The organism is Corynebacterium sp. (assembly GCF_052107835.1).
Lineage (GTDB): Bacteria > Actinomycetota > Actinomycetes > Mycobacteriales > Mycobacteriaceae > Corynebacterium.
In genome coordinates, this window is the sequence record NZ_JBQEDF010000022.1 from 1 (window position 1) to 44,068 (window position 44,068).

Below are 44,068 nucleotides of genomic sequence, written 5' to 3' on the forward strand. Positions count from 1 at the left end.
GGCTACGACTTCATCCAGGGGCCGATGGGTGCCTGGAACTTCGCCTGCTTCGGCGTGGTCGCCGGCGTGCTGTTCCTGTCGTTCCGGGAGAAGAACAAGGGCATGCGCCAGGTCTCCCTCGGTGGTCTGATGGCGGGGCTGCTCGGTGGTGTCTCGGAGCCGTCGCTGTACGGTATTCTGCTGCGGTTCCGGAAGTCCTACTTCCGCCTGCTCCCCGGTTGTCTCGTCGGCGGCATCGTGATCGGCTTCTTCGACGTGAAGGCCAGCGCCTTCGTGTTCACTTCGCTGCTGACGTTCCCGGCCATGGACCCGTGGGGCGGCTACCTGATCGGTATCGGCGCCGCCTTCGTCACCTCGATGCTGCTGGTGATCTTCTTCGACTACCGGGGCAAGGACGAGAAGGCGGAGATCCTGGCCCAGCTCGAGGCCGAGCGCCGGGAGGCCAACGAGGACGAGGACGCCCGGGTTGCCACAGCGGCGGAGGCTTCAGGGACGACGCCCGCGAAGCCTGCACTCGAGCCGGGTGCTGTCACCGTGGTGACGGCACCCGCGGTGGGCAGGGTTCTCCCGCTGTCGGACGTCCCGGACCCCGCGTTCGCCGCGGCGACCCTGGGCGACGGCGTGGGTATTGACCCGTCCGGCGACACGATCGTCGCTCCGGCGGACGCGACGGTCCTGACGGTCCAGAAGACCGGTCACGCCGTGGGTCTGCGGCTGGACAGCGGAGTCGAACTGCTCATCCACATCGGTATCGACACGGTGAAGATGGGTGGGGAAGGCTTCGAGGTGCTCGTGGAGCGCAAGCAGAAGGTCGAGGCAGGGGACCCGTTGATCACCTTCGACAGAGAGAAGATCGAGGAGGCCGGCTACTCGCCGATCACCCCGGTTGTCGTGGTGAACACCAAGAAGTTCGGTTCGGTGGAGGGCATGCCCGCCGTCCTCGCCGCCTTCGGTGACGACATCATCACCGTCACCGCGAAGCCCGCCGAGGGGTCCGAGGACGCGCAGGACGCCCCGGGCGCGAAGGTCTAGCGCCGGAGGTGCCGTTCACGGGCCGAGCCCACCCCGCAACTCACCTGCGGGGTGGGAGGGTTTACCCGTGCTCTCCCAATCACGCGCCCTTCACCACCGCGTCCGGCGACAGGTCCAGCCGACGCAGCAGTTGCGCGTTGAGTGCCACGACCAGGGTGGACAGCGACATCAGGATCGCTCCCACGCTCATCGGCAGGATGAAACCGATCGGGGCCAGGATGCCCGCGGCCAGGGGGACGGACACCAGGTTGTACCCGGCCGCCCACCACAGGTTCTGCGTCATCTTGCGGTAGGTCGCCCGCGACAGCTCGATCACGGAGACGACCGCCCTCGGATCCGAGCTCGCCAGGATCACCCCTGCCGAGCCGATCGCCACGTCCGTACCGGCACCGATCGCGATACCGACATCGGCGGTCGCCAGGGCGGGTGCGTCGTTGACTCCGTCGCCGACCATGGCCACCTTGTGCCCCTCGTGCTGCAGCTCGGCGACCTTCGCCGCCTTGTCCTCGGGGCGCACCCCGGCGAAGACCCGGTCAATGCCGAGTTCCTTGGCCACGGTATCGGCCACCGCCTGGGCATCGCCGGTGATCATCACGACCTGCGCGCCACGCTCATGCAGGGCCTTCACAGCCTCGTAGGATTCGTCGCGGATATCGTCCGCCAGCCTCAGGGCACCGATGACCTCACCGTCCGCCAGGACGTGGAGGATGATCGCCCCCTCGTCCTTCCAGGCGTCCGTCCCGTCCAGCGCATCCGCGTGGGATTGCTCCAGGAGATACGGGCCGCCGACCTCGATAACGGCACCATCGACAGTGGCCCTCACTCCGACGGCGGGGGAGGACGAGAAGTCCGCGGCGCTGTTGACCTCGAGCCCTCTGCTGTCCGCCGCGCCCATGATGGCCTTGGCCAACGGGTGCTCACTGTCGGACTCCGCAGCCGCGGCGAGGGACAGGACGTCCTCCTCGCTGCGGTTCACGGTCAGGATCCCGGTGACCGTCGGCTCGCCGCGGGTCAGCGTGCCGGTCTTGTCGAACAGGACGGTGTCCACCGTGCGCATCGACTCCAGTGCCATCCGGTCCTTGACCAGGACGCCGGCCCGGGCGGCACGCTCGGTGGCGATGGACACCACCAGCGGGATCGCCAGGCCCAGGGCGTGGGGGCAGGCGATGACCAGGACGGTGATGGTGCGGACCACGGCGTCCTCAGGCACTCCGACGACCGACCAGATCACGGCGGTGATCACCGCGGCGGCCAGCGCGAACCAGAACAGCCAACCGGCTGCCGTGTCAGCGAGACGCTGCGCGCGGGACGAGGAGTTCTGCGCGTCCGACACCAACGACTGGATACCTGCCAATGTGGTGTCCTCGCCGACGGCGTTGATCCTGACCCGCAGCCCCGAGTCCGTGGCGACGGTACCGGCGACAACCTGGTCGCCCACGTCCCGTCGGACGGTCTGGGACTCGCCGGTGACCATGGACTCGTCCATCGATGCTGAACCGTCCACGATCTCGCCGTCGGCCGGGACCGAGGATCCCGGACGCACGATGACGACGTCGTCGAGGGCCAGGTCGGACGGGGCGACCGTAACTGTCCCGTCCCCGGTGACCTTCTCGGCTTCGTCGGGGAGCAGGGCGGCCAGCGAATCCAGGGCGGAACTGGTCTGTGCCAGCGAGCGCATCTCGATCCAGTGGCCGAGCAACATGATCACGACCAGCAGGGCCAGCTCCCACCAGAAATCCAGTTCGTGGCTGATCAGTTCCAGGCTGGCGCCCCAGGACGCGATGAACGCGACGGTGATCGCCAGGGCGATAAGCAGCATCATGCCCGGCTTGCGGTCCCTGATTTCGTCGACCGCTCCGGTGAGGAACGGACGCCCGCCCCAAAGGTACATGACCGTGCCCAGCACCGGTGAGATCCAGCCGATGACCGCGGCGTCCGGCAGGGTGTAGCCGATGAGGTGGGCGAACATGTCGTTGAAGATCACGACCGGGACGGCCAGGACCAGCATGATCCAGAACAGTTTCCGGAACTGCTCCACATGTCCAGCGTGGCCCTCGTGCCCGGCATGACCGCCGTGGCCCTCGTGCCCGGCGTGCATGTCGTGGCCTTCGTGTCCGGCATGACCGCCGTGGCCCTGCGCCATATGGTCATGCCCTTCGTGCATGTCGTGCATGTCGTGCATGTCGTTCATCTCGTGGTGGTCATGCCCGGACTCGTGCTTCATATCCATGGTGCTAGCTGATCTCGCTCTCGGTGACCCACTTGTGGTTCGTCATGTCCATGCCGTCCGCCTCGACGTCGACCATGTACACGGTCTCGTCGGTCGAACTGTCGATGGTGGCCTCGGCGCCGTCCATCCCGGCCATGTGTTCCGCGTTGATGGTGGCGGTCGCTCCGTCCTCCAGTCGCTCATCGGGGACGGCTCCATCCTGGTCGAGCTCCTCCTGGACGACCCACTTGTGGTCCTCCACCGGCTCACCACCGTCGGTGGGGGTGTAGCTCACCGAGTAGGTGTAGGTGTCGAACGCCCCGACGATGGTGGCTGTGGCTCCGTCCATTCCCGGCATGTGGTCAGCGGTCAACGTGACCTCGGAGCCGACCGTGTGGGTCGGGTCCTCTGCCTCGGCGATGCCCTCCGGCGGCGGACCACCGTCAGCGGGGTGCTCCATGTGGGCGTGGGCATCATCGGGAGCCTCGCTCGCGCCCCCGGCGTCTGTGGCGGCGTCCGTCTGGCCGTGGTCACTGTGTGCATCGTGGCCGGTGTCCTCCCCGTTGTCTCCGCCGTCCGAGCCGCAGCCGGTCAGTGCCAGGGTGCTGCCGAGCAGTCCTGCGGCCAGTAGTGCGGTCAATCGCGTCTTCACGGTGTCTCCTTCGCTCGCGTTTTCCTATACCCCCTGGGAGTATACGCGACGTTTCTGGGAAGCCCCCTGAGCGTGGGTGCGGGCGGGGGGATATGAATCGTTGGTTCACCCCCGGAAAGCCCGGCTGGCCCGCTCCCGTTCCGCCTCGAGCCTGCGCACGGCGGAACCCAGAGCCAGGGCCGTGACAACCACCACCACGGCCAGGCCAGCGAGCGCCCAGCTGAGCCCCACGACAGTGGTCGCCACCCCCACCGCAAGGGTGGGGATGGAGTTGCCGCCGAAGATCTTCGCGAAGAACACCGCGGTCTGCGGCCCCTCGGTCTCCGGGGAGATTGTCCGCTCGTACACGGCGGTGGCCATCACGAACACCACTCCGAGGCTGAACCCGCCGATGACCGAACCCGCCAGGACGATCACCGCCGTCCACACCCCGGGATCCCCGCCCGCCAGGATGACTGACACCGCCGTCGCAGCCGCGCTGACGGCACTGCCGCCGAGACCCCACCGCAGTGCGCGCGCGATGTCCACGATCCGGCGCGTGGCCAGTTGACCCACGATCATCGCCACGAAGAAGATGAAGGGCACGACCGCGGCAAGCGACGGGGACGCGGCGTCCCCGATCATGGTGCCCAGGCCGAGGAAGAGACCACCCAGCGACCAGGAAGTAGCGCCCGCCCATCCGCCGAGGCGGTTCCAGGAACGGTGGTCGTCCGGCCGTGACGCCAGGTGCTGCCGACGTCCGGAACCGGGGGAGACCGGGTCGGGGGACTCCGCGACGTCACCGTCCGGCTGTGGCGCCGGTCGGTTTCTCCACACCACCACGAGGAAACCAACGGAGACAACGAGGTGGACCGCGAACAGGATCCTGTCGGCGTCCGAGGTCACACCGGACAACAGTTTCGCCCCGAACAGCCCGAGCCCGAGTCCCGCCGAGGTCATGATGGCCAGGATGAGGGGATCGAAGCGACCGAACCCGCGTCGCTGCAGATCCAGCAGGATCTGGGGAGCCGCCGCGTTGAGGAACGCCACCGTGATGCCCTGAACCGCGCGTCCGACGAAGAGCACCGCCGTGCCCGGCGCCAGCAGGAAGAGGACATCCGCAACGACGAGGGCCACGGTCCCTGCGAGGAGCAGTCCCGTGGGAGTGAGCTTCCGCAGGATCAGGGGAGTGCACAGCAACGCCGGGACCAGTGTGAAGGCGTAGACGGCGAAGAGCAGTGACTGGACGGACGTACCGAAGCCGTAGCTCTCCCGGTAGCTGTCGAACAGTCCCGAGGGGAAGCCCACGCACAGCAGGGCAAGGAAGAGCACGAAAGGGATGAGAGTGAAGAAGCGGCTTTCACGACTCGCAGTTGGCATGGCATCCTCCTGTTCCGGTCAGGTAGGCACGCTACTCCGCTCCCGGTCCCGATAACGGCGGTTTCTGCGGCGACGTCCACCGTGAACGACGAAACGTCAGCAACCCCGCAGGTCGGTTGGACCAACCTACGGGGTTGCTGACGCGTCGTCAGTGACGGTGCGGCTGAACGGGGCGGGCCCCACCGGCCGCAGTTACAGCGCGGACACCTCCGCGACCGCGTGCAGGGTCTCCAGCTTCGAGGCCTTGCGCAGCTGGACGTGCCAGGTGCCGTCGCCGGACTGCTCGGAGAAGAACGCCACCTTCGTCGGCAGGACGACCGGCTTGGCGAACTCCACGGCGTAGCGTCCCGCGGACGGCAGCAGGCCCTCCAGACCGCTGAGGATCCGGGCGGCCGACCACATGCCGTGGGCGATCGTCGCCGGGAAACCGAACGCCTTGGCGCCCAGTCCCGAGACGTGGATCGGGTTCTTGTCGCCCGAGGCTTCGGCGTAGATCTTGATGCCGGCCTGGTCGATGGCCCAGGTTGCCGTCGGGGTGGGGTCGGAGGGGACCTCCGGACGCTCGAACAGCGACCCGGTGTCCTCCTCGCGTCCGGCGACCTCGGCGTCCGCCGACGAGGAGAGCTTGGCACCCTTCGCCAGGAAACCGGAGGTCTGCGTCCACACGGGTTCGTCGGACGAGGCCCCGTCGGCATCCTGGACGAAGATCTCCGTGACCATGTCGATCAGCAGGCCCTTGCGGTGCTTGCGCAGGTTCTCGGCGCGCGTGCGGATGTGCAGCACATCATCGACGGTCAGCGGGCGGGTCTGCTCGATGACGTTCGTCAGGTGCACGGCACCCACCGCGTTGAAGGGGAAGTCCGGCGTGGACATGACCTTCATCGCCAACGGAAACGACAGGATGTACGGGTAGGTGTACGGCAGCTCATTTCCCAGCCGAAGGCCGGAGGCCGCGGTGAAGTCGCCGAGGTGAACGATGTCGATCGTCACACCCCTGACCTCGAAACCGGTTGCGGGGTCGGACTTCGCGGAGCGGGACGCGCCTACGACGGGAACGAGGTCCTTCGCCGCTCCCATGTACTCGGACATCAGCTCCGGGATCTCCGGGAGCTCCTTGTAGGTGACAGTCATCCTCAACCTCCTAGGCGCCCAGCAGGTTCTGGCCGCAGACACGGACAGTGTTGCCGGTGACGGCGTTGGACGCATTGCCTGCGAAGAAGGCGATGGTCTCGGCGACGTCGACGGTCTGTCCGCCCTGGGCCAGGGAGTTCAGGCGGCGACCGACCTCGCGGGTGCCGAAGGGCATCGCGTCGGTCATGGCGGTCTCGATGAAGCCCGGGGCGACAGCATTGACGGTGATGCCCTTGTCAGCGAGCTCCCCGGAGAAGGTGTCGACCAGGCCGACGACGCCGGCCTTGGTGGTGGCGTAGTTCGTCTGGCCCCGGTTGCCGGAGATGCCGGCCATGGAGGACACGCCCACTACGCGGCCGCCGTCGGCCAGGCCACCGTTGTCCAGGAGCGCCTCGGTGATGCGCACCGGGGCGACAAGGTTGATGTTCTGGACCATGTTCCACCGCTTCTCGTCCATGTTGGCCAGCAGCTTGTCCCGGGTGACGCCGGCGTTGTGGACGATGATGTCGACCTGGCCGCCGTGGCGCTCCTCGGCGTGGGCCTTGATCTTCTCGGCGGCGTCCGGTGCGGTGACGTCCAGCGGCAGGGCAGAGCCCTTCACCTTGTTGGCGGTCTCGGCCAGGCCCTCGCCAGCGGCGGGGATGTCGACGCAGACGACCTTGGCGCCGTCACGGGCAAGGACCTCGGCGATGGTGGCACCGATGCCGCGTGCCGCACCGGTGACCACCGCGATCTTGCCAGCCAGGGGCTCGTCCCAGGACTCCGGAGCGTCGGACGCGCCGACGGTGACGCGGATGACCTGGGCGTCAACGAACGCGGACTTGCCGGACAGTAGGAAACGCAGGGTGGATTCGGTGCCGCTCAGGTCGTCGCCGACCTCGGGGGAAACGTAGACCAGCTGGGCGGTGGCGCCACGGCGCAGCTCCTTGGCGATGGAGCGGGTGAAACCCTCCAGCGAGCGCTGGACGATGTGCTCGTCGCGGTCCTCCACCAGTTCGGGGGTGGTGCCGATGACGATGATGCGGGCGCTGGGCAGCAGCTTGCGCAGCTGCGGGTTGAAGAAATCGAAGAGCTGGTGCAGTTCCTCGGGCTCGGTGATCCCGGTCGCGTCGAATACCAGGGCGGCGCGCTTGGCATCGGTACCGGCGTCGACGAACTGGTAGTCACCGGTCAGCAACGGCTCGATGTCGGCGACCACGCGACCCTCGCCACCGAGCACGACCGGGCCGTCGAGAGCGGGCTCGCCCTTCTTGTAGCGGCGCAGCGGCTCGCCCTGCGGGACACCGAGCTTGCCTGCCAGGCCGGAGTTGACGACCTGGTCGAGCAGGCCCTTGTTGGAAGACAATGTAGCGATCTCCTTGCGTAGTAGAAGTGTCGAACGTGGATCCTTTATTCGAAAGCGTACCCTGCGGCCGCCCGAACAATGTTATGTTCTCATTCGTACCCTAGTGTGTGACTCGGTACCATGTCCCGTAAATCCCTGACACCGGTTACATTACCCCCGACGGGTCGATGATCCGCCCCGCCAGTGACGACGGCGGTAGGCTGGCTGGTCGACACCACACAGATGATGGAGAGACAATCAAGTCATGACTACAACTCCGCGTAAGGTCGCCATCCTCGGCGGCAACCGCACCCCCTTCGCCCGGTCCAACAAGGAGTTCTCCAAGGCCTCCAACCAGGACATGCTGACTGCCGCCATCGATGGACTCGTCGCTCGTTACGGTCTTCAGGATGAGAGGCTCGGCCTCGTTGTCGCCGGTGCCGTCCTGAAGCACGCCCGCGACTTCAACATGACCCGTGAGGTCGTCCTCGGCTCCGCCCTTGCCTCCAACACGCCGGCCTTCGACCTGCAGCAGGCCTGCGGCACGGGCCTCGCGGCAGCCGTCCAGGTCGCCGACGCCATCACCCTGGGCCGCATCGACGTCGGCATCGCCGGCGGCACCGACACGACCTCGGACGCGCCGCTGGCCGTCAACGACGAGCTGCGCAAGACCCTGATCAAGGTCAACAACGCCAAGTCCACCGGTGAGATGGTCAAGCTGCTCGGTTCCGTGCGTCCCGGCCAGCTCGCTCCGGAGCAGCCGCAGAACGGTGAGCCCCGCACCGGACTGTCCATGGGTGAGCACGCTGCGATCACCGCCCGTGAACTCGGCGTGAAGCGCGAGGACCAGGACCAGCTGACCGTCGAGTCCCACCAGAAGCTCGCCGCCGCCTACGACGCCGGCTTCTTCGATGACCTGGTGACCCCGTTCCTCGGCGTGCAGCGCGACACGAACCTCCGTCCGGACTCCGACGTGGAGAAGCTGTCGACCCTCAAGCCGGTCTTCGGCAAGAAGGACGCCGCCGCCCACGGCACCCAGGCCACCATGACCGCCGCGAACTCCACCCCGCTGACCGACGGTGCCTCCGCCGTGCTGCTGGCCAGCGAGGAATGGGCCGAGGAGCACAACCTGCCGGTCCGCGCCTACCTGGTGGACTCGGAGACCGCGTCGGTGGACTTCCTGCACGGCCACGACGGTCTCACCCCGGACGGCCTGCTGATGTCCCCGACCTACGCGGTCCCGCGTCTGCTGGAGCGCAACGGCCTGACCCTGCAGGACTTCGACTTCTACGAGATCCACGAGGCCTTCGCCTCCCAGACCCTGGCGACGCTGCAGGCCTGGGAGTCCGAGGACTACTGCCGTGACCGTCTCGGCCTGGACGCCCCGCTGGGCTCCATCGACCGCGCGAAGCTGAACGTCAAGGGTTCGTCCCTGGCCGCCGGCCACCCGTTCGCCGCCACCGGCGGACGCATCCTCGCCACCGCAGCGAAGACGCTGGAGGAGAACGGCGGCGGCCGTACCCTGGTCTCCATCTGTGCCGCAGGTGGACAGGGCATCACCGCCATCGTCGAGCGCTAGTCCGCTGGTCCGACTCGTCCGGAAAAAGTCCTACCACTTCTTGGTGGTAGGACTTTTTGCGACCTGGGGTTATCCAAGTTCAATTGGCCGAACTCCGGTAGAACTTCGCGCGGGGGACCGCTCAGGCGTCGCCGTGGACGGTGACCGTGTAGCCGTCGGGGTCGGTGAAGGAGAACTGGGTGCCGAATGGGCCGTCGAACGGTTCCTGGACGACTGTCGCCCCGGACTGCGCGACGCGTTCGTGGACGGCGTCCGGTTCAGGGCTGTGGAACCATACCCCGATGCCGTAGCCGGGTGCCGGTGATGCGGCATCGAGTTCCGTGCCGGGGAAGGGGCGGCGCACGGCGAACGGGAGGGAGTCCGGTCCGGTGTTGAACACGGCCGCGCCCTCGTTGGGGGCGGGGACGCGAGGGAGTCCCACGACCGACCCGTAGAAGTCCGCGGAACGGTCCAGGTCGCGGACCTGGAAGGACACGAAGTCCGAGGCGGATGTTGTTGCGTTGGTGGTGGGTGTGGTGGACATGGTGATCACTCCTGGAGGGGAATGTGGTGTGCCGTTCTTCATGTCAAAGTCCTGACACGGTCCCCAGTGTTGCGCAACGGGGGCGATGTGTCAAGATATTGACATGACATCACGCAGCGAATCGGTGGATCAGGTGGGCGTACTGGTGAAACAGACCCAGTCCCTGCTCCACCAGGCCATGGACCGGGAACTCCGCCCCCTGGGGCTGACCGTTCCACAGTTCGCGTGCCTCAGGGCACTGGGCGAGGAGCCGGGCATGTCCGGTGCCGAACTGGCACGCCGGATGTTCGTCTCGCGCCAGTCGACCAGTGGGGTGGTCGGTGGGCTGGAGGGTCGCGCACTCATCGAACGTGCCGCGGAACGGGGGCCACAGCGTCAACGGGCCACCGTGCTTACCGGCGCAGGACGCGAGATTCTCGGCCGGGCGGAGGACGCCGTCGCCGGGGTCGTGGGGGATATGACCCGCAGCGTCGCGGACGGGGACCTCGAGGTCACCCGGGGCGTCCTGTCAGCGATGGCGGAGAATCTGGTGACCGAGACGCGCGGCGGATAGCGGGGTACCCTGGTGCCATGCGCATTATTGGACTGACCGGCGGAATCGGTTCGGGGAAGACAACGGTGGCCGAGAGGCTGCGGCAGAAGGGCGCGTTCATCGTGGACGCCGACAAGGTCGCCCGCGAGGTCGTGGAGCCCGGCCAGCCCGCACTCAGGGAACTCGCCGACGCCTTCGACGGGGTCATCACGGAGGACGGCACCCTGGACCGGGCCGGTCTCGCACGACAGGCCTTCGTCACCCCGGAGGCCACGGAGAAGCTCAACTCCATCACCCATCCCCGCATCCGCGAACGCACGCAGAAGCTGTTCGCGCAGGCGAAGTCGGATGGTAGGGAGATTGCCGTCTACGACATGCCGCTGCTCATCGAGAACGGGGAGACAGGCCAGGTGGACACGGTCCTGGTGGTCGATGCCTCGGACGAAACCCGTGTCCAGCGGCTGGTGGACTCCCGTGGCCTGGATGAGGACGACGCCCGCCGCCGCATCGCCGCCCAGATTGACCGTGAATCACGGTTGAAGGCGGCGGATGTGGTCCTGGACAATTCCGGTGATGTTGAATCACTGATCGCGCAGGTCGACCGCTTCTGGGACGGGGTGTGATCTGAATGGCCTTTGCAGCGGAGCATCCCGTCCTGTCCGAATCGGAGTTTCGTCCGGTCGGTGAGGTCGAGCGCGCCGACAACCGTTTCGAGGTGGTCAGTGACTACGAACCCGCCGGTGACCAGCCGACCGCCATCAAGGAGCTGGACGAGCGACTGAACCGTGGTGAGCGGGACATCGTCCTGATGGGCGCCACGGGTACCGGCAAGTCCGCGACGGCCGCGTGGCTGATCGAGCAGCAGCAGCGTCCGACCCTGGTCATGGCCCCGAACAAGACGCTGGCCGCGCAGCTCGCCAATGAGCTGCGCAGCCTGCTGCCGAACAACGCCGTCGAGTACTTCGTGAGCTACTACGACTACTACCAGCCCGAGGCGTACATCGCGCAGACGGACACCTACATCGAGAAGGACTCCTCGATCAACGACGATGTGGAACGTCTGCGCCACTCTGCGACGTCCAACCTGCTGTCGCGTCGGGACGTGGTGGTGGTGTCCTCGGTGTCATGCATCTACGGCCTGGGTACCCCCCAGTCGTACCTGGACCGTTCCGTGGTGCTGAAGGTCGGCGAGGAGGTCGAGCGCGACCGGTTCCTGCGGTTGCTCGTGGACATCCAGTACGACCGCAATGACGTGGCCTTCACCCGCGGTGCGTTCCGGGTGAAGGGCGACGTGGTCGACATCATCCCCGCCTATGAGGAACTTGCGGTGCGCGTCGAGTTCTTCGGCGACGAGATCGACAGTCTCTTCTACATCCACCCGCTGACCGGGGACGTGATCCGTGAGGTCGAGGACATCCGCATCTTCCCCGCCACCCACTACGTGGCCGGTCCGGAACGCATGGAGAAGGCGATGGAGGATATCCGCGGGGAGCTGGAGAAGCGCGTCGCCGACCTGGAGGGCCGTGGCAAGCTGCTTGAGGCGCAGCGGCTCCGGATGCGCACCGAGTACGACCTCGAGATGATCCAGCAGGTCGGTTACTGCTCCGGCATCGAGAACTACTCGCGGTTCATGGACCAGCGGGAGGAGGGCTCGGCCCCGGCTACGCTGATCGACTACTTCCCGGACGACTACCTGACGATCATCGACGAGTCGCACGTGACCGTGCCGCAGATCGGCGGCATGTTCGAGGGCGACATGTCGCGGAAGCGCAACCTCGTGGACTTCGGTTTCCGTCTGCCGAGCGCCTTGGACAACCGGCCGTTGACCTGGGAGGAGTTCGACGACCGCAAGGGTCAGGCCGTGTACATGTCGGCGACCCCGGGCGACTACGAGATGGCGGCGGCCGGCGGCGAGTTCGTGGAGCAGGTCATCCGTCCCACCGGACTGGTGGACCCGCAGGTCGAGGTACGCCCCACGGAGGGGCAGATCGACGACCTCATCGAGCAGATCCGGCAGCGGGTGGAGAAGACCGAGCGTGTCCTGGTCACCACCCTGACCAAGCGCATGGCCGAGGACCTCACCGACTACCTGTTGGAACACGGTGTGCGGGTGCGGTACATGCACTCCGACATCGACACCCTGAAGCGCGTGGAACTGCTGCGTCAGCTGCGGCTGGGGGAGTACGACGTGCTGGTCGGCATCAACCTGCTGCGTGAGGGGCTGGACCTGCCCGAGGTGTCGTTGGTGGCGATCCTGGACGCGGACAAGGAGGGCTTCCTGCGCTCCGAGCGTTCCCTGGTGCAGACCATCGGCCGTGCCGCCCGTAACGTGTCCGGCGAAGTCATCATGTACGCGGACAAGGTCACCGACTCGATGCAGTACGCCATCGATGAGACGGAGCGGCGCCGTGCCAAGCAGATCGCCTACAACGAGGAGCGGGGCATCGACCCGCAGCCCCTGCGCAAGGCGATCGCCGACATCCTGGACCAGGTCTACGAGAACCGTGGGGACGAAGGCTCGGACGCTGACACTTCCACCGGATTCGGCGCGGACGTCAATGTCGCCGTCGGTGCTGACGGCGCGTCCGCCGCCACCGGACGCGAGGCCGAGGGGATGGCGCGTCCCGAACTGGAGAAGCTGATCGCGGACCTGACCTCGCAGATGCAGGACGCCGCCCGCGAGCTGAAGTTCGAGCTGGCGGGGCGTCTCCGCGATGAGATCGCCGACCTGAAGAAGGAGCTGCGCGGCATGATCGAGGCAGGCATCTGAGCGAGGACGTACTGGTGCGGTAGTCTGGTTCGAGAAACAAGTGCGAGTGAACAGGGGTGTGCAGTGAGCGAGAGTATGACCTACGGGACCATCGTGGTCGGGACGGACGGGTCCGATTCCTCCCTTCTTGCGGTGCGTCGGGCGGCGGCGATGGCGGCGGCGTTCGACGCCCGGCTGGTGATCGGCTGCGCGTTCTACCGGGATGCGGACGCGGCAGTGAAGGCCGTGCGCATGGACTCGAAGACCGTGGTGGGGGACGACCCGGCGCAGCAGAACCTGGAGACTGCGGTGAATGCGGCGACGGAGGTCGGTGCCAAAGAGGTGGCGACCGCGGTGAAGGAGGGCTCACCGGTGGAGGCCCTGATGGGGATCGTGACCGACGAGTCCGCCGACCTGCTCGTCGTCGGGAACCGGGGGATCAACTCGTTGACCGGGCGGCTGCTCGGCTCGGTGCCGGCGGATGTGGCGCGGCAGTCCGACTGCGACGTGATGATCGTGCACACCGTGTAGGTGACGAAGTGTAGGTCACGAACGATTGGTGATCGCCAAGAATCAGCACCATTGGCGTGAGTTCGATGTTTCACCGCATCCGGGCAGGAATTCTGCCGCGGCGGACGAGGCGTAGACGATCCGTCCCAACCCGGCCCACCCATGGGCGGCGGCGCACATGGGGCAGGCTACCCAGGCACATCAGGCGACTCAGGCGACTTAGGCGAAGTAGGCGCTCACCTTGTCCGCCGCGAGGTCCGGCTGCAGCAGCATCACACCGTGCGAGTAACCCGGGTAGAGCTCCAGCCCACCACCCATCGACTGCTGCATGGACGGCGCCCCGGTTTCGGTGACAGCGGAGTCCTTCGTGTACCCGATGCTCAGCGGTTCCCGCTCGAGCTCCGCGCCGGACAACTCCGTCGGCTCGGTCACTGAGGGCCAGCCGGCGCAGAAGGCACCGGAGGCGATCATGTCGTCGTTCGCGCGGATCAGGTCACCGCCGGTGAAGGTGCGCTCAAGGTACGGTCCGACCAGGGACGGATCCGGGGCGACCGCGTTCTCGTTGCAGATGATCGCCCGTTCCACGAAGCCACCCGAGGTCTTCTGCAGATCAATGCCCTCCTGCTCCTCCTCGGTGAATTCCTCCACGGGCTCATCCCCGAACGTCCCGTCCCGCAGGGAGGCGGCGAGCGAGGGCCAGGTCGTCTGGTCGTAGAGGGCGTCCAGCACAGTCTGGGTGCCTACCGCCATGCCCCCGGAGGCGGCGGGGTCGACGAAGGTACGCATGGCGTCGACGAAGGTGCCGCCGCGCCAGTCGGCGAAGGTCACGCTGTCCAGCAGCCGGACACCCAGTTCCCCGGCACTGCCGGTGCCCTCCGGGAGGTCGGCGGGGTCGGCGCCGGGTGGGGTCACCGGCAGACGCGTCCCGGTCGGGCCGGTGACCTGGGACTCCATACTGCGGAAGACCTTCAACGGTGTATCGCCCAGGTGGTACTCGCTGTCCTTGCCGGCCATCCAGGAGAACATCGCGTTCACCGCCTCGATCCGGGCAGCCTTGCGCTCGCCGCCGAGGGCGAACCACCGGTGGTTCGGGTCGGCGGAGGAGTCCAGGAGGACCCGGTCGGTGCTCTGCGGGAACAGCGACGCGTAGGTCGCCATCATCGGCCCACCGTAGGAGACACCGTAGAGGTTGAGCTTCTCCTCGCCCAGTACCTTCCGGGCCTCCTCCAGGTCGCGGGCCACGTTCTCCGTGGTGACGGTATCGACGTAACCGGGCTGTGATTCCTCGCATCCCGCACGCATATCGGCGGCGATCAGTGACGGCGTGCAGTCCAACGGCGTCCCGAACGCCAGGCCACGGGGTTCGACACCGACCAGGTCGTAGTGCTCGCGCACGTCGGCGGGCATTGTCACGCGGTTCTTCTCTTCGGCGCTGCCCGGTTCGCCGACAGCCTTGGAGGAGAACATCGGGATGGCGTCGCCGCCCGGGCCACCAGGATTGCCGGCGATAACGCCCTTGCGTTCGCCGGTGGCGGGGATCCTGCTCATCGTCAGGGAGATGGTGCCGGCGTCCGGGGCCGAGTAGTCTTTCGGCACCTCGATGTCGGCGCATTCGGCGGCGTCGTCGGCGATGGCTCCTACGGGGCACGGGCCCCAGTCCGGGCCCTGCGGGGCAGGGGAGCCTGGGGTGTCTGTGGTGCCTGCGGTGGCCGCGGGGGCGATCACGAGCCCGCAGGAGAGGGCGAGGGTCATGGCGACGGACGCGCAGGAACGGAGGGCTGATCCGCGGGAGGGGGGTGTGAGGGAGATCATGTTCACCGACCCTACAACGCCCTCACTCCGCTGCGCTGGGTGAATGCGGGGCACCTGCGGTCCACGGCAACGGCGCATCGTGGACCAGGGTGAGTCCCTGCGTAGCGCGGGTCACCGCCACGTAGACGTCGTTGAGCCCCTGTGGGGACGCCTCGGCGATCTCCGCGGGCTCGACCAGGACGACCTCGTCGAACTCCAGTCCCTTGGCCCCGTTGACGTCGGAGATGACGAGTCGGTCGGTGGCGGGGGAGCCGTCGACGAGTTGCGACAGCCCGGCCACCCGTCCGGACGCCGCGATCACACCCACCAGGCCCTCACCTGCGGCGTCGACCGCGGCGGCGATGGCCTCGGCGGCATCCGGGACCGGGTATCCACGGACCCCGGTACCGGTCTCCCGCAGGCAGGACGGGGCATCCTGACCGGGGGAGACCTCCGCCTGGATCGTGGTGGCGATCTCGGCGATGTCCGCCGGGGTGCGGTAGTTCACCGTCAGCTCGTGGAGCCGCCAACGGTCCTTGACGAACGGGGACAGCGCGGTGCTCCAGTCCTCCACCCCGGCTGGGCTTCCGGTCTGTGCCGGGTCACCGACCAGGGTCATCCATCTGTTGGGTGAGCGGCGGAAGATCATCCGCCACGCCATGGCCGACAGTTCCTGGGCCTCATCCACGATCACGTGACCGAAGGCCCACGTCCGGTCCGCCGCGGCGCGCTCGGCGGTGGACAGGGATGAACGGACCCGCTGGCGCTCGGCGAGCTGCTCGGCGTCGATGACGTCGTAGGCCATGAGGATCTCGGCGTCGGTGCCGTCGTCGAGGTCCTGGTAGGCCGAACCGCTGAGGATGTCGAGAGCCTCCTGTGCTTCCTCGACCTTCGCCGACCACCGCTTCTGCTCCTCGGCCTCGGTCTCCTCCACACCGGCGATGCCGAGGATCTCGGCGAGCTCGTCGAGCAGTGGGGCATCGGCCTCCGTCCAGGCGTCAGGTGCGTCCTCACGCAGCAGCGCGCCCCGGGTGAGGTCGTCGTAGTCGGACGCGGCGGAATCCACCGCGTCCTGCGAGCTGTACAGGCCCGCGAGCACGTCCTCTGCGGTGAGGTGGGGCCACAGGTCCTCGATCGCGTCGGCGATGCCGGTCTCCGCGGCGAGGTCCTCGCGGAGCTGCTCCAGGTCCGCCTTGGTCAGGAGGTTCTCGCCCCCCAGCGGGTCGGCGCCGATGGTGTCCGCCAGCTGGTCCCGAAGCAGGTCGAGGGCCGCGTCACGGAATCGCTCGCGGGCCATGTTGTGGGGACGCCGCGACCGGCGGGCGCGCCCCCGCGCATTCCGCGCGATCTGCGGGGTCAGGGATACGGCCACCCCGTCGAGGACGAAATCGAGCGGTTCCTCGGGCACGCGCTGGTGGTCACGGACCGCATTCGCCAGGATCTCCAGCATCTCCAGCGACCCCTTGACCTCCTGGCCGATCAACGGCTCCGCGCTCAATGGTGCGGTGGTGAGGCCCGGAAGCAGGGTGCCCGGGGTGGCCAGTACCACGCCGGTCTCGCCCAGGCTCGGCAGCACCTGGGAGATGTAGTCCAGGAAGCGGGGGTTCGGGCCGATGATCAGCACACCGGTGTTCGCCAGCTGCTCGCGCCAGGTGTACAGCAGGTAGGCGGTGCGGTGCAGGGCCACCGCGGTCTTCCCGGTGCCCGGGCCACCCTGGACCACGGTCACGCCGCGGTGCTCCTCACGGATGATGCGGTCCTGCTCGGCGACGATGGTGTCGACGATGTCGTGCATGTGCCGGTCGCGGGCGCGGTTGACCGCGTGGAGCAGGGCACCCTCCTGTGCGACGGAGCCTGATTCGGTGTCGCTCTCGCCGGTGAGGCGCTCATCGGCGACATCGGCCACCGTGCGGCCCCGGGTGCGGATGTGGCGGCGGACGTGGACGCCCTCCGGGTGCAGGGTGGTGGCCAGGTAGAAGGGACGGGCCATCGGTGCACGCCAGTCCATCAGCAGGGTGCGCATCTCATCGTCGGAGGTGTGCAGGCCGATGCGTCCGATGTAGCGGCGGTCGAGGGTGGCGGCACCGTCGGTCACCGGGTTCTCCGGCTCGTCGTCCTCCACGTCGATGCGCCCGAAGAACAGTCCGATCTCCGCGGCGGAGAGCTCATCGAGGCGCCGGGACACCTCCAGCGTCTCCCGGTCGCGCTCCAGGAGGGCCTGGGGATGGTCGATGTCGGCGGTACGGCGCTGGACCTTGCGCAACCGGTCGGTGAGGCGGTCACGCGTGTCGTCGACGACCGACAGCAGGTCATCGAGGTTGCTCTGCTCGGCAGCGATGTCGGGTGACACGTCCGGCTGCACGTCCTGCGGGGTGGTGGACGGGGTGGTGCTCATGGTCTCCTGGAAACTCTCGGGTGTGGCCCTGGGGTGTGTGAAGCGGCCACGCGACAGGACGACCATGGTACCCGGGCCGGCAGCATTACGTGCCCGGTGGATGGTGCTGAAGGGGCCGGACCTGTCATGTATCTTCCGATCAAACAGCAGCAAACTACACGAAACATTCATCGTGTGGAATGGGGCACCATGACGACCGAGAAGCCAGGCGCACAGGGCGCACAGGGAACCGCTCAGCCGCCAACCACACCCCGGACGGCAGAGGGTTCCGACCCCACCGGGAAGTCTGCCGGGGATGAATCCCTTGCTCCCCAGCAGGCACGTATCGTCGGCAGGACGTCCTACTTCTTCATGTGGATGGGCGGGTGTGTCTCCATCGGCACCTTCACCATGGGATCATCCCTGGTGGGGGAGCTGAACCTGCTGCAGTCGATTCTGGCGATGACCATCGGCTGTGTGGTCATCACCATCGGGCTGACCCTCAACGGTGCGGTCGGGCACCGGTGGGGAATTCCCTTCATGGTGCAGGTGCGCAGTTCCTTCGGTTTCGTGGGGACGAGGATTCCCGGCCTAGTGAGGGCATTACCAGCACTGATGTGGTACGGCTTCCAGAGCTGGGTCGGCGCGATGGCGATCGACGAGATCAGTGACACCCTGTTCGGCTACAGCAACGTGGTCCTCTACTTCATTCTGTTCCAGGCCCTGCAGATCGGACTGTCGTTGTTCGGCTTCCAGGGGATCAAGTGGCTCGAGAACGTCGGTGCTGTGTTCATCATGCTCGCGCTGCTCTACATGCTCTACACCGTGATCGACCAGTACGGGGCGGAACTCGGGGAGAACTTCGCCGCGGGCGGATCCTGGGGGACGCCCTTCTGGGGAGCGACGCTGCTGTTCCTCGGTATCTACGCCACGATGATGATCAACGTCAGCGACTACTCCCGTGAGCACGTGACCTCGACCCGTCCCGGGACGATGTTCTCCATCTACACCGCAGCCATCCTGCCCGTCACCCTGTTCATGGGAATGATCGGACTGATGGTTTCCGAGGCGACCGGAGTCGTTGACCCGATTGAGGTGTTCTCCAGTGCGGTGAACAACACGCCTCTCATGGTGGTCACGCTCCTGTTCATCATCTTCTCGCAGGTCACCACGAATGTGCTGAACAACGTGGTTCCGCCGACTTACGTGCTCATGGACATTTTCGGTATGAAGTTCCCCACCGCGTCCGTCGTGGTGGGCCTCCTTGCCCCGGCCACGTTCCCGTGGCTTCTGGTGCAGGACGAGAACGCCGACGGGCTGCAGACCTTCGTCCAGATCTACTCCGCGTTCCTCGGGCCGATCTTCGCAGTCATGGTCGTGGACTACTACCTGATTCGTCGCCAGAAGCTGCAGGTTGCGGAGTTGTACGAATCCACGGGTCGTTTCTCCGGGGTGAATTGGGCTGGCGTTATCGCCACGGCCGTCGGTGTGGTGTGTGCTTTCCCGTTCTCCGATCTCGGGTGGTACATCAGCCTGGTTCCCGCCGGCCTGGTGTACTGGTTGCTGATGACGTACATGCCGTCCGCCAGACGGTTCCGGCCCGAGAAGGAGAACTGATGCGCATACTCGTGGTGAATGTGAACACCACCGAATCCATGACAGCGACGATCGGTGAACAGGCCCGGTCCACGGCCTCCCCGGACACCCGGATCATCCCACTGACCCCACGTTTCGGCGCGGAGTCGGTGGAGGGCAACATGGAGAGCCACCTGGCGGCGGTCGGGGTGATGGACGCGGTGGCGTCCTACCCGGAGCCGTTCGACGCCGTGATCCAGGCCGGTTTCGGGGAGCACGGGCGCGAGGCGCTCCAGGAGCTCGTCGAGGTTCCCGTGGTCGACATCACCGAGGCGGCGGCACACGTGGCCAGCCTGGTGGGCAGGAGCTACAGCGTGGTCACCACGCTGGACAGGACGGTCCCGCTGATCGAGGACCGGCTGCTGCTGGCGGGACTCGACCGACGGTGCGCATCGGTGCGTGCCAGTGGCCTGTCGGTGCTGGAGCTGGAGGAATCGGCGACGAGGGCCGTGGCCACCATCGCAGAGGAGGCCCGCCTGGCCGTGGAGCAGGACCGGGCGGAGGTGATCGTGCTGGGCTGCGGCGGAATGGCCGGCCTCGGGGACGCCGTCCGCGAGGCGACCGGGGCACCGGTCGTCGACGGGGTGGCCGCTGCCGTCCAGCTCGCCGAGTCCCTGGTCAACCTGGGTCTGCGGACCTCGAAGGTGCGTACCTACGCCACGCCGAGGCCGAAGGGGATCACCGGGTGGCCGCTCACAACTGAGCCCTGAGGAACTCCGCGACCTGCGCGATCCCCTCGGCGCCGATCCCGTGCCCCACACCGTGGTAAGTCCGCTGCGTCAGGTCAACGCGTCCGGACGCCCATTCACCGGTGAAAGCGACCCGGTCGGGCGGTATCACCGGGTCCGCCGGGTCGCGGCCCCAGAAGAAGGGGACGTGGTGTGCTGTGAGGTCGTCGTCGTGGAAGTACCCGTCCAAGGCGGTTCCGTCGGTGGGGCCGATCGCGAAACCGGACAGTCCGACGACCGCAGCGAAATCCCCGGGCCTGGTTCGCAGCAGTGAGGTGGACATCGCCATGCCCATGGAGAATCCGAACAGGATCACCGAGGAATGCCGTTCGCGCGCCGCACCCACCCATCCCGCCAGGTCCTCGGTGGCCTTCCTGGCGGCCTCCGAGGTGTAGGCGGTGCGGGCGGCATCCAGTTCGAACCAGGTGTACCCGGGCATGCCGAATCCGGTGTCCATCGCCACCGGCGCGCGCAGCGAGGCGTAGGTGGCGTCGTCCGGGAGATGGGGGACCAGTCCCATCAGGTCGTCCTCGTGGGAACCGATGCCGTGGAGCATCACGACGAGCGGAGTGCCGTCCCTGTCGCCGGGGCTGCGTGACCAGGCGACGGTGTAGTCGGGGACGTGGGAGCCGTCACCAGCCACGGTCACGCCATTCGCCCAGGTGGGGACGTTCCGCCCCGATGGTTGTGTCGTCGCCGTGCCCCGGGTGCACTGCCGTGGAATCGGGGAGCACGAAGCAGCGGTTCTCCACATCGTCGAGCAGACGGGTGAAGAGCTCGGGGGAGAAGGTCTTGCCCACGCCACCGGGGAAGAGACTGTCACCGGGGAACAGGTGCGTGGTGCCGTCGGACAGGGTGGTGACCAGCGCGAGCCCACCCTCGGTGTGTCCGCGCAGCAGGATAAGTTTCAGGTCCAGAGCACCGAGGGCTTCGGACGAGGTGGTGAACTGCTCGGCACTGTCGGAGTCCGGGTCGTGGCCCCAGGTCACGTCCACTGCGGCCGGGAGTTCCGGTGCGTCCTGGACCGAGGCGTGGTGCCGGGCGCCGGTGGCGGCGAGGACATCCTCCAGTGCGCCGACGTGGTCGAAGTGACGGTGGGTGGTGAGGACGTCGGTGATGCGGACGCCGAGGGTGTCGGCCAGGGCCAGGAGGTGCTCTGCGTCGGCCGAGGCATCGACGAGCAGGGCGTCCGGCCCGGCGCTGATCAGGTAGCAGTCGTTGTCCATGGAGCCGACAGTGGTCTTGGTGACGGTCACCGGGTTGCCGTCGGCGGAGGTCGACCCCGTTGTGATGCGGCGGGTCTCCCGGGGGGAATCCAGGTGACTGAAGGTGCCGTTTCCGGGTTCGTCGGTGATATTCACGGGTGTCATGCATTCCACCCTAGTCATGTCGGCCGGCGGTACGGTGCGGGTGCGCTGACCCGCATGTTCGATTATCCGTTCGACCGTGTCCGTGCCGTGCCGTACGATGGCCCGGGTAGTTGGATTGAGAACTCATAGAAGGAGTCCCGGGTGGCTGAGATCCTGACCGTGCGCGGTGCGCGGGAGCACAACCTCCAGGGTGTGGACATTGACCTGCCCCGCGACCGGATGATCGTATTCACCGGTTTGTCGGGTTCGGGAAAGTCCTCCCTGGCGTTCGACACGATCTTCGCCGAGGGGCAGCGGCGTTACGTGGAGTCCCTGTCGTCCTATGCCCGGCAGTTCCTGGGGCAGATGGACAAGCCGGACGTGGAGTTGATCGAGGGGCTGTCCCCGGCGGTCTCGATCGACCAGAAGTCCACCAACCGTAACCCGCGGTCGACGGTCGGCACGATCACAGAGATCCACGATTACCTCCGTCTCCTGTTCGCCCGCACAGGTACCGCCCACTGCCCGGAGTGCGGGGAACCGATCGAACGCCAGACCCCGCAGCAGATCGTCGACCAGGTGATGGAGGTCGAGCAGGGCGTCAAGTTCCAGGTCCTGGCACCGGTGGTGCGCACCCGCAAGGGTGAGTTCGTGGATCTGTTCGAGGACCTCGCCTCCGAGGGCTACTCACGTGTGCTGGTGGACGGGGAGACCCACCGCCTGTCGGACCCGCCGACCCTGGAGAAGCAGGTCAAGCACAACATCGACGTCATCGTCGACCGGTTGCAGGTCAAGCCGGCGCAGAAGCAGCGCCTGACGGACTCGGTGGAGACTGCCCTGCGTCTGGCCGACGGCCGTGTGGTCATCGACTTCGTCGGGCTGGACGAGAAGGATCCGGGGCGCTACCGGCGTTTCTCCGAGAACATGGCCTGCCCCAACGGTCACCCCCTGGCCATCGACGAGCTGGAACCCCGCAGTTTCTCCTTCAACAGTCCCTACGGCGCCTGCCCGGTCTGTGACGGACTGGGCACCCGCCTGGAGGTGGACGAGCAGCTGGTCATTCCCGATGATGACGCCCCGCTGATCTCCGCGATCGCCCCCTGGGCGTCGAGCCCCAACCACCGGTACTTCGACAAACTCGTCGCCGCCCTGGCGGACAACCTCGGGATCGATCCGAGGACCGCCTGGTCGGAGCTGACGAAGAAGGAGCGTAAGGCGGTTCTCCACGGGCACCCCGAGGAGATCACGGTGCGCTACCGCAACCGTTACGGCCGGTCGCGCCAGTACTCGGCACCCTTCGAGGGTGTGATGCCCTACCTGCACCGCAAGATCGACCAGGCGGAGAGCGAGCACCAGAAGGAGCGGTTCCTCGGCTACATGCGCGAGGTCCCCTGCGCCGCCTGCGAGGGCACGCGCCTGCGTCCCGAGATCCGCATGGTCACCATCAGTTCGCAGCTGGGCGAGAAGTCCATCGCCGACGTCTCCGAGCTGAGCATCGAGGACGCCAGGGACTTCCTTGACCGGCTGACGCTGGGTCGCCGCGACGAGATGATCGCCGGGCGCGTCCTCAAGGAGATCCAGGCCCGGTTGCGCTTCCTGCTGGATGTGGGGCTGAACTACCTCAACCTCTCCCGTGCCGCGGCAACGCTGTCCGGCGGCGAGGCCCAGCGCATCCGGCTGGCCACGCAGATCGGTTCCGGTCTGGCCGGGGTGCTCTACGTGCTGGACGAGCCGTCCATCGGACTGCACCAGCGAGACAACAAGCGGCTGATCTCCACACTGAAGCACCTGCGGGACATCGGCAACACCCTGATCGTCGTCGAGCACGACGAGGAGACCATCCGCACCTCGGACTGGCTCGTGGACATCGGACCACGCGCCGGCGAGTTCGGCGGCCGGATCGTCTACGAGGGCGGCCCCGCCGGGATCGTCGACGCCGAGGAGTCCCTGACCGGCCAGTACCTGTCCGGACGCAAGGTGCTCGCCGTGCCGGACAAAAGGCGCGAGCCCGACACTGACCGTGTCATCACCGTCCACGGGGCAACGGAGAACAACCTGAAGGACGTCACCGTCGACTTCCCGCTGGGAGTGTTGACCTGCGTGACCGGCGTCTCCGGCTCCGGAAAGTCCAGCCTGGTCAACGGGATCCTCGCCCAGGTACTGGCCAACGAGCTCAATGGAGCCCGCCAGGTGCCCGGGCACCACCGCAAGGTGTCCGGACTCGATCAGCTCGACAAGCTCGTGCGTGTCGACCAGAGCCCCATCGGCCGCACCCCGCGGTCGAATCCGGCGACGTACACCGGGGTGTTCGACAAGATCCGCACCCTGTTCGCCGAGACCACCGAGGCGAAGGTGCGCGGCTACAAGGCCGGCCGGTTCAGCTTCAACGTCAAGGGTGGCCGGTGCGAGGCCTGCCGCGGCGACGGCACCCTGAAGATCGAGATGAATTTCCTGCCGGACGTCTACGTCCCGTGCGAGGTCTGTGAGGGTGCCCGCTACAACCGGGAGACCCTCGAGGTCCACTACAAGGGGAAGACCATCTCCGAGGTCCTCGACATGCCGATCGCGGAGGCCGCCGAGTTCTTCGCCCCGATCACCTCCATCGCGCGGTACCTGGACACCCTCGTCGACGTGGGTCTCGGCTACCTGCGCCTCGGCCAGGCGGCGACCACCCTCTCCGGTGGCGAGGCGCAGCGTGTGAAACTGGCCAGCGAACTGCAGAAGCGGTCGAACGGCAGGACGGTGTACATCCTGGACGAGCCGACCACCGGTCTGCACTTCGAGGACATCCGCAAGCTCATGCTCGTGATCCAGGGGCTGGTGGATAAGGGCAACACCGTGATGATCATCGAGCACAACCTCGACGTCATCAAGGCCGCCGACTGGGTCATCGACATGGGCCCCGAGGGTGGTTCCGGCGGAGGCACCGTCGTCGCCGAGGGAACACCGGAGCAGGTGGCGACCGTGGAGGGCTCCCACACCGGGGCGTACCTGGCGGACATGCTCTAGTCGTCCTGCCCCGGGCCCTGCCCTGCGGGTGTGCGGTCGCGCAGCACCGCCGACGCCAGCAGAATGACCCCGCAGATCACGAAGGCCGCGACCTGGATCAGGCCGGACAGGGCGGAGAGGTCGTAGAACACCAGCTTCGCCGATGCCAGGCCGGCGATTCCGAGGCCCACCATGCCCGTCCCGCGCAGCAGGGCAGCCACCCCCAGGCCCATCCACAGCACCGACATGACCAGGTGCCCCACCATGAAACCGGTGCCGGAGCCGCTGATGGACAGGCACACCAGGGGAATGGCGGAAGTCACCACGATGAGCAGCCCAGCACGCAGGGCGGTGGTGACCTGCGGGGTAGCCCCGAGACCGTTGGCCCTCCAGAGCAGTAGGCCGCCGGGAACGGCAACAGCCACCAGCGGCGGCCACATGGCCAGCGGCGAGACGTCGTAGTCGAGCAACCAGGCAGGGACCAGGCGTGGCAGGCAGTACAGGGCGGCGACGCCGGAGACCGACCACACCAGGGGCACCGGCAGCCGGTCTCCGATCAGGACAACGCCAGCGGCCAGTGCGACCAGCCCGAGCATCCACCACAGGGCCCCGGTGGAGTACGGGTCGTCCTGGCGGACCATGAAGACAAGCACCACACCCGCTGTCCCGCAGTACACGGCGGCACGCAGTGAATCGACGGGGGACCCGGGGGCGGCGGCTACGGCGGCGGGGCGCAGGCTGGTCCCGCTGCCCACGGACCAGAGGGCCGGAAGTGCGGCGGTGCCCGCCGCGATGGCCAGCGCAGCCACGGTCACTGCCCAGTCGTTCCAGTGCTTCTCCCCGCTGCCGAGCAACAGCAGTACCGGAACCACACTGACAGGGATCCACCGTGCCAGGCCCGCGGTGCCGGTGTTCTGCGGAGGGGGACTGAAGGTCAACCATGCGGACACGGTGATGCCCGCCGCGGCCCCTGCCGTCAGGAGAGCGAGGTTCCCGTCCCCGGCAAGGAGGATGGCGGCGACCGCGAACGACGCCCCGGCGCAGACCGCAGCGACATTCCAGTTCCGCCGCCACGTCCCGGCGATTCCCACGAGAGCGAGGACCAGCAACGAGGCGGACTCGAAGGGGGCCGAGTCGGAGACGTCGAGCACGTGGAGGACGGTGGGGGTGATGACGGCGGCACCGGCCACGATGAGGGTCGCAGCGAGCGCCTGTCTCCGCCATGCCCAGGCCACGCCGATGCCACCGACGGACACCAGTGCGCCCACCGCGACCCCCGGTGCGGAACCGAGCCAGTCCAGGCCGAACACCATCACCCAGATATCCGTGTGGAGTCCCAGGATGCCCGCAGTCAACAGTGCCGGGGCGGTGTGGCCGGCTGGTGACCGTCGGTGCATCACGAACGACGCACCGATCAGCAGGACACACAGCGCGGTCGCCCCCGATACCGCGGAGGCCGGTCCCAGCCAGCCGCGGCTGAAGGCCTGCACGGCGAGGAAGACCAGGCCGATGACGGTGATCACCGCTCCGAGGATGGAGACGGCCAGGGTGACCCGGTCCCGCTCGGAGCGCCGGGGACGTGCGGGAGGCGCGGGAGGTACAGGAGACTGTGGCTGCTGTGGGTGTCCGGTGGTGGGCCAGTGTTCCGGACGCGGCCGGGGTGGTCGGGGATCAGCGTCCGCCGGAGCCGGGATCGGTGGGGGTCCGTACCGGTGTTCCAGCCTGTCGAGCGCCTCGAGTACGGTCCGGGTCATCCGCTGCTGGGCATGGGAGGCCTGGAGCACTGTTTCCCGGATCTCGCGCAGTTCACTGAGCTCGGCGGGATGGTGGGCAGGGTCGTGCGGTGTCCCCCCAGGGGCACGATGGTTGTTCATCATGTAAAAGTAGCAGTCGGGAACCTGTGGGGGTAGGGTATCGGCGGAAGTCGGCCACCCGACGGATTTTGCGACGTGGGCGTAGGCTGTTAGTGTTGTGCGCACTACCGCCTGTCATCGATGGCAGGCTGCAAGTGGAGTCACTCCCACCTGAGACCGCCCCCGCGGTTGGGCTCGGGTCATCCGGACCGTTCACTGGTCTCCCGCCCTGCGGCGGGTTTCCTTGTGTGGGCGTCCGACGCATGGCGCCCCCGGTGCCATGGGGGGAATCACCTGCAGTGCGCGGTACACAGTTTCCACCACTGCTACGTCAGGAGTTCTCATTAGCGCTCAAGCTCGCATCAACGACCGGATTCGCGTACCCGAGGTCCGGCTCGTCGGCCCGGGTGGCGAACAGGTCGGTATCGTCCGCATCGACGATGCACGCAAGCTGGCCTATGACGCCGACCTCGACCTCGTCGAGGTTGCACCGAACGCGAAGCCGCCCGTGTGCAAGATCATGGACTACGGCAAGTTCAAGTACGAACAGGACCAGAAGGCCCGCGAATCCCGCAAGAACCAGCAGCAGACCGTGGTCAAGGAGCAGAAGTTCCGCCCGAAGATCAGCGACAACGACTACGAGACGAAGAAGTCCAACGTGGTCCGGTTCCTGGAGAAGGGTTCCAAGGTCAAGGTGACCATCATGTTCCGTGGTCGGGAGCAGTCCCGTCCGGAGCTGGGTTTCCGCCTGCTGGAGCGTCTGGCCGGAGATGTGAGTGAGTACGGCGTTGTTGAGACCCGCGCAAAGCAGGACGGTCGCAATATGACGATGGTGCTCGGCCCGGTCCGCAAGGGCAAGAAGTAGCCGGACCGCAGAGGTTCCGGTTCACCGCACCCATCCACGACAGAAGAAGGATCCACGATGAAGCAGAAGACCCACAAGGGCACCGCCAAGCGCATCAAGGTCACCGGCTCCGGCAAGCTCCGCCGCGAGCAGGCGAACCGCCGCCACCTCCTGGAGGGCAAGCCCTCCAAGCGCACCCGTCGTCTCAAGGGCACCGAAGATGTCGCCCCCGCCGACGTCAAGCGCGTGAAGCGTCTGCTGGGCAAGGCCTAACAGCCTTTCCCAATCTCGACTCGATTTACGTTTTACCTAGAAGATCAAGAAGATAAGGACGTCCCACAATGGCACGTGTCAAGCGCTCAGTGAACGCGAAGAAGAAGCGCCGCGAAATCCTCAACGAGGCGAAGGGCTACCGCGGCCAGCGCTCCCGTCTGTACCGCAAGGCCAAGGAGCAGACCCTCCACTCGAAGACCTACGCCTTCCGCGACCGTCGCGCACGCAAGGGTGAGTTCCGTAAGCTGTGGATCCAGCGCATCAACGCTGCCGCACGCGCGAACGACATCACCTACAACCGTCTGATCCAGGGCCTGCACCTCGCCGGCATCGAGGTCGACCGCAAGAACCTGGCCGAGCTGGCCGTGTCCGACCCGCAGGCGTTCACCGCCCTGGTCGAGGCCGCCAAGGCCGCGCTGCCCGAGGACGTCAACGCCCCGGCCGCGCAGTAGGACCTGCTTCACGTAGGAGCGGTGGTGCCCCACGCATCGCGAATCAACCGCCGTCCACCTCCCATGGTGGGCGGCGGTTCGCGCGTCTCCGGCCTCGTCAACCGGCGCTGCCACTCCAGGGCGGGAATCCGGGATAGCGCCGTCCCACGGTGCCGGTCACGGGCACAGGGGAGTGACGTGCCCGGCGGTCGCGATAGGATGGCGACCATGACTTCCGACCTGCCGTCCCCCCATTCACCCCTCGCCGCCGACTGGCGGACCTGGATGGGGGACGAGCCGTTCACCGAACGCACCCCGCGCATCGTCAACTCCGCGAAACTGCACCGTGCCGCGGCACGCCGCAAGGCCGGACGCTTCCTCGCCGAGGGGTCCAACGCTGTCGGCTCCGCTCTGCGGTCCGGCAGCGTGGTCGAGGTGTACCTCACCGAGGACGCGCTGGAGTCCTTCGGCCGCGACCTTGATGCCCTGACCGGGGAGGATGACCGGGGCACCCGGGTTCACCTGATCACCGACAAGGCCGCGAACCAACTCAGTGAATCGGTCACCACCACAGGTCTGTTCGCCCTGTGCGACGATCAACTCTCCGATCTCGACCGCGCCGTCACCGGCAACCTGGTCGCCGTCCCCGTCGAGACCTCGGAGCCCGGAAACGCTGGCGCACTGGTCCGCGTCGCCGACGCGACGGGAGCGGCCGGGGTCGTGTTCGCCGGCGCCTCCGTCGACCCACAGGGCGGCAAGGCGGTCCGGGCCTCCGCCGGCTCCCTGTTCCATCTCCCGGTCGCCCGCCACGCCAGTGTCCCTGAGGTCGTCGATCACCTCCACGACCAGGGGTTCGTCGTCCTCGCCACGGCCGGTGACGGGGACGTGACACTGGACGAGGCAGCGTCCCCCCAGGAGGACCAGCCGCCGCTGCTGCAGCAGCGGGTCGCGTGGCTGTTCGGTAACGAGGCGCACGGCCTCGGCGACTGGCAGGATCTGGCGGACATCAGGGTCTCCATCCCGATGCGGGGCAGGGCGGAGAGCCTGAACCTGGTCACCGCCGCCGCCATCTGCCTCTACGAGACGGCCCGGATCGCCACCAGGTGACCGGACGTTGGTATTATCATCAGTCGACTCCTAATGGGATCACCCGGGACATTTTTGAGGCGAGAGACACGTGCGGGAAGCGAGAGGTGCGCTAGGTGGCTGACGACATCGACATGAGTGAGGCCGGACTCGAGGCGGCGGCGACCGCCGCCGAGCAGGATTTCGGGCAGGCCACCGACCTTGACGGTCTCGCGGAGCTGCGGCGCGCGCACCTGGGCGATGACGCCCCGGTCCCGGCCGCCCGCCGTAACCTCGGTTCCCTGCCGAAGGACCAGCGCAAGGACGCGGGCCGTCTGGTCAACCAGGCCCGCGGCCGCATCGAGAAGGCCTTCGCCACCGCGAAAACCGTTCTCGAGGAGAAGCGCAATGCCGAGGTCCTCGCCGCGGAGCGCATCGACGTCACGGTCCCGACCGCCCGTGGACAGCGCGGTGCCCAGCACCCGATCACCATCCTGTCGGAGCAGATCGCCGACATCTTCGTCGGCATGGGCTGGGGGATCGCCGACGGCCCGGAGGTCGAGGCGGAGTTCTTCAACTTCGATTCGCTGAATTTCCTGCCGGACCACCCCGCACGTACTCTGCAGGACACCTTCCACATCGGCCCGGAAGGCTCCAGGCAGGTGCTCCGCACCCACACCTCACCGGTGCAGATGCGCACCATGCTGTCCCGGGACGTCCCGATCTACATCGCCTGCCCGGGCCGCGTGTTCCGCACGGACGAACTGGACGCCACCCACACCCCGGTGTTCCACCAGATCGAGGGCCTCGCCGTGGACAAGGGCATCACCATGGCGCACCTCAAGGGCACCCTTGACCACCTGGCCAGGACCCTGTTCGGGGAGGACGCGGTGACCCGCATCCGCCCGAACTTCTTCCCCTTCACCGAGCCCTCCGCCGAGGTCGACGTCTGGTTCCCGAACAAGAAGGGCGGCGCCGGCTGGATCGAGTGGGGAGGCTGCGGCATGGTCAACCCGAAGGTCCTGACCGCCGCCGGCGTCGACCCGGAGGTCTACTCCGGCTTCGCGTTCGGCATGGGCATCGAACGCACCCTGCAGTTCCGGAACGGCCTGCCCGACATGCGTGACATGGTGGAGGGCGACGTCCGCTTCACCGAACCCTTCGGCATCCGGGGCTAGAACCCCCAGACCCCGGCCGCGCCACTGATCGTCGTACACACCTAGAGGAACCGAGCACCGACAATGCTGATCTCACAGTCCTGGCTGACCCGCCTTCTCCGGACGTCCACCGCACCGTTCTCCGTTTCCGCAGAGGAGTTGGACGCCGGCTTCGTCCGGGTCGGCTTCGAGACCGAGGGCTACGAGCACATCGAGGAGACGACCGGCCCGCTGGTCTTCGGCCGGGTGGAGCACATCGAGGAGCTCGAGGGCTTCAAGAAGCCGATCCGCTACTGCACGGTCAACGTCGGGCAGGCGAACGGGACCGGGGAGCCGCAGTACATCATCTGCGGTGCGAGGAACTTCCGTGAGGACGACACCGTCGTCGTCTCACTGCCTGGCGCGGTCCTGCCCGGTGGCTTCGCGATCAGCGCGCGGGAGACCTACGGGAAGACCTCCGAGGGCATGATCTGCTCGGCCGCCGAGCTCGGCCTGTCGTCCGCGCAGACCGCCGGCATCATCGCACTGCGCGGTGCCGAGGCCGCGGACGAGCGGGTCGTCGTCGGCGGGGACGCCCGTGACTTCCTGGGCCTCGACGACACCGTCTTCGACGTGAACATCACCCCGGACCGCGGTTACGCCCTGTCCGCCCGTGGTCTGGCCCGGGAACTCGCCAGCTCCTTCGACCTGGGCTTCCGCGACCCGGCGTCCGACCCCGCGGCAGCCGCCCTGCCGACCGACCTGCTCGCCGGACTGCCCAACGGCGGTGAGCGCGGGGACCTGCCGGCGGTCACCGTCGACGAGGGAACGAAGTGCGCCCGTTTCGGCATCCGCAAGGTGACCGGCATCGACGCCTCCGCCGAGTCCCCGTACTGGCTGCAGCGCGAACTGCTGCTGTGCGGCCAGCGTCCGGTGAACGCGGCGACGGATGTCACGAACTACATCATGTTCCTGCTCGGGCAGCCGATGCACGCCTTCGACGCTGACCGGATCACCGGCGACCTGCACGTCCATCTCGCTCCCGAGGGGAAGACGATCACCACGCTCGACGGTGTGGAGCGCACCCTGTCGGGGGAGGACGTGGTCATCTCCGACGGAACCGGACTCCAGTCGATGGCCGGTGTGATGGGGGGATCGACCTCCGAGATCTCCGCAGACACCACCAGCGTGTACTTCGAGGCCGCGTTCTTCGACCAGATCACCGTGGCCCGGACCTCCCGGCGTCACCGGCTGTCGTCAGAGTCGTCCCGCCGTTTCGAGCGGGGTACCGATCCGGCGGTCATCGAATCCGCCCTGGACTTCGCCGTTGCCCTGCTGACGCGCATCGCCGGTGGTGAGGTCGCCCCCGGCATCAGCCTGGTCGGCGACGTCCCCGCCATGGCGGTCATCGACATGCACACCTCCCGCCCGGGCAAGACCGCCGGAATGATCTACCCGACCGGCACCACCGTCTCCCGGCTGACCGAGGTCGGCTGCAAGGTCCGGGAGACGGGGGAGCGCGACGCCAACGGCGCGAAGGCCATCGAGGTCACTCCGCCGACGTGGCGTCCCGACCTGACCATGCCCGCCGAGCTGGTGGAGGAGGTCCTGCGTCTGGAGGGCCTGGACAAGATCCCGTCGGTCGTCCCCACCGCCCCCTCAGGCCGGGGTCTGAGCCCGCGCCAGCGCATGCGCCGCTCGGTCGGCCACGCCCTGGCGTGGAACGGCTACGTGGAGGTGCTGCCCAGCCCGTTCATCCCGAACGACGTCTTCGACGTCTGGGGCCTGGACGCCGACGACCCCCGGCGTTCCGGGGTACCGGTCCTGAACCCGCTGGAGAGCGACGTGGCCACGATCGGCACGACCCTGCTGCCGTCGATGATCGACTCGCTGCGCCGCAACATCACCCGTGGGCAGGTCGATGCCGCGCTGTACGGCGTGGAGCAGGTGACCCTGCCCACCGACCTGTCCGGCACGTCGCCGATGCCGTCGGTGGCGGCACGCCCGTCGGACGACGAGATCCGTGAACTGCTGGACTCGCTGCCGGAGCAGCCGCTGCATGCCGCGGTGATCGCCGCCGGCAACCGCACGCTGCAGGGTACCTGGGGAGACGCGGTGGCTTTCGAGGCCGCCGATGTCTTCGAGGCTGCACAGGTCATCGCCCGGGCCGCCGGAGTCGAGGTCACCCTGCGCAATGCGGAGTACCTTCCGTGGCACCCGGGGCGCTGCGCCGAGATCCTGGTGGAGGTTGACGGCAGTCAGGTCGTGGTCGGCCACGCCGGCGAGCTGCACCCGCAGGTCTGCGAGCGCGCCGACCTGCCGAAGCGGACCGTGGCACTGGAGATCAACCTGGACGGGTTGCCGCTGGAGGAGTCCTTCCCCCGCCCGGTGCTGTCCCCGTTCCCCGCGGTCCACCAGGACGTGGCCGTGGTCGTGGACGAGACCACCCCGGCCGCCGACGTGGAGGCCGCGCTGGTCTCGGGCGCCGGTGACCTGCTGGAGGAGATCCGCCTGTTCGACATCTACCGCTCCGGATCGTTGGGGGAGGACAAGCGCTCGCTGACCTACACCCTGCGTTTCCGGGCCCCGGACCGGACGCTGACCGAGGACGAGGCGTCCGAGGCCCGGGAAGGTGCCGTGTCCGCCGCTGCCGAGAAGGTCGGCGCCGTCCTGCGCGGGTAGGGCGACCTTCTCGTGTGCATAAAACACGAGAACATGCATAACTTGCGTACTGAGGGGGATGCAGGCATACTGGCACGATGATCTCGATCGCAGTCGCAGGAGCCAGCGGATACGCAGGCGGGGAAGCCCTCCGCCTTCTCCTCAACCACCCCGGGTACGGCCGGGACTTCCGGATCGGTGCGCTCACCGGCGCATCCAACGCCGGGCAGCGCTTCGGGGACCTCGTCCCCGGGATGCCGCAACTCGCCGACCGCACCGTCGAGGAGACCACGGAGGACGTCCTGGCGTCCCACGACGTGGCCTTCCTCGCGCTCCCGCACGGGGTGTCGTCTTCGCTGGACCTCGGCGACACCGTCGTGCTGGACTGCGGTGCCGACCGCAGGCTCTCCGACAAGGCGGACTGGGACACCTACTACGGCGGTGACTACCCCGGCAGCTGGCCCTACGGCATCCCCGAACTTCCCGGCAACCGGGACATCATCAGGGACGCCACCGGTGTCGCCGTCCCCGGCTGCTTCCCGACCGGCGCGACCCTCGCCCTGCTGCCCGCGATGCAGGCCGGGCTGATGAACCCCCGGGTCTCCGTCGTGTCCGTCACCGGCGTGACCGGCGCGGGCAAGAAACCCGCCGTCGCGCTGCTCGGAGGCGAGACCATGGGCAACCTGCGCGCCTACAAGGTCGGCAGCCACCGCCACACCCCGGAGATCGCCCAGAACATCCGGCGCGTCCTGCCGGAGGGGACGGACGCCGGCGTGACCGCCGCCGAGACACACGTGACCTTCACCCCTGTCCTCGCACCGTTGACCCGTGGCATCCTGACCACGGTCACCGCCGAAGCGTGGGGGAGCGCCACGCCCGCGGAGGTCCGCCGGGCCTACGAGGACTTCTGCGCGGACGAGCCCTTCCTCCACCTTCTTCCGGAGGGGACCCAGCCCGAGGTGAAGAGTGTCGTGGGAACGAACATGGCACACATCCAGGTCGAGGTCGTCGACGGCACCATCGTGGCGACCAGCGCGATCGACAACCTCACCAAGGGCACGGCCGGGGCAGCCGTCCAGTGCCTCAACATCATCCAGGGCTGGGAGGAGACCGCCGGTCTCCCGATGGCGGGACTGTAGGAGATACACAGAGAATGACCGACATCACCGACACCGGCGTCACCGCAGCCTCCGGGTTCCGGGCCGCCGCCACCACCGCCGGCATCAAGCCGTCCGGGAACCCCGACATGGCCCTGGTCGTCAACGACGGCCCCGAGTTCACCGCAGCGGCGGTGTTCACCCGCAACCGGGTCGTCGCCTCCCCGGTGAAACTGACCCGCGCCAACAACAACGGCACCTTCCACGCCGTCATCCTCAACGCCGGCAACGCCAACGCCTGCAACGGTGCCCAGGGTGACAAGGACGCCTCGGCCACCGCCGCCACCGTCGCCGCGGACCTCGGGGTCGACCCCGACGAGGTTGCCGTGTGCTCCACCGGCCTGATCGGCGACACCCTGCCGATGGAGAAGATCTTCGCCGGGATCGATTCACTGACCGCCGACATCCGTTCGGACGAGGCGGTCACCGCCGCCGCAGGGTCAGCCGCGGCCGAGGCCATCATGACCACCGACCTGGTCAGCAAGCAGGCCGTCCACCACGGCGACGGCTGGACCCTCGGTGGCATGGGCAAGGGCGTGGGCATGATGGCACCGTCGCTGGCCACGATGCTCATCGTGCTGACCACCGATGCGCACGTCGGGGACCCCGCCCCCGCACTCAAGGCATCCAGCGAGGTGACCTTCGACTGCATCGACATCGACGGCTCCACGTCCACCAACGACACCGTGCTCCTGATGGCCAACGGGGCGTCCGGCGTCACCCCGTCGGAGGAGGAGTTCAGCGAGGCCGTGCACGCGGTCTGCCTGGACCTGGCCAAGCAGTTGCAGGCGGACGCGGAGGGCGTCACCAAGCGCGTCTCCATCACCGTGTCCGGGGCCGCGACGGACGCTGAGGCCAAGACCGCCGCACGTGTGCTCGGGCGCGACAACCTCTTCAAGTGCGCCATGTTCGGCTCTGACCCGAACTGGGGCCGCACCCTGGCGGCCGTCGGCATGGCCCCGGTGGACATGGACGCAGACCGCATCTCGGTCAGCTTCAACGGACACCCGGTCTGCGTCAACGCCACCGGCGCCCCCGGGGCCCGCGACGTGGACCTCTCGGGCGCCGACATCGACGTCCTCGTCGACCTGGGCACCGGGAAGGACGGCCACGCCACCGTGTGGACCACCGACCTGTCCCACGACTACGTCCACATCAACTCCGCCTACAGCTCCTAGGACCGTCATGACAGAACCAGACCCCGAGGCCACCGAGAAGCTCGTCTACCGCGGCGACGAGGTCTTCGACCCGGCCACCCGCGCGAACATCCTCGCCGAGGCCCTGCCCTGGCTGCTGCACTACCGCGACAAGATCGTGGTCGTGAAGTACGGCGGCAACGCCATGATCGACGAGGACCTCAAGCGCGCCTTCGCCGCCGACATGGCCTTCCTGCGCACCGTCGGCGCCCACCCGATCGTGGTGCACGGCGGCGGCCCGCAGATCACCGACATGCTGGACAAGGTCAACCTGCCCGGCGAGTTCGTCGGCGGACTGCGTGTGACCACCCCGGAGACCATGGAGTACGTGCGCATGGTGCTCTTCGGCAAGGTCGGACGCGAGCTGGTCGGGCTGATCAACCAGCACGGACCCTTCGCCGTGGGCACCTCCGGGGAGGACGCCGGCCTGTTCACCGCCGTGAAGAAGAACGCGGTCGTCGACGGTGTCGAGGTCGACCTGGGACGGGTCGGCGATATCGCCCAAGTCAACGCCAGCGTCCTGATGGACCTCATCGACGCCGGGCGCATCCCCGTCGTCGCGCCCTTCGCCCCGGACGAGGACGGACACGTCTACAACGTCAACGCCGACACCGCCGCCGGGGCCCTCGCCGCTGCCGTCGGTGCGGAGCGACTGGTCGTCCTGACCAATGTGGAGGGGCTGTACACCGACTGGCCGAACAAGGATTCGCTGGTCTCCCGGATCGCCCCGGACGAGCTGGAGCGAATCCTGCCCGACCTGGATTCCGGGATGATCCCGAAGATGGAGGCCTGCCTGACCGCGGTGCGCACCGGCGTGTCCGCCGCGCACGTCATCGACGGCCGGCAGCGCCACTCCGTGATCCTGGAACTGATGACCGAAGGCGGCATCGGAACGATGCTCGCCCCCGAAGACTGGGAGTCGCCGAATGCCTGACACCGCGCAGCACCCGAACTGGAAGCGGAACTGGGAATCCGCCGTGATGCCGACCTACGGCACACCGGCGATCGAGATCGTCTCGGGGCGCGGCTCGCGCGTCACCGACGCCGACGGCCGTGAGTACATCGACCTGCTCGCCGGCATCGCCGTCACTGCGCTCGGCCATGCCCACCCCGCCATCGTGGACGCGGTGACCCGGCAGATCTCCACCCTGGGCCACACCTCGAACATCTTCGCCCACCCGCAGGTCATTGAACTGGCGGGCAAGATCCAGGAGCTCATCGCCCCCGGCGCCCAGGTGTTCTTCTCGAACTCCGGGGCGGAAGCCAACGAAGCCGCGTTCAAGATCGCCCGTCTGACCGGCCGCAGCCGCATCCTCGCCGCCGAGCACGGTTTCCACGGCAGGACGATGGGCTCACTCGCGATGACCGGCCAGCCGGACAAGCGCGCCCCCTTCGAACCGATGCCCGCCGGGGTGGAGTTCTACCCCTACGGCGACATCGGTGCCCTGCGCAGCCTCGTCGAGAACGGCGGCGGGGGAGCCGCGGACACCGCCGCGATCATCCTGGAACCGATCCAGGGCGAGACCGGTGTGGTCCCCGCCCCCGACGGCTTCCTCGCCGAGGTCCGTGACCTGTGCGACGAGCACGGCGTCCTGATGATCGTCGACGAGGTCCAGGCCGGGATGGGACGCACCGGTGCCTGGTTCGGCTACCAGGCGGAGGGGATCCTCCCGGACGTCGTGACACTGGCCAAGGGGCTCGGTGGTGGCCTGCCGATCGGGGCCTGCGTGGCCGCGACCCCCGCCGCCCAGCTCATGGGCAAGGGCGGGCACGGTTCGACCTTCGGCGGCAACCCGGTGGCCTGCGCCGCCGGCAATGCCGTGGTCGACACCATCAGGTCCGAGAACCTGCTGGAGCACACCAAGCACGCCGAGGCTCTGTTCCGCGAGGAGCTGGAACCGTTGGAGGCCGTGTCGTCCATCCGCGGCCGTGGTCTCATGCTCGGTGTCGTCCTCGACGGGCCACGCCCCGGCACCGGCGACGCCGCACTGGAGGCGGGGCTGATCATCAACCAGCCAGCGGAGGACGTCCTGCGTCTCGTCCCGCCGTTGAACATCACCGACACGGACGTCCACGAGGCCGTCCGGATCCTGAAGGAGCTGCTGTCATGACCACCCGCCACTTCCTCGCCGACGACTCCGTATCCGTCGCGGAACAAGCTGAAATACTTGACCTTGGCCTGGAGATGGTGACCAATCCGATCCGTTCCAGTCTGCAGCACAAGTCGGTGGCCGTCCTGTTCGACAAGACGTCCACCCGCACCCGCTTCTCCTTCGACGTCGGCATCCACCAGCTCGGCGGACACCCGATCGTGGTGGACTCCGGCAAGTCACAGATGGGCAAGAAGGAGTCCTACCAGGACACCGGTGCGGTGCTGTCCCGCTTCGTGGACGCCGTGGTGTGGCGCACCGGCGCGCACCAGAACCTCCACGACATGGCCGAGACCGCCACCGTCCCGATCGTCAACGCACTGTGCGATGACTTCCACCCCTGCCAGATCCTGTCGGACCTGCTGACCATCAAGCAGCACAGGGGCGGGGCCGACGGCGACATCAGGGGTCTGAAGGCCGTCTACCTCGGTGACGGCGCCAACAACATGGCCAACTCCTACATGCTCGGCTTCGCCACCGCCGGGGTCGACATCACCATCGCCGCCCCGCAGGGTTTCCAGCCCGAGCAGCGCTTCATCGACCGCGCAAAGGTCCGTGCCGACGAGACCGGTGCCACGCTCACCGTCACCGACCGTCCCGACGTGACCGGTGCCGACGTGGTCATCACCGACACCTGGGTGTCGATGGGCATGGATGCCGAACGCGACACCTCCGCACTGGAACCCTTCCAGGTCACCGGGGAGCTCATGGCCACCGCGGACAAGGACGCGGTCTTCATGCACTGCCTCCCCGCCTACCGCGGTTACGAGGTGGCCGCCGACGTGATCGACGGACCGCAGTCGGTCGTCTTCGACGAGGCGGAGAACCGGCTGCACGCACAGAAGGCCCTGCTGGAATGGATCCTCTGACCCGCTCGGCCCGCCAGGACCTGATCTCCCGGCTCGTGGAGAACAGGCGGGTGATCAGCCAACGCCACCTCCAGGACCTGCTGGCGGCCGACGGCGTGGACATCACCCAGGCGACGCTCTCCAGGGATCTCGTGGACCTCGGAGCCCGCAAGGTCCGTGCGGAGGGGCAGTCGTTCTACAGCCTCGGTGGCGCCAACGCCGACATCGCGGCGGACGGCCCGGCCCGGCTGCGGCGCGTCCTCGGCGAACTCCTCGTCGGCACCGACCACTCGGGCAACACCGCCGTGCTGCGCACGCCCCCGGGCGCGGCGCAGTACCTGGCCAGCGTCATCGACCGCTCTGACCTGCCGGAGGTCGTGGCCACGCTGGCCGGGGACGACACCGTCTTCGCCCTCGCCCGGGACCCCGTCGACGGCCGTGCCCTGGCGGAGCACCTCCACGGACTCTCCGTGGCCCCACCGGCCTCACCGCTGCACGGCGGCCGGGACACACCAGATACACTCTCCTGATAGAACCCACAGAACGTGAAAGGACACCAAGGAACATGACTGACCGCGTCGTACTCGCCTACTCGGGAGGCCTGGACACCACTGTCGCCATTCCCTACCTCAAGCAGATGACCGGCGGCGAGGTCATCGCCGTGTCCATCGACCTCGGCCAGGGCGGGGAGGACATGGAGTCCGTGCGCCAGCGCGCCATCGGCGCCGGCGCGGTCGAGTCGATCGTGGTCGACGCCCGTGACGAGTTCGCCGACGAGTACTGCCTGCCGACCATCAAGGCGAACGCGATGTACATGAAGCAGTACCCGATGGTGTCGGCCATCTCGCGTCCGCTGATCGTCAAGCACCTCGTGGAGGCCGCCCAGACCCACGGCGGCACGCACGTCGCCCACGGCTGCACCGGCAAGGGCAACGACCAGGTCCGTTTCGAGGTCGGTTTCATGGACACCGACCCGTCGCTGAAGATCATCGCCCCTGCCCGCGACTTCGCCTGGACGCGCGACAAGGCCATCGCCTTCGCCGAGGAGAACGACGTCCCGATCGAGCAGTCGGCGTCCTCGCCGTTCTCCATCGACCAGAACGTCTGGGGACGTGCGGTGGAGACCGGGTTCCTCGAGGACCTGTGGAACCCGCCGACGAAGGACCTCTACGCCTACACCGAGGAGCCGTCGCTGGGGCAGGCCCCCGACGAACTCACGATCACCTTCAAGGCCGGTAGGCCGGTGGCCATCGACGGCCGCGAGGTCACCGTCCTGCAGGCGATCGAGGAGCTCAACCGCCGCGCCGGCGCGCAGGGCGTGGGACGGCTCGACATGGTCGAGGACCGCCTGATCGGCATCAAGTCCCGCGAGGTCTACGAGGCCCCGGGCGCACTGACCCTGATACGCGCCCACGAGGCGCTCGAGGACGTCACCGTCGAGCGCGAACTGGCCCGCTACAAGCGCGGCATCGACGCCGAGTGGTCCAACCAGGTCTACGACGGCCTGTGGTTCTCCCCGCTCAAGAAGTCGCTGGACGCCTTCATCGACTCCACCCAGGACCACGTCACCGGTGACATCCGCCTGGTGCTGCACAACGGGAACATCGTGGTCAACGGCCGCCGCTCCGGGGAGTCGCTCTACGACTTCAACCTGGCGACCTACGACACCGGTGACACCTTCGACCAGACCATGTCCAAGGGCTTCGTGGAACTGCACGGCCTGTCCTCGAAGATCGCCAACAAGCGCGACCGCGAGGCGCAGTAGAGACCATGGCACCCGAGAAGCACGGCACGAACGAGGGCGCCCTGTGGGGCGGCCGTTTCTCCGGCGGGCCCACCGAGGCGATGGCTGCACTGAGCAAGTCCACGCACTTCGACTGGGTACTCGCACCGTATGACGTCCTGGCGTCGACGGCGCACGCCAAGGTGCTGCACCACGCCGGTCTGCTGTCGGACGCCGACCTCGAGACCATGCTGGACGGACTGACCCGCCTGGGTGAGGACGTTGCGTCCGGTGCCTTCGGCCCGGATCCCGGCGACGAGGACGTCCACGGTGCGATGGAGCGTGGTCTGATCGACCGGGTCGGCCCGGAGGTCGGCGGACGGCTGCGTGCCGGCCGCTCGCGCAACGACCAGGTCGCGACCCTGTTCCGTATGTGGGTGCGGGACGCGGTGCGTGAGGTGACCGACGGTGTGCTCGACGTCGTTGACGCGATCGCCGTCCAGGCGACGGCCAACCCCGATGTCATCATGCCCGGCAAGACCCATTTCCAGGCGGCCCAGCCGGTGCTGCTGGCGCACCAGCTGCTGGCGCACGCCCAACCGCTGCTGCGCGATGTGCAGCGGTTCCGCGATCTGGACAAACGCCTGGCCGTCTCCCCGTACGGTTCCGGAGCGCTGGCGGGGTCCTCGCTGGCGCTGGACCCGGAGGCCATCGCCGCCGAGCTCGGGTTCGACTCGGCCGGCGACAACTCCATCGACGCCACCAGTTCCCGTGATTTCGCCTCGGAGACGTCCTTCGTCCTGGCACAGGTCGCGGTTGACCTGTCCCGGCTGGCCGAGGAGATCATCGCCTGGTCGACCCCCGAGTTCGGCTACGTCACCCTGGCCGACGAGTGGTCGACCGGGTCGTCGATCATGCCGCAGAAGAAGAACCCGGACGTCGCCGAGCTGATGCGCGGCAAGACCGGGCGCCTGATCGGCAACCACACCGGTCTGCTGGCCACGCTCAAGGCGCTGCCGCTGGCCTACAACCGGGACCTGCAGGAGGACAAGGAGCCGATCGTCGACTCGGTGTACCAGCTCCACCTGCTCCTTCCGGCGATGGCGGGTCTGGTCGGCACGCTGACCTTCCACCCGGAGCGGCTGCGTTCCCTGGCCCCGGCCGGGTTCACCCTGGCCACCGACCTCGCCGAGTGGATGGTCCGGCAGGGGGTGCCCTTCCGCGACGCGCACGAGGCCTCCGGTCAGTGCGTCCGGATCGCGGAGGGGAAGGGGGTTGACCTGGTGTCGCTCACCGACGGCGAACTCGCCGGGGTCCACCCGGCGCTGACGCCGGAGGTCCGGGAGGTTCTCACGATCGACGGCGCCGTGGCGTCCCGCGCCACCCGGGGCGGCACCGCGGGTGTCCGCGTTGCCGAGCAGCTCGGCCGCGTGCAGGACGCCGCCGCCGACGCGAGGGTATGGACAACCACGCCCCTGCGTTGATACGGTCAATGCCCATGGGCGCGATGAATGCAATCTTCAACACCTTCGGTCGGCTCCGGAACAACGGAGTCGCCGGTGGGTGTGCGCGCTAACGGGGGAAATACCACGTAAGTAGAGGCACCCGCCGCTCAGCTTGTCCAGCCGGGCGGCCGTTCTGCCGTACCCGGATAAGTTGACCCGGCGTACGCAGCCGGGCATCTTCCTGCGGAGTGTCTCCCCATGCCTACCTACAGGCCGAACAAGGGCCGTCACGAGAACGGCCAGAACTACCTCGTCAACGAGACGACGATCGGGAGGATCGTCGACCTCGTCCCCGTCAGCGCCTCGGTCCCTGTCATCGAGATCGGCCCCGGACAGGGCGCGCTGACCTTCCCCCTCCAGAAGCGCGTCCTGGGCGGTGGCGGCACATTGACCGCCGTCGAGATCGACGCGTCCACCGTCCGGTGGCTGGAGAACCGGCTCGACCGGGAGGTCCACCTGTACGAGCAGGACTTCCTCGACTTCACGTTGCCGCGGGGCCCGCACACCCTCGTGGGCAACCTGCCGTTCCACCTGACCACGGCGATGCTCCGGCACATCCTGCATTCACCCGGGTGGGAGCAGGCGGTGCTGCTGCTGCAGTGGGAGGTGGCGCGCCGCCGGGCCGGGGTCGGCGGCGCCACGATGATGACCGCGCAGTGGTGGCCGTGGGTCGAGTTCGGGCTGCACGGGCGGGTGCCGTCCACGCACTTCCGTCCCCGGCCCACGGTCGACGCGGGGATCCTGGTGATGCGTCGCCGCGGGGATCCCCTCGTGGACGTATCGGAGCGCGCGCGGTACGCGTCCTTCGTGCATGACGTGTTCACCGGTAAGGGCCGCGGCATCGCCGAGATCGTCCCCCGGGTAGTGGGACGCCGGCGCGCACGCGGGTGTTCCGACGCACTGCGTGAGGCCGGTGTCCCGGAACACGCCCTGCCGAAACAGTTGGACGCGGAGCAGTGGGCCGCGTTGTTCACCACCCTGTGCCTCCGGGGGAGGTGATATCCGGATAGACTGACACCCATGATCGATCCGCGACTCCTCGAGATCCTCGTCTGTCCCCGGGACAAGCAGCCCCTGGAGGTTGACGGGGACTATCTGGTCAACCCCCGGTTGGGCGTGGCCTATCCGGTGCAGGACGGCATCCCCGTCCTGCTGGCGGACGAAGCAATCGAGTGGTCGGAAGGACCGAAGTGAACATTATCGATGAACTGCAGTGGCGTGGGCTGATCGCCCAGTCTACGGACCTCGACGCGCTGCATGACCAGTTGGACAACCCGACAGTCGCCTACGTGGGCTTCGACCCCACGGGACCGTCCCTGCACGCCGGGCACCTGGTGCCCCTGCTGATGCTGGCACGGCTGCAGCGCGCAGGGCACACCCCGATCCTCCTCGCCGGCGGCGCGACGGGGATGATCGGCGACCCGCGGGACGTCGGCGAGCGGAGCATGCTCTCGGACGGTGAGGTCGCGGAGAACGTGACCCGGATCGAGAAGCAGCTCGCCCGGTTCGTGACCTTCGACGGGGACAATGCGGCGATCACCGCGAACAACGCCGAGTGGACCCGTGAGATGACCGTGGTCCAGTTCCTCCGGGACCTGGGCAAGAACTTCAGCCTGAACACCATGCTCTCGCGGGACACCGTCAAGCGGCGCCTGGAGAACGACGGGATGTCGTACACGGAGTTCTCCTACATGCTGCTGCAGGCCAACGACTTCGTTGAGCTGCGGGAACGGCACAACTGCCGGCTGCAGATCGGCGGGTCGGACCAGTGGGGCAACATCGTCTCCGGTGTGGACCTGAACCGGCGTGTGGTCGGCGAGACCGTGCACGGGCTGACGGTTCCCCTGGTGACCGACTCCGAGGGCCGCAAGTTCGGCAAGTCCACCGGTGGCGGGAAACTGTGGCTGGATCCGGAGATGACCAGCCCGTACAGCTGGTACCAGTACTTCCTCAATGCCGCGGACGCCGATGTGATCCGTTACCTGCGGTGGTTCACTTTCCTCGGGCAGGACGAACTGGACCGACTTGCCGTTGAGGTGGCCGAGCGTCCCTTCAAGAGGGAGGCGCAGAGGAGACTCGCCCGCGAGATGACGACCCTGGTCCACGGCGCGGACGCCGTGGACAAGGTGGAGAAAGCTGCGGAGGCCCTGTTCGGCAAGGCGGAGCTCGCCGAGCTGGACGAGCCGACGCTGGCCGGTGCGCTGTCCGAGACAGAGGTGGCGGAGGTGCCCGCGGGAACGAATGTCGTCGACCTGCTGGTCGCCACCGGCCTGGAGAAGACCAAGGGGGCCGCCCGCCGTACCGTCGGTGAAGGCGGCGCCTACGTCAACAACGAGCGTATCGGCGACATCGAGTGGGCACCGTCCCCGGAGGACCTCCTCCATGGCGGGTGGCTGGTGCTGCGCAAGGGGAAGAAGCGCTTCGCCGGTGCGAGGGTCTCCGCGTCGTAGGCGTTCACCTCCGGGGCCGGCACGACATCCACCGTTAACGTGGCGGCACCGTGCGGGGACTGGGGGAGGGGACGGTGGGGGAAATGCACAAAGCGTTACTGACCTGCAGGGTTGTGGACTGTCGGTGCGGTGTGTAGATTGATGCGAGTCAGCGAGACGCCGGGCAGGAGCCCGGGCCGAGCGACTCAGGGCGGATCCGTAATTGGATCGTTCACCAAGAGTTTGCCTTCTGGTAACACGGTGATGTAGCCTGAAATCCTGCCGCGATGAGCTTTCCGGACTGTTGGTTCGGTGGGTGTTGTTGTGTGTGC

37 protein-coding genes are annotated in these 44,068 nt (G+C 67.7%); 26 read left to right on the plus strand and 11 right to left on the minus strand.

Annotated elements, in window-relative coordinates:
• Positions 1 to 1,032 (plus strand): glucose PTS transporter subunit IIA (locus ACTIL2_RS07275; RefSeq protein WP_442336786.1); only part of this gene is annotated, 1,032 nt, incomplete at its 5' end.
• 79 nt (positions 1,033 to 1,111) lie between these two features.
• Here the strand turns inward: ACTIL2_RS07275 and ACTIL2_RS07280 are convergent.
• The 5 genes from ACTIL2_RS07280 to ACTIL2_RS07300 form a co-directional block, all read right to left on the minus strand.
• Entirely contained in the window at positions 1,112 to 3,214 is a 2,103-nt protein-coding gene (locus ACTIL2_RS07280) for a copper-translocating P-type ATPase (RefSeq protein ID WP_442336819.1), read from the minus strand.
• Positions 3,215 to 3,266: 52 nt separating this feature from the next.
• Complete coding sequence (locus ACTIL2_RS07285; RefSeq protein WP_442336787.1) at positions 3,267 to 3,893, minus strand: YdhK family protein; 627 nt, start codon at positions 3,891 to 3,893, stop codon at positions 3,267 to 3,269.
• A 105-nt stretch (positions 3,894 to 3,998) separates the two neighbouring features.
• Complete coding sequence (locus ACTIL2_RS07290; RefSeq protein WP_442336788.1) at positions 3,999 to 5,252, minus strand: MFS transporter; 1,254 nt, start codon at positions 5,250 to 5,252, stop codon at positions 3,999 to 4,001.
• A 192-nt stretch (positions 5,253 to 5,444) separates the two neighbouring features.
• A complete protein-coding gene (locus tag ACTIL2_RS07295; protein ID WP_442336789.1) occupies positions 5,445 to 6,383 on the minus strand; it encodes a MaoC family dehydratase in 939 nt (312 codons plus the stop codon).
• A 10-nt stretch (positions 6,384 to 6,393) separates the two neighbouring features.
• Entirely contained in the window at positions 6,394 to 7,728 is a 1,335-nt protein-coding gene (locus ACTIL2_RS07300) for a 3-oxoacyl-ACP reductase (protein ID WP_442336790.1), read from the minus strand.
• Between the two features lie 244 nt (positions 7,729 to 7,972).
• Here ACTIL2_RS07300 and ACTIL2_RS07305 point away from each other — a divergent pair, with 244 nt between their 5' ends.
• Positions 7,973 to 9,286 carry an acetyl-CoA C-acetyltransferase gene (locus ACTIL2_RS07305; protein ID WP_442336791.1) on the plus strand — a complete coding sequence of 438 codons (1,314 nt, stop codon included), beginning with the start codon at positions 7,973 to 7,975 and terminating at the stop codon, positions 9,284 to 9,286.
• Positions 9,287 to 9,407: 121 nt separating this feature from the next.
• Here ACTIL2_RS07305 and ACTIL2_RS07310 read toward each other — a convergent pair whose 3' ends face one another.
• Positions 9,408 to 9,809: a VOC family protein gene (locus tag ACTIL2_RS07310; protein ID WP_442336792.1), complete on the minus strand. Its 402-nt coding sequence runs from the start codon at positions 9,807 to 9,809 to the stop codon at positions 9,408 to 9,410.
• A 103-nt stretch (positions 9,810 to 9,912) separates the two neighbouring features.
• On the opposite strand from ACTIL2_RS07310, the gene ACTIL2_RS07315 reads away from it, so the two are divergent.
• The 4 genes from ACTIL2_RS07315 (at position 9,913) to ACTIL2_RS07330 (ending at position 13,621) form a co-directional block, all read left to right on the plus strand.
• Positions 9,913 to 10,362 carry a MarR family winged helix-turn-helix transcriptional regulator gene (locus tag ACTIL2_RS07315; protein WP_442336793.1) on the plus strand — a complete coding sequence of 150 codons (450 nt, stop codon included), beginning with the start codon at positions 9,913 to 9,915 and terminating at the stop codon, positions 10,360 to 10,362.
• A gap of 17 nt (positions 10,363 to 10,379) precedes the next feature.
• On the plus strand, positions 10,380 to 10,964 hold the full coding sequence (coaE, locus tag ACTIL2_RS07320) for a dephospho-CoA kinase (protein ID WP_442336794.1): 585 nt from the start codon (positions 10,380 to 10,382) through the stop codon (positions 10,962 to 10,964).
• A 5-nt stretch (positions 10,965 to 10,969) separates the two neighbouring features.
• Complete coding sequence (uvrB, locus tag ACTIL2_RS07325) at positions 10,970 to 13,111, plus strand: excinuclease ABC subunit UvrB (protein WP_442336795.1); 2,142 nt, start codon at positions 10,970 to 10,972, stop codon at positions 13,109 to 13,111.
• Between the two features lie 75 nt (positions 13,112 to 13,186).
• Complete coding sequence (locus ACTIL2_RS07330; protein ID WP_442336820.1) at positions 13,187 to 13,621, plus strand: universal stress protein; 435 nt, start codon at positions 13,187 to 13,189, stop codon at positions 13,619 to 13,621.
• A 198-nt stretch (positions 13,622 to 13,819) separates the two neighbouring features.
• Here ACTIL2_RS07330 and ACTIL2_RS07335 read toward each other — a convergent pair whose 3' ends face one another.
• Both ACTIL2_RS07335 and ACTIL2_RS07340 read right to left on the minus strand, forming a co-directional pair.
• A complete protein-coding gene (locus tag ACTIL2_RS07335; protein WP_442336796.1) occupies positions 13,820 to 15,412 on the minus strand; it encodes an alpha/beta fold hydrolase in 1,593 nt (530 codons plus the stop codon).
• Positions 15,413 to 15,434: 22 nt separating this feature from the next.
• Positions 15,435 to 17,786, minus strand: coding sequence for a HelD family protein (locus tag ACTIL2_RS07340; RefSeq protein ID WP_442336797.1), 2,352 nt, complete (start codon positions 17,784 to 17,786; stop codon positions 15,435 to 15,437).
• A 189-nt stretch (positions 17,787 to 17,975) separates the two neighbouring features.
• Between ACTIL2_RS07340 and ACTIL2_RS07345 the strand changes: the two genes are divergently transcribed.
• Both ACTIL2_RS07345 and ACTIL2_RS07350 read left to right on the plus strand, forming a co-directional pair.
• Positions 17,976 to 19,382, plus strand: a complete 1,407-nt coding sequence (locus tag ACTIL2_RS07345; RefSeq protein ID WP_442336798.1) for an NCS1 family transporter — start codon at positions 17,976 to 17,978, stop codon at positions 19,380 to 19,382.
• Positions 19,382 to 20,110, plus strand: coding sequence for an aspartate/glutamate racemase family protein (locus ACTIL2_RS07350; RefSeq protein ID WP_442336799.1), 729 nt, complete (start codon positions 19,382 to 19,384; stop codon positions 20,108 to 20,110). Before ACTIL2_RS07345 ends, ACTIL2_RS07350 begins: the two co-directional genes overlap by 1 nt.
• Here the strand turns inward: ACTIL2_RS07350 and ACTIL2_RS07355 are convergent.
• Complete coding sequence (locus ACTIL2_RS07355) at positions 20,094 to 20,777, minus strand: alpha/beta hydrolase (RefSeq protein WP_442336800.1); 684 nt, start codon at positions 20,775 to 20,777, stop codon at positions 20,094 to 20,096. The two genes, ACTIL2_RS07350 and ACTIL2_RS07355, sit on opposite strands and share 17 nt — an antisense overlap.
• Positions 20,761 to 21,498: an MBL fold metallo-hydrolase gene (locus tag ACTIL2_RS07360; protein WP_442336801.1), complete on the minus strand. Its 738-nt coding sequence runs from the start codon at positions 21,496 to 21,498 to the stop codon at positions 20,761 to 20,763. Before ACTIL2_RS07360 ends, ACTIL2_RS07355 begins: the two co-directional genes overlap by 17 nt.
• Positions 21,499 to 21,639: 141 nt before the next feature.
• Here ACTIL2_RS07360 and uvrA point away from each other — a divergent pair, with 141 nt between their 5' ends.
• Positions 21,640 to 24,486, plus strand: coding sequence for an excinuclease ABC subunit UvrA (gene uvrA / locus ACTIL2_RS07365; protein ID WP_442336802.1), 2,847 nt, complete (start codon positions 21,640 to 21,642; stop codon positions 24,484 to 24,486).
• Here the strand turns inward: uvrA and ACTIL2_RS07370 are convergent.
• Positions 24,483 to 26,342, minus strand: a complete 1,860-nt coding sequence (locus tag ACTIL2_RS07370) for a hypothetical protein (RefSeq protein WP_442336803.1) — start codon at positions 26,340 to 26,342, stop codon at positions 24,483 to 24,485. The two genes, uvrA and ACTIL2_RS07370, sit on opposite strands and share 4 nt — an antisense overlap.
• Positions 26,343 to 26,598: 256 nt before the next feature.
• On the opposite strand from ACTIL2_RS07370, the gene infC reads away from it, so the two are divergent.
• From infC to tyrS, 17 genes are all read left to right on the plus strand, one after another.
• A complete protein-coding gene (gene infC / locus ACTIL2_RS07375; protein WP_442336804.1) occupies positions 26,599 to 27,183 on the plus strand; it encodes a translation initiation factor IF-3 in 585 nt (194 codons plus the stop codon).
• 57 nt (positions 27,184 to 27,240) lie between these two features.
• Positions 27,241 to 27,435, plus strand: coding sequence for a 50S ribosomal protein L35 (rpmI, locus tag ACTIL2_RS07380; RefSeq protein ID WP_075815429.1), 195 nt, complete (start codon positions 27,241 to 27,243; stop codon positions 27,433 to 27,435).
• 68 nt (positions 27,436 to 27,503) lie between these two features.
• Complete coding sequence (gene rplT / locus ACTIL2_RS07385; RefSeq protein WP_442336805.1) at positions 27,504 to 27,887, plus strand: 50S ribosomal protein L20; 384 nt, start codon at positions 27,504 to 27,506, stop codon at positions 27,885 to 27,887.
• Positions 27,888 to 28,094: 207 nt separating this feature from the next.
• Entirely contained in the window at positions 28,095 to 28,973 is an 879-nt protein-coding gene (locus tag ACTIL2_RS07390) for a TrmH family RNA methyltransferase (protein ID WP_442336806.1), read from the plus strand.
• A gap of 113 nt (positions 28,974 to 29,086) precedes the next feature.
• On the plus strand, positions 29,087 to 30,109 hold the full coding sequence (pheS, locus tag ACTIL2_RS07395) for a phenylalanine--tRNA ligase subunit alpha (protein ID WP_442336821.1): 1,023 nt from the start codon (positions 29,087 to 29,089) through the stop codon (positions 30,107 to 30,109).
• A 63-nt stretch (positions 30,110 to 30,172) separates the two neighbouring features.
• Positions 30,173 to 32,749: a phenylalanine--tRNA ligase subunit beta gene (pheT, locus tag ACTIL2_RS07400; RefSeq protein WP_442336807.1), complete on the plus strand. Its 2,577-nt coding sequence runs from the start codon at positions 30,173 to 30,175 to the stop codon at positions 32,747 to 32,749.
• Between the two features lie 77 nt (positions 32,750 to 32,826).
• Complete coding sequence (argC, locus tag ACTIL2_RS07405; RefSeq protein ID WP_442336808.1) at positions 32,827 to 33,867, plus strand: N-acetyl-gamma-glutamyl-phosphate reductase; 1,041 nt, start codon at positions 32,827 to 32,829, stop codon at positions 33,865 to 33,867.
• A 14-nt stretch (positions 33,868 to 33,881) separates the two neighbouring features.
• Positions 33,882 to 35,063, plus strand: coding sequence for a bifunctional glutamate N-acetyltransferase/amino-acid acetyltransferase ArgJ (gene argJ / locus ACTIL2_RS07410; RefSeq protein WP_442336809.1), 1,182 nt, complete (start codon positions 33,882 to 33,884; stop codon positions 35,061 to 35,063).
• A gap of 7 nt (positions 35,064 to 35,070) precedes the next feature.
• Positions 35,071 to 36,015, plus strand: coding sequence for an acetylglutamate kinase (gene argB / locus ACTIL2_RS07415; protein ID WP_442336810.1), 945 nt, complete (start codon positions 35,071 to 35,073; stop codon positions 36,013 to 36,015).
• Positions 36,008 to 37,192 (plus strand): acetylornithine transaminase, encoded by a 1,185-nt coding sequence (locus ACTIL2_RS07420; protein WP_442336811.1) that lies wholly within the window; start codon positions 36,008 to 36,010, stop codon positions 37,190 to 37,192. Before argB ends, ACTIL2_RS07420 begins: the two co-directional genes overlap by 8 nt.
• Entirely contained in the window at positions 37,189 to 38,100 is a 912-nt protein-coding gene (argF, locus tag ACTIL2_RS07425) for an ornithine carbamoyltransferase (RefSeq protein ID WP_442336812.1), read from the plus strand. The genes ACTIL2_RS07420 and argF overlap by 4 nt, the downstream gene beginning before the upstream one ends.
• Positions 38,088 to 38,609, plus strand: a complete 522-nt coding sequence (locus ACTIL2_RS07430) for an arginine repressor (protein ID WP_442336813.1) — start codon at positions 38,088 to 38,090, stop codon at positions 38,607 to 38,609. Before argF ends, ACTIL2_RS07430 begins: the two co-directional genes overlap by 13 nt.
• Before the next feature lie 35 nt (positions 38,610 to 38,644).
• A complete protein-coding gene (locus ACTIL2_RS07435) occupies positions 38,645 to 39,844 on the plus strand; it encodes an argininosuccinate synthase (RefSeq protein ID WP_442336814.1) in 1,200 nt (399 codons plus the stop codon).
• A gap of 5 nt (positions 39,845 to 39,849) precedes the next feature.
• On the plus strand, positions 39,850 to 41,286 hold the full coding sequence (gene argH / locus ACTIL2_RS07440) for an argininosuccinate lyase (RefSeq protein ID WP_442336815.1): 1,437 nt from the start codon (positions 39,850 to 39,852) through the stop codon (positions 41,284 to 41,286).
• Between the two features lie 219 nt (positions 41,287 to 41,505).
• Entirely contained in the window at positions 41,506 to 42,306 is an 801-nt protein-coding gene (gene erm, locus ACTIL2_RS07445) for a 23S ribosomal RNA methyltransferase Erm (protein WP_442336816.1), read from the plus strand.
• A 21-nt stretch (positions 42,307 to 42,327) separates the two neighbouring features.
• Positions 42,328 to 42,501 carry a Trm112 family protein gene (locus ACTIL2_RS07450; RefSeq protein ID WP_442336817.1) on the plus strand — a complete coding sequence of 58 codons (174 nt, stop codon included), beginning with the start codon at positions 42,328 to 42,330 and terminating at the stop codon, positions 42,499 to 42,501.
• Entirely contained in the window at positions 42,498 to 43,757 is a 1,260-nt protein-coding gene (tyrS, locus tag ACTIL2_RS07455) for a tyrosine--tRNA ligase (protein WP_442336818.1), read from the plus strand. Before ACTIL2_RS07450 ends, tyrS begins: the two co-directional genes overlap by 4 nt.
• Positions 43,758 to 44,068: the final 311 nt, after the last annotated feature.

Bases quoted from the DNA above. Each gene is read 5' to 3' on its own strand.
- ACTIL2_RS07450 (WP_442336817.1), top strand. From the start codon at position 42,328: ATGATCGATCCGCGACTCCTCGAGATCCTCGTCTGTCCCCGGGACAAG.
- ACTIL2_RS07290 (WP_442336788.1), bottom strand. From the start codon at position 5,252: ATGCCAACTGCGAGTCGTGAAAGCCGCTTCTTCACTCTCATCCCTTTC.
- ACTIL2_RS07350 (WP_442336799.1), top strand. From the start codon at position 19,382: ATGCGCATACTCGTGGTGAATGTGAACACCACCGAATCCATGACAGCG.
- argF (WP_442336812.1), top strand. From the start codon at position 37,189: ATGACCACCCGCCACTTCCTCGCCGACGACTCCGTATCCGTCGCGGAA.
- argJ (WP_442336809.1), top strand. From the start codon at position 33,882: ATGACCGACATCACCGACACCGGCGTCACCGCAGCCTCCGGGTTCCGG.
- ACTIL2_RS07430 (WP_442336813.1), top strand. From the start codon at position 38,088: ATGGATCCTCTGACCCGCTCGGCCCGCCAGGACCTGATCTCCCGGCTC.
- ACTIL2_RS07370 (WP_442336803.1), bottom strand. From the start codon at position 26,342: ATGATGAACAACCATCGTGCCCCTGGGGGGACACCGCACGACCCTGCC.
- infC (WP_442336804.1), top strand. From the start codon at position 26,599: ATGGGGGGAATCACCTGCAGTGCGCGGTACACAGTTTCCACCACTGCT.
- ACTIL2_RS07315 (WP_442336793.1), top strand. From the start codon at position 9,913: ATGACATCACGCAGCGAATCGGTGGATCAGGTGGGCGTACTGGTGAAA.
- ACTIL2_RS07280 (WP_442336819.1), bottom strand. From the start codon at position 3,214: ATGCACGACATGCACGACATGCACGAAGGGCATGACCATATGGCGCAG.
- ACTIL2_RS07345 (WP_442336798.1), top strand. From the start codon at position 17,976: ATGACGACCGAGAAGCCAGGCGCACAGGGCGCACAGGGAACCGCTCAG.
- ACTIL2_RS07310 (WP_442336792.1), bottom strand. From the start codon at position 9,809: ATGTCCACCACACCCACCACCAACGCAACAACATCCGCCTCGGACTTC.
- uvrB (WP_442336795.1), top strand. From the start codon at position 10,970: ATGGCCTTTGCAGCGGAGCATCCCGTCCTGTCCGAATCGGAGTTTCGT.
- ACTIL2_RS07360 (WP_442336801.1), bottom strand. From the start codon at position 21,498: ATGACACCCGTGAATATCACCGACGAACCCGGAAACGGCACCTTCAGT.
- erm (WP_442336816.1), top strand. From the start codon at position 41,506: ATGCCTACCTACAGGCCGAACAAGGGCCGTCACGAGAACGGCCAGAAC.
- ACTIL2_RS07305 (WP_442336791.1), top strand. From the start codon at position 7,973: ATGACTACAACTCCGCGTAAGGTCGCCATCCTCGGCGGCAACCGCACC.
- argB (WP_442336810.1), top strand. From the start codon at position 35,071: ATGACAGAACCAGACCCCGAGGCCACCGAGAAGCTCGTCTACCGCGGC.
- ACTIL2_RS07420 (WP_442336811.1), top strand. From the start codon at position 36,008: ATGCCTGACACCGCGCAGCACCCGAACTGGAAGCGGAACTGGGAATCC.
- ACTIL2_RS07295 (WP_442336789.1), bottom strand. From the start codon at position 6,383: ATGACTGTCACCTACAAGGAGCTCCCGGAGATCCCGGAGCTGATGTCC.
- ACTIL2_RS07330 (WP_442336820.1), top strand. From the start codon at position 13,187: ATGACCTACGGGACCATCGTGGTCGGGACGGACGGGTCCGATTCCTCC.
- coaE (WP_442336794.1), top strand. From the start codon at position 10,380: ATGCGCATTATTGGACTGACCGGCGGAATCGGTTCGGGGAAGACAACG.
- ACTIL2_RS07340 (WP_442336797.1), bottom strand. From the start codon at position 17,786: ATGAGCACCACCCCGTCCACCACCCCGCAGGACGTGCAGCCGGACGTG.
- ACTIL2_RS07335 (WP_442336796.1), bottom strand. From the start codon at position 15,412: ATGATCTCCCTCACACCCCCCTCCCGCGGATCAGCCCTCCGTTCCTGC.
- rplT (WP_442336805.1), top strand. From the start codon at position 27,504: ATGGCACGTGTCAAGCGCTCAGTGAACGCGAAGAAGAAGCGCCGCGAA.
- argC (WP_442336808.1), top strand. From the start codon at position 32,827: ATGATCTCGATCGCAGTCGCAGGAGCCAGCGGATACGCAGGCGGGGAA.
- ACTIL2_RS07435 (WP_442336814.1), top strand. From the start codon at position 38,645: ATGACTGACCGCGTCGTACTCGCCTACTCGGGAGGCCTGGACACCACT.
- ACTIL2_RS07390 (WP_442336806.1), top strand. From the start codon at position 28,095: ATGACTTCCGACCTGCCGTCCCCCCATTCACCCCTCGCCGCCGACTGG.
- argH (WP_442336815.1), top strand. From the start codon at position 39,850: ATGGCACCCGAGAAGCACGGCACGAACGAGGGCGCCCTGTGGGGCGGC.
- rpmI (WP_075815429.1), top strand. From the start codon at position 27,241: ATGAAGCAGAAGACCCACAAGGGCACCGCCAAGCGCATCAAGGTCACC.
- pheT (WP_442336807.1), top strand. From the start codon at position 30,173: ATGCTGATCTCACAGTCCTGGCTGACCCGCCTTCTCCGGACGTCCACC.
- pheS (WP_442336821.1), top strand. From the start codon at position 29,087: ATGAGTGAGGCCGGACTCGAGGCGGCGGCGACCGCCGCCGAGCAGGAT.